We start from the raw sequence: 44781 nt of genomic DNA, 5'->3' as shown, positions 1-44781 counted from the left end.
CGCGGCGTCAACGTCCGCTTCGGCATCCACCCCGTCGCCGGTCGCCTGCCCGGCCACATGAACGTGTTGCTCGCCGAAGCCAAGGTGCCCTACGACATCGTGCTGGAAATGGACGAGATCAACGACGACTTCGACGCCACCTCCGTGGTCCTGGTCATCGGCGCCAACGACACCGTCAACCCGGCCGCAGCCGAGGACCCCGGCAGCCCGATCGCCGGTATGCCGGTGCTCACGGTGTGGAACGCCGACAACGTCATCGTGTTCAAACGATCCATGGCCTCGGGTTACGCCGGCGTGCAAAACCCACTGTTCTTCCGCGAGAACACCCAAATGCTGTTCGGCGACGCCCGCGACCGCGTCAACGACATCCTCGCGGCGCTGCCGGCCGTCGAACACGTGTAACCCGTCGAAACTAGGATGTGCAAGTATGCCAGTCGACCGCTTACTGCCATCCGATGAGGCGCGCGAGCTCATCGCCCTGACCTGCGATATCGCAGACAAAGTGCTCGATCCGATCGTCGACGAACACGAGCGGGACGAGAAGTATCCGGAAGGTGTCTTCGGTCAACTGGGGCAGGCAGGTCTGCTGAGCCTGCCCCAGCCCGAAGAATGGGGCGGCGGCGGTCAACCCTACGAGGTGTACCTGCAGGTACTCGAGGAGATCGCCGCCCGCTGGGCTGCCGTCGCCGTGGCCGTCAGCGTGCACAGCCTGTCGTCGCACCCGCTGCTGGCGTACGGCACCGACGAGCAGAAGCAGCGCTGGCTGCCCGGCATGCTCTCGGGCACCCAGATCGGCGCCTACAGCCTCTCGGAGCCCCAGGCGGGCTCGGACGCCGCGGCGCTGCGCTGCTCGGCCACGCCGTCCGGCGACGGCTATGTGCTCAACGGATCCAAGGCGTGGATCACCCACGGCGGCAAAGCGGACTTCTACACCTTGTTCGCGCGCACGGGCGAGGGTTCCCGCGGAGTGTCGTGCTTCTTGGTCCCCGGGGATCTCGACGGCCTGACCTTCGGCAAACCCGAGGAGAAGATGGGCCTGCACGCCGTGCCCACCACGTCGGCGTTCTACGACAACGCACTGCTCGACGCCGACCGGCTCATCGGCGCCGAGGGCCAGGGACTGTCGATCGCGTTCTCGGCCCTGGACTCGGGCCGGCTCGGTATCGCGGCAGTCGCGGTCGGCATCGCGCAGGCCGCACTGAACGAGGCCGTGCGCTACGCGAATGAGCGGACGACGTTCGGGCGCAAGATCATCGACCATCAGGGCCTCGGCTTCCTGCTGGCCGACATGGCCGCTGCGGTGGTCAGCGCCAGGGCCACGTACCTCGACGCCGCCCGCCGACGCGATGTCGGTCTGCCGTATTCGACGCAGGCCAGCGTGGCCAAGCTCATCGCCACCGACGCTGCGATGAAGGTCACCACCGATGCCGTGCAGGTGTTCGGCGGCGCCGGCTACACCCGCGACTACCGCGTGGAGCGGTTCATGCGGGAAGCGAAGATCACGCAGATCTTCGAAGGCACCAACCAGATCCAGCGAATGGTGATCGCGCGGGCTATGGGGTCCTGACGGGCCGCATAATGGCAGGTGACCCCATAATGACTGGCGACTATGACACAACCCGCACATGCGTACCCTCCGGCTCGGCACCGGATGGGCAGCCGAGCCCCGCGTCGCGGTCTTCGCGTTGCCCGCAGGCTCGCCGTCGGGCTGGCCGCGACGGCCGTGCTGGCGGGCACCGGCATGGGGTGGGTGGGCTATCACGGAGCGCTGGGCGGCATCACCACGTCCAACGCGCTGGCGGGCGGTCCCGCGTCGTCGGGTAACGCCCAGAACATCCTCATCATGGGGCTGGACAGCCGGCTCGACCAGCACGGCAACCCGCTGCCGCAGGACATCTACGACGCACTGCACGCCGGCGACGAGACGGTCGGCGGCTACAACTCCAACGTGTTGATCGTCGTGCATCTCCCGGGCGACGGCAGCCCGGCGACCGCGTTCTCCATCCCCCGCGACGACTACGTCCAGCTGGCCGGGTGCCCCAGCGGCACCTGCAAGGGCAAGGTCAAGCAGGCCTACGGGCTGGCCTACCAACACGCCATGGACAACATGGAGTCGAGCTCCGACAACGCGGCCATCCACGAGCAGCAGGCCCGCGAGGCCGGACGCAAGGCCGAGATCGCCACGGTGCGTAATCTGCTGGGCATCCCGATCGACCACTTCGTCGAGGTCACCCTCGGCGCGTTCTTCCAGATCGCCAAGGCCGTCGAACCGATCACCGTGTGTCTCAACGCCGACACCGAGGATCCCTATTCGGGGGCCAACTTCCACAAGGGTGTGCAGGAAATCGACGCCGCGCAGGCGATGGCGTTCGTCCGGCAGCGCCGCGACGTCAACGACGAGAACTTCACCGACCTGGACCGCACCCGCCGTCAGCAGGCCTTCATCGCCGCCCTGGTGTCCGCACTGAGCCACGGCGGCGGGCTCAACAATGCCAGCACGCTGCGCAACCTGCTCAACGTCGCGAAGCAGAACGTCGCACTGGACTCAGGTTTCGACCTCGCCGAATTCGCCAAGCGCGCATCGGCTCTCACCGATCATCCGCCGTCGCTGTACACCTTGCCGATCAAGGAGTTCGGTCAGGACTCCCTCGGCGAGGACGTCAACATCATCGACGTCCCCACCGTCCGCAAGATCGTGCACGACCTGGTCTCCGGCCCCGACTCGGCCTCGGCTCCCACGAGCGCACCGGCGAAGGAGTCGACGCTCAACGGCCACGGCGCAGTGCTCAACGTGATCAACGCGTCGACCTTCAACGGTCTGGCCACGCACCTCGAATCCACTTTCGCGGCAAAGGGATTCACCGAGGGCAAGGTCGGTGACGCATCGTCGTTGTCGGCCACCACCACGGTCGAATACGGGCAGGGCGCCGACACTGCGGGCCATGCCCTCGCCGAGGAACTCGGGCTGACGGCAGAGCCGTCAACGGCAGTGGCGCCCGGCGCCGTGCAACTGACCATCGGCACTGACTTTCCCGCCGACGAGTATCTCGATCGCAATACCGACGCGCTGTCGAGCAGCGACACGACATCGTCTGCAACGTCCGGGTCGACGACCACCTCGTCCACCACCGCCAGCGCACCCGTGACCACCGTGGCCGCCACCGCAACCGGCAGCTACTCACCGGCGCCCACCGACCTGACCCAGATGAAGGTGTCCGGCATCCCCTGCGTGAAATAGGTTGCTAGAGCGTCACCGTCACCCGCGTACCGCTGCCCGGCCAGGTGTCGATGTCCATCGTTCCGTCGTTGGCTTCGACACGAACCTGCAAGGACGCCAAGCCGATATGTCCACTCACCACGGATGTCGTGACCCTCGCCGGGTCGAATCCGGTGCCGTCATCGGCGACTACCAACACAATTCGGTCCCCCTTGCGATGCAGGCCGACGGTCACCTCGGTGGCGCGGGCGTGCTTGTTGACGTTCGCCAGCAGTTCCCGCGCGGCCCGGTAGAGCAAGGCCTGTGACTCTGGCTGCCCGACGTCCTCGATGTCGGCGTTCACCACCAGTTCGCGATTCTCATACTGCCGCAACAGTTCCCGCACGGCCGCTGCGAGGCCGAGCTGCGCAAGCACCTGCGGGTGCAGCTCGGTGACCGTCGAGCGCAACCCGGCGGCGGTCTCCTGCAGCGCCGCTCGCACCCGGTCGAGGGCGGGATCCGGTATTCGCTCGCGAATCTCGTCGAGATCCAGCCGGGCCGCGAGCAATGTCTGCAGCGGCCCGTCGTGCAGATGCTCGGCGAGTTCGGCATTGCGGATGTCGTCGGCGCGAGCAGATTCAGACACCAAGCGGCGGCGCACCTCCAACAGCCAGCGCACCCGCGCCGAGCGGCGCACCAGCACCAGCGACAACGCCGTCGTCGCCACCGCGAGCCAGACCAGGAAGCCGACGTGCATGTAGACGACATTGGGGAGTCCGACATTGTCGTCACGCTTGGAGTAGAAGATCCACACCACGAGATAGCCCAGTGCGGTCGCGGCGCCGAGCAGCGCGGTGAGCGCGGGGCGGTCCTGGAAAGCAATGGAGATCGGCAGCAGGAAGAACACCGGCAGCAGCGCGGCCGTCGCACCACCGGAGACCGCGCACAGCGCCACCAACACCAGTACATCGACTGCCGTCGAGGCCCATTCCACCCAGCGCGGCATCGGCCCGCGCAGCACCACCACCAGCCAGATCACCGCCGCGACGGCGTACACGCCGATGATCACCGCGTAGACCTCGGGCAGCCAGTGGTCGACCTCCCACACCGAGACCAGCACGAGGATCAGCACGATCAGCGGTACCCGCAGCACGGCTGACACCCGGACGGGTTGGGAGGCAAAGAATTCGACGATCCGCTGGAACGCCATGTCAATCCAGCAGCTTGCGCCGCATCGCCTCGGCGACCGCGGCGGCACGGTCTGACACCCCGAGCTTCTCGTAGAGCCGCTGCACGTGGGTCTTGACCGTCGAGGGCGCCAGGTAGAGCTCCTTGGCCATCGAGGGGATGCTCAGGCCCTTGGCGATGAGATCGAGCACCTCACGCTCGCGCGGGCTGAGCACCGGCGCGTCGGGTTCGTTGCGCCGCCGGATCTCACCGGCCAGCCCGGCGGCGAGGTTCGGGTCGATCACGTCGCGGCCCTTGGCGCAGGACAGCACCGCATTGACCAGCTCGCTGCGGGTGGACTCCTTGGACAGGAAACCCGCCGCGCCCTGTTGCAGGGCGGTGTACACGATGGCCGACTCGTCGTGCGCAGAGATCAACAACACCCGGGTGCCCAGTTCGTCGCGGCTGACGGCGGCCGCCACCTGCGCGCCGTCGAGCTGCGGCATGCGGTAGTCCAGCAGCGCCACCTGGGGCCGGTGAGTCTTGATGAGTTCCAGTGCGTCCGCACCGTTGTCGGCCTCGGCCACCACATCGATCTCGCCGCTGGCGGTCAGTGCCCGCACCACACCTTCGCGGAACATCGGGTGGTCGTCGCCCACCACCACCCGCACCTTCTCGGCCATGGCGCACAGCATCCCACAGGCAATAACGCCGGAACCCCGAAAAACACGCAAGAATCACCCCCATGCATCTGGACGAGCTGCACTGGTTCGTCGTCCTCGCCGAGACCGAGCACGTCACCGACGCCGCAGCCGAGCTGCACATCAGCCAACCCACCCTGTCGCGAGCCCTGGCCCGGCTGGAGGACGAGGTGGGCACCCCGTTGTTCGACCGGGTCGGCCGCCGGCTGCGCCTCAACGCCTACGGCGAGATCCTGCTCGAGCACGCGCGCCGCAGCTTGGCCGAGATGCGTTCTGCCACTGAGCGAATCGCCGCGTTGCGCGATCCCGACACCGGAACCGTGCGGCTGGCGTTCCTGCATTCGCAGGCCAGCTGGTTCGTCCCCGACCTGCTGCGGAGGTTTCGCACCGAGGCGCCCCGCGTGCAGTTCGCCTTGATCCAGGGCGCCGCACACGACATCGTCGACGCGCTGGCCGGTGGCCGGGTGGACCTGGCCATCACCTCACCGCGTCCGGACGGTTACCGGTGGCGCGGCCTGTACCTGGAGCGGTTGTGCCTCGCTGTGCCGCGCGGGCACCGGTTCGCCGACCGGGCCCGCATCCGGCTGGCCGAAGCCGGCGACGAGCCGTTCGTCGCGCTGGCACCCGAATTCGGGCTGCGGCAGCTCACCGACGAACTGTGCGCGGAGGCCGGAATCGAGCCCCAGGTGGTGTTCGAGGCCATGGAAATCCCGACGATGGAGGGGCTGGTCGCCGCCGGTTTCGGCGTCGCGGTGGTGCCCGTCCCCCGGTCCGAGCGCGCCGAGCCGGGCGCGGTCTATGTCCCGTTGTCCCAGACCTCGGCCAAGCGTCAGCTCGGGTTGGCCTGGCCCGCAGATCGGCCGCTATCCCCCGCTGCCGAACGCTTCGCCGACTTTGTCATACGTCAAGCGCATGAAGGTAACTAGTTCTATGCATTGGACACATCGAAAGTAGATACCTAACGTCGACCCGGTGACTACTGGTTCGACAATCTCGGCTGACTGGCAAGGACATACCCGCGGCTCCGCCGATTACCGTCGCCTGCTCGCCGCGTTGTTCTGCGCCGGAGTCGCCACGTTCGCGCAACTGTATTCACCACAAGCGGTCTTGCCCCTGATCGCGCGTGACCTCGGCACCGGCGCCGCGGGCACCGCGCTGGCCGTGTCGACCGCCACCATCGGCCTCGCAGTCGGCGTGATCCCGTGGGCCGCGGTGGCCGACCGCATCGGCCGGGTTCAGGTGATGACGATATCCGTCACGGCCGCAACAGTTCTCGGCCTGCTGGTGCCGCTGTCCCCGAGTTTCCAACTGCTGCTGGCCGGCCGGTTCCTGGAGGGTCTCGTGGTGGCCGGCGTACCGGCCGTCGCGGTCGCCTACCTCACCGAAGAGATCAACGCCGGACACGCCGCCCGGGCCGCGGGCACCTACGTCGCAGGCACAACCATCGGCGGACTGGCCGGCCGACTCGTCACCGGGCCGGTGGCCGAACACTTCGGCTGGCGCATCGGCGTGCTGACAGTGGCCGTGCTGTGCGGGCTGGCCGCGCTGGCGTTCGCCAAACTCGCGCCACCCGCGCAAGGATTCACGCCTACCCGCAGTCACCGCGAGCTGGGTCCACGGCTGTGGGCCAATCTGCGCTCGCCACGCCAGCTGGTGCTCTACGCGCAGGGCTTCCTGTTGATGGGTGGGTTCGTCGCGATCTACAACTTCCTGGGCTTCCGGCTGATGGCCGCGCCCTTCCACCTGCCGCAGACCGTCGTCAGCCTGGTGTTCGTGGCCTACCTGGCCGGCACCTGGGCCTCGGCGCGGGCCGGGGCCGAGGCCACCCGGTTCGGCCGGCGGACGGTGCTGCTCTCCTCGATCGCGACGATGATCGTCGGCGTCGCCATCACGACCAGCCACAATCTGGTGGCCGTGCTGGCGGGACTGGTGATCGCCACCGCAGGATTCTTCGGAGCGCACGCCATCGCATCGGGCTGGGTCGGCACCGCCGCATCCGCCGACGGCAAGGCCCAGGCCTCGTCGCTCTACAACCTCTTCTATTACGGCGGGTCAAGCGCCGTCGGCTGGTTCGGCGGGGTGGCCTTCGATGCGGCCGGGTGGAACGCCGTCGCGGCGGTGGTCATCGGCCTGGCAGTCGTGGCGGGGCTACTGGCCTGCACGATCACCACAACTCGATATCGCGACCGTACTCCGACTCCGGCCGCGGTCCGAAGTAGCGCCGCTGCGACTCCTCGATGAGGACGTCGTTGATGCTGGCCTCGCGGCGCGCCATCAGCCCGTCATCGGTGAACTGCCACAGCTCGTTGCCGTAGCTGCGGTACCACTGCCCGTCGGCGTCATGCCACTCGTACTGGAACCGTACCGCGATCCGGTTCTCGCGGAATCCCCACAGGCTCTTGCGCAGCACGTAGTCCAGCTCGCGCTGCCACTTCCGGGTCAGGAATTCCACGATCTGTTCGCGGCCGACGATGTGCTCGGCACGGTTACGCCAGTGGGAGTCCGGCGTGTAGGCCAGGCTGACCCGGTGCGGGTCACGGGTGTTCCAGGCGTCCTCGGCGGCCTGGACTTTCTGGATGGCTGTTTCCAGAGTGAACGGCGGAAAAGGCGGGCGGCTCTCGGGCGGGAGGGTTCCAGTCATGCCTATGTTCTACCTGTCTAACCATGTGTCATATCGTGGCTGGCATGGACTTCGCGATGTCGGCCAAAGCGGCTGATTACCACAAGCGGCTCACCGACTTCATGACCGAGCACGTGTTCCCTGCGGAGTCGTCCTACGAGGCCTATCGCGAGGAGCGGGGTCCAAAGGATCACACGGTCCCGCCGGTGATCGAGGAGCTCAAGGTCAAGGCGAAGGCCGCCGGGTTGTGGAATCTGTTCCTGCCCTCGGAGTCGGGCCTGACCAACCTGGAGTACGCACCCCTGGCCGAGATCTCGGGGTGGAGCCTGGAACTCGCCCCCGAGGCGATCAACTGCCAGGCGCCCGACACCGGCAACATGGAGACCCTGCACCTTTTCGCGACCGACGCGCAGCGCAAGCAGTGGCTCGAACCCCTGCTGGCCGGTGACATCCGCAGCGCCTTCGCGATGACCGAACCCGCCGTGGCCTCATCGGACGCCCGCAACATCGAGACGACCATGCTGCGCGACGGGGCCGACTACGTCATCAACGGCCGCAAGTGGTGGATCAGCGGGGCGGCAGATCCGCGCTGCAAGGTCCTCATCGTCATGGGCCGCACCAATCCCGACGCCGCCTCACACGCCCAGCAGTCGATGATCCTGGTGCCCGTTGACACCCCCGGCGTCGACATCCAGCGGTCCCTGCCGGTGTTCGGCTGGCAGGACCAGCACGGGCACTGCGAGATCGTCTTCGACAACGTGCGGGTGCCTGCCGAGAACCTGCTCCACGAGGAAGGCAGCGGGTTCGCCATCGCCCAGGCCCGGCTGGGCCCCGGCCGCATCCATCACTGCATGCGTGCACTCGGGGCGGCCGAGCGGGCCCTGGCGTTGATGGTCGACCGGGTGCAGAAACGTGTCGCGTTCGGCAAGCCGTTGGCCGAACAGGGCGTGGTGCGCGAGTCGATTGCCAAGTCGCGCAACGAGATCGACCAGGCCCGGCTGCTGTGCGAGAAGGCCGCCTGGACCATCGACCAGCAGGGCAACAAGGCTGCCCACGTGCTGGTGTCCCAGATCAAGTCGGTGGCACCGCAGGTGGCGTGCACCGTCATCGACCGGGCCATCCAGGTGCACGGTGCGGCCGGCATCAGCGACGACTTCCCGTTGGCGCGGCTCTACGGCTGGCACCGCGCGATGCGGCTGTTCGACGGACCCGACGAGGTACACATGCGCACCATTGCCCGCGCCGAACTCGGTCGCGAGAAGTCCCCACTCGCTTCGGCGGTGACGTCCGCATGACCGTCGAGCTGGGAGAACTGTCAGGAGCGTGGAACTTCCGAGATGTGGCGGAGTCCACCGGGATTCGACCCGGCCGGCTCTACCGGTCCAGTGAGCTGAGCGCGCTGTCCGACGCGGGACGCGACCGGTTCCGCGACCTGGCCATCACCGATGTCGCCGACCTGCGTTCATACCGCGAGGTGCAGCGCCGTGGCGCCGGCCTGGTGCCCGACGGCGTCGAGGTCCACATGTTGCCGTTCCACTTCCAGGACGATTCCGATCAGGAAGCGCCGCACGAGTCCACCTTCCAGCGGGTGATGGCCGAGTCTCCGAACGACGAGAACATCGTCGATGCCGCCAAGCGGTACATGGTCGAGGTCTATGAGGAATTCCCGACCCTGCCCGGCGCGCATACCGCTGTGCGCCAGGTGATCTCGCTGCTGGCCGCCGGTCGGCCCGTACTCGCGCACTGCTTCGCAGGCAAGGACCGCACCGGGTTCACCGTGGCGGCCGTGCTGAACGCCGTCGGCGTCCCGAGCGACACCGTGATGGCGGACTTCCTGCGCAGCAACGACGCCATCGTTGCGCTGCGCGAGCGGATCCTCGAATCGGTGCGGGCCCGGTCAGCCGATGCCGAGGTGATCTCTTTCGCCGAAGCACGCCTGACCGACGAGGTCCTCGGCGTGCGCGAGGAGTACCTGGACGCCGCGTGGCGCACGCTCGAGCAGAATTACGGCTCGCCGTCGGGATTCCTGCGGGCGGCCGGTGTGACAGACGAAGACCTCGCCGGCTTGCGGGCGACGCTGCTGGGTTAAGCCTTGCCGTTTTCCGCGGCGATCCGGCGTTGTTCGTTGCGCATCAGCACCTGGCCCGCACCGAGCAACAGGGCGACCGGCCAGTCGATGATCTCGACCGCCGCGAGTACGCCCAGCGCGCTGTAGAAGGCCAGTTGCTCAGGGGCAGGCACCGCGACGCGGCCAACCACCGGCAATGTCAGCGCAAAGCCGCGGGCATCCCTGACCCGTTGCACCGCTTCCCGGTGACTCTGCGCCTGTGAGTCTTCGGGCATTCGTCACCTCTCCGTCATGTCGGTTTCGACTTTTCGACGTCTCGATTAATCACCGTGACAGGCGTGACAACCTCCAGTGTGCCGGTCGATCCGATGGCCGACATCGTGGCGCGCGTCTTGACCGTTCCGTTGCGCGAGCTGTACGCGGTGCTGTGGCGCTGCGGCGTATTGCACATCGACGACTCCGCGGCCGCCTCGGTCGACGGCTGACGCGCCTGCGCTGATCACTGCGTGGCGCGCGGACCCGAACGGCGGGCCCCGGTTCGACGCGCGCTCGCCTTACGTGGACGACCCGACCCGGAGCGTGCGGCTGCGGGCCGCGACGGGCTCGGCGTTTCGTGCTCCTCGGTGCGGGTGCGCCGACTGATCTCGTGCACCGCGAGCACCGCGCCGCCGACGGTCAACAGCACCGGCCATTCGACCAAACCCGCAGCGCCGAGGCCGGCCATCGTGAGGGCGGCCGCGGCCGATGACTTGCTGCCCTGTCTGACTCCGGAGTTGATTCCGGAACCGACTCCTTTGATCCCGCCCACCACTCCGTTGACCGCGGCGCCGCCGAGAGCACCTGCGGTGGCTGTGGCGGCGTCTGCGGTGCGGCCGACGATTTGAACGGCGCCAGAAACGATGTTCACGTTCGGACTCCTCACGTTCACCGTCTTCAGCATTACCCGTTAACCCGGCTTTTCACACGCGGATCGGCGGTACTGGCAGCATGCTGTCAGCGGGGCCTGGCCGCGGCGAGGGTTATCTCCACTTCGTCGGCCACCTTCATCGCACCCATGAGCATCGAGTACTGCTTGATGCCGAAGGCGGAATGCCGCACCACCGCTTTGCCCGAGATGCGCCACTGCGCGTCTTCTGCCTCCACGTGGACGTCGATGGTCTGCTCACCGCTGCGCCCGGCAATCTGCAGGGTTCCGACGAGTCGTAGCGCGCCACCGTCGCGGTCGATCACCGACGACCGAAACGTCGCCTGGGGAAACCGCTTGGCCTGCAACGTCTTCAGAGCGTTGGTCCGCACCAGGGTCTTCTCCGCGCCCGACAGCGGCGTCATTCCTCCCTCGCCGTGGACCACGTCGAGCGAGTCGAGGTCGATGGTCATCTCGACGCCAGAGGGGTCGTCACCGTCCCAGTCCACCGTCGCGCGCCACGACCGCATCGCGATGGTCAACCGGTGCCCCATGCGCGCCGCGGTACCGGTGACGCCGGTGTGCAGCAGCAGCTCGCCGTCGGAAGCGCTCAATGTCCATTGCCCAGTCAATTGCTGAACACCAATCCCGTCGCCCAGGCCACCGTGGCCAGCAGCGCGCCGGTCAACTCCACCCCGACCGACAGCGCCACGCCCTTGAGTGCGTGCACCGTCGACGCCCAAGCACGGCGTCCGTCTCTCCGCACCGACAACTCCGCCAGGTACACCCCGACCACGAAGCCGAGCAGCAGACCCAGGACCGGGATCACGAAAAACCCGATGATCCCCAGCACGCCACCGGCCACCAGACTCCACGTCCGGACGTCGGCAGCGCGCATGCGGCGCACCGGCCACAGGTACTTGACCACCTCGGTGGTGATGAACAGCCCCGCAGCGACCCCGAGCACCACCCACGCCACCGCGGTGTGCTCGACGATCGCCCATACCGCGATAGCGGCGAACACCAGCAGCCCGCCCGGTAGGACCGGCACGACGATGCCGACCAGTCCGACGGCGATGGCGACCGCGACGAGTACGACGCCAAGAGTGCTCACGGCTTCTGGCCGCGCACCCACTGGATGGCGCCGACGCTCTTGGTTCGCACCCGAAGCAGGCCGAGTTCCTCGAAGATGTCGCCGATCTCGTCCTGACCGAAGAACCGCGCGCCGCCCTTCGACAGCAGACGCACAGGGCCGCGCCCGACTGTGGGCACCATGACGGCGATCCGCCGACCCGGACGCAGCACCCGCACCATCTCGGACAGTGCGGCGTCGGCGTCGGGGATCAGCTGCAGCACTGCGATCGAGTTCACCGCGTCGAAGGTTTCGTCCCGGAACGGGAGTCGCTGGGCGTCGGCGCGGATGAAGCCGACCTGCCTGCCGGCTTCGGCGGCCACCGCGCGGGCCAGCATGGGTTCGGAGATGTCGATGCCGAGAGCCAGCCCGTCGAGTCCGGCGGCCCGAGCCAGCGCCGCTGTCACGTTGCCGGGGCCACTGCCGACGTCGAGCACGACGCCACCGGACGGAATGTTCAGCCAGTCGACGGGCGGCCGCGTCACCGCCAGTAGCCGCCGGTTCAGCAACTGGGCGCGGTCATAGAGCATCGATCCGACCGGCGACGCCCACCACTTCTGGATCGTCCCCGCATTCTTGGGTGCGTCAGAGCCCTCGCCCAACAGGTCGAGGTAGCCCTTGCTGGTGTCGGGATCAGCCGGCGGATCGATCAACAGGTCCAGTGCCCGGCGCAGTGCTTGATTCGACGCAGTGTCCACAGCTCCACGCTACGCACCGAGCTGGGCGGCGAGGTCGAGAAAATCGGTCGCCACCACATCGAACTCGCCCGGTTCGACGACGTGCGGCTCTCGACCCGGGCCGTGCTCCATGGGCCGCGCGACGTAGGCCGTACCCAACCCGGCCGCCCGGGCCGCCCGCAGGTCCGACGGATGGGCGGCGACGAGCGTCAGCTCGGCGGGTGCCACGTCGAGTAGTTCGGCACAGCCAAGGTACGCCTCGGGATCGGGCTTGTAGTGCCGGAACAGCTCGGCCGATATCACGCAATCCCACGGCAGCCCAGCATGTTTGGCCATGTTGGTCAGCAGCGACACATTCCCGTTGGACAGCGTGGTGATGACGAAACGGTCCTTGAGCCGAGCCAACCCGGCGACCGAATCGGGCCATGGGTTCAGCCGGTGCCACGCCCGGTTTAGGTAATCGATCTCGTCATCCCCGGCCTCGATCCTGGCCTCGGCGAGCAGCGAGACCAGGATCTGGCGGTGTAGATCGTCGATCCGGGTCCACGGCAGCTCCCCGCGTCGCACCCGGTCCATCGCCGGCGCGTAGCCGGCCCGCCAGGCATCGGCAAAGGCCGGCCAGTCCCGCTGCAACCCACGACTGTTCCCGAACACCTCGAGTTCCGCGATGATCGACGACCGCCAGTCGACGACGGTCCCGAACACGTCGAACGCGAGGGCACGAGCGCTCATGACGGTTCCAGCACCAGCTTGCCCCGCACCCTGCCATTTGCGAGCGCGTCGAGTGCCGCCGCCCCGTCCGACAACGGGTACCGCACGGGCGGCGGCGGCCGCAGCCCGGCCGCAACCAACTTGGCCAGTTCGGCTCCCACCTGCCCTTGGGCCGCCGGGTGGCGACGCAGGAACTCGCCCCAGCCCACACCCACCACGCTGACGTTGCGCAACAGCAGGCGGTTCACCTTGACGGTCGGGATCCCGCCACCGGCGGCGAATCCGATCACCAACAGCCGCCCCTCGGGCGCCAGCACGCGGATGGCGTCGTCGAAGGCCTCCCCGCCGATCGGGTCCACGACCAGGTCGACGCCCTGGCCGTCCGTGGCGTCGAGCACGGCCTGACGCCAGCCGTCGGTCAGCGGCAACACCACGTCGGCGCCCACCGACGTGACGAACTCCTCGGCGCCGGACCTGTGCACCATCGCAATGACCTTGGCGCCCATGGCCTTTGCGACCTGAATCGACGCGACGCCGATACCGCCCGCCGAGCCGAGGACCAGAACTGTCTCGCCCGCCTGCAGCCCGCCGCGCCGGGCCAGCGCGAACTGCATCGTGTAGTAATTGCCCAACAACGACGCGGCCTGCCCGTCGTCGATGCCGTCGGGAGTCGGGATGACGCTGGACGGCGCGACAGCGACCTGCTCGGCGTACCCGCCCAGCATCGTCATCGCGGACACTCGCTGTCCGGGGGTGAATCCCGACCCCTCGGGCGCCGATCGCACGGTACCGGCGACCTCCATGCCCGGGGTGAAGGGCGGCTCCAGCCGCAGCTGGTATTCGCCGCGCAGCAACAGCAGATCCGGGAAGCACACGCCGGCGGCGCCGACGTCCACGATCACCGCATCGTCGGACACAGGATCGGGGACGTCGACGTACGCCAGCCCGGAGGTACCGGTAAGTTCCTGCGCTACAAGCGCTTTCACTTGTGCTAGCCCAGCTTGAAGCTGGCCTGCTGTGCTGCGGACAGGTCGGTGATCTCGCCCCACTTGGCGGCGATGTCGTCGACCGAGGGCACCTCGGTGAAGGTGATGCCGTCGTTCTGGAACAGCGCGGTGCGCTGCACCTTGCCACCGCCGACGATGAACACCGAGTCCGTGTCGGGCAGTTCCTCGGTCATCAGGTAAGCCACCACCGGGGCGACGTATTCGGGCGTCAGCTTCTCGAACACCTCGGGCGGCAGGATGTCCTGCGTCATGCGGGTGGCGGCGATGGGTGCGACCGCGTTGGTCTTGATGTTGTACTTGGCGCCTTCCTGGGCCAGCGTGTTGATCAGGCCGACCAGGCCGAGCTTGGCGGCACCGTAGTTGGCCTGGCCGAAGTTGCCGAACAGGCCGCTGGTGGAGGTGGCGACGACGACACGGCCGAAGCTCTGCTCACGGAAGTGCGGCCACGCGGCCCGGATGACGTTGTACCCGCCGTACAGGTGCACCTTGAGCACGGCGTCCCAATTCTCGAACGTCATCTTGTGGAAGGTGCCGTCGCGCAGGATGCCCGCGTTGCTCACCACGCCGTCAACCTTGCCGAACTCGTCGATGGCGGTCTTGATGATGTTCGCGGCGCCCTCGGGCTCGGCCACGCTGTCGTAATTGGCGACCGCGCGTCCGCCTGCGGCCTTGATCTCGTTGACGACCTCATCGGCCATGTTGTGACCGGCACCGGTGCCGTCGCGGGCACCGCCCAGGTCGTTGACGACGACACTGGCGCCCTCGCGGGCGAGCGTCAGGGCGTACTCACGCCCCAGACCACCACCGGCGCCGGTGACGACAACAACGCGATCCTGCACTCCTGGCATGACGGTTCCTCTCGGTAAGGGGGCTCAGCTCGGGCCCGTCAGCAATCACCACTGTCGGGCGTCCTTCTCTGTATACGGCTGCCAGATCGTCGGCCGTGCACCGGGTCAGCCGAAGACCAGCCCTGCGCCGACGCAGTGAGCACTGTCACGGCGGTCCCCGCGGTTTTACCGGAATGAACCCCACGGGCCGTTAGTTGAATCAGTCAGAAAAGCAACAGAACAAAGAAGAGGCAAGAGACATGAAGAAGTTCGGATTCACCGCCGTCGTCGCAAGCGGACTGGCTGCCGCCGTCTTGGGCCTGGCTGGACCGGCGTCGGCCGGGGTGGACCACCAGGACTGGCTCAACCAGATCGGCCAGCACGTGAACGTGCCGCAGGTCGACACCTCGGTTCACCAGAGCCGCTGACGACAACCAAAGCGGGGCACCGGAAACCATCCGGTGCCCCGCTTTTGTATTGCGCTGCTTCTAGATCCGTTCGGCGGTGACGAACGTCGCGAAGGCATCGTCGTCGTGTGGGTGCTGCAATTCGACCGAGCGGTTCAGCCGGCGCATCTCGGCCAGGGAGTGCACGCCGTGGGCTCGCCAGCCGTGTTCGTTGAGCCATTGCGTGACATCGGCGCGGTCCGGGTCCTCGTAGACCAGGTTCTGGATGTCGAGGGCCTGTTCCAGGTTGAACTGGGCCGCGAACCGCGCGAACCGCTCCCGCATCTCCTCGCGCCGCTCCGCGGCCGTGTGACCGGCAGTCTCGGCCGCGATGCGGCTGCCCGGCGCCGACAGTTCGGTGATCTGCTCGAAGAGTCGGTCCTGGGCATCGGCCGGCAGGTACATCAGCAGGCCCTCGGCCAGCCACGCCGTAGGCTGCCCCGCATCAAAACCGGCCTCCCGCAACGCCTTCGGCCAGTCGAAGCGCAGGTCCATCGGCACCTCGTGGCGCTCGGCGGTCGGCTGCACGCCATGCTCGGTCAGCGTGGCGGCCTTGTACTCCAGCACCTTGGGCTGATCGATTTCGTAGACCGTGGTGCCGGCCGGCCACTCCAGCCGGTAGGCCCGGGAATCCAACCCGGATGCCAGGATGACGACCTGGCGGACACCGGCCTGCACGGCGTCGGCGAAGTACGCGTCGAAGAAGTGCGTGCGCACCGCCTGGTAGTTGCCCATGTGTTCGAAGATGGCCGCCGCCTCAGCGTCGGCCGACTCGATCTTGGTGGCAAAGTCCTTGTCCAGCAAGGTTTCCCAGATGCCGGTGCCGGCACCGGTGACCAGCAGCCGGGCGTACGGGTCGGTGATCAGCGGGTCCTCGCGCTCGGTTTCCGCGGCGCGGGCGGCGGCCACCATGACGGCCGTGGTACCGACGCTGGTGGCGATGTCCCAGGTGTCGTCGTGACTGCGCAGTGAGCTCATCTGATCGATGCTACTCAGCAAGTTAGGCAGGCTATGGGCTGGTGTGCGCCGGCTCACGCCTCAGTCGCGCAGTTGCCAGAGTTTGTTGGCCATCAGCAGTTCGAACTTGTCCACGATGACCCCGAGTTCGTCGGCATTGCCGACGTATCCGGCGTAGAAGCCCATGCCCCACATCACGGCGATCAGCATCTCCACGATCGCCGGAATGTCGGTGTCGCCGCTCAACTCACCGCGCTCGACGGCGTCGTTGACCGCCCAGGACACGAAGGCCCGCGAGCTCTTGAGCGCGTCGTGTTCTTCCGACACCAGATCGGGGTGCCGCTGGGCCTCCAACACTGAGGTGACCAGGAACGCGGCCGTGGATCGATCGCTCGAGTCGGCGTCCATGGCCGCGGCGAAAAAGGCCGACAGGCGACCGAGCAACGTGGACGACTCATTGGCCTTGGCAATTCCCGCGGCAATCACCGACGCATTGGTCTGCTCGACCACCTCGCGGTACAGCACACTTTTGCTGCCGAAGTAATGATTGATCGCAGGCCGGGTCAGATCAGCCCGGATAGCTATTGCCTGAAAAGTGGCAGCGTCATACCCGAGTTCGCTGAACACCTCGCGCGCGGCATGCAAGATGCGCTCACGGGTCTCCGCAGCCTTAGCTGCGGGGGGACGGCCTGGTCCCCGGCTCGCGGTATGCGCCACATGACAAAGTGTGCCACAACACACCCGGCACTTGTCGCAACACCTGCCGTCCCGATGCCATTGGCGACATTCTCAGCAAAATATCAGGACCGACATAGGTTGACCGACGAACTATGGTGACCTGGATGGCTGGCGTCGTTTCCCGAGAGTCGTACTTCGATACGGGATTGGACGTGTTGTCCGATCAGGGTTACGGCGGCTTGAAACTCGCCGAGGTGTGCAACCGGCTCGGCGTCACCACCGGGTCCTTCTACCACTACTTTCCCAACTGGGCCGCCTACACCCGTGAGTTGATCGCCCACTGGCGCCAGGCCCGCACACTGCGGGTGGTGGAGGCCGTGCGCGCCGACCCGGACCCGCACCGGCGGATCGACACCCTCATCGCCGAGGCGCTGGCGTTGCCGCACGGCGCAGAGGCGGCCATCCGCGTGTGGAGCTCGCTGGACCCGGACGTCTACACCGTGCAGGCTGTGGTGGATCAGCTGCGCTTCGACGTCATCTACGAATCGGCCCGGGAGATCATCGGCGACGAGGCCAATGCCCGGCATTTCGCTGCGTGGGGCGTGTACCTCATCGTCGGCTACGAGCAGAGCACTCTGCCACGCAATACCGAAGCCCTGCAATGGATTACCGATCAGCTGCGTGATTCTCTGGAATCCGGCCGGTTCACTCCGGCACCTGAAATCGGTCAACCCGGCTAGCATCGGCAGTCATGCTGAACCCGGTTGAGCTCTGGCACCGGGCAGTAGATCGGATCCGTGACCGCGACCCCGAACGTGACGCGCTGCGCCGCGCGGCCCGCGCAGCCATCGTGCTCCCGATCGCGGCGGCCATCGGCTTCACCGTCGGCCCCGGCTCGCAGACCCCGTTGTTCAGCATCTTCGGTGCCGTCTCCCTGTTGATCACCGCCGACTTCCCGGGCAACCGGGCGGCCCGCGCCCTGGCCTACTGCGGCCTGGCATTCAACGGCGCGGTGCTGATCACCTTGGGCACGCTCATCGCGCCGCATCCCTGGTTGAGCGTCGCGGCGATGTTCGTCATCGGCGTGGTGGTGTCGTTCTCCGGGGTGCTCAGCGAGATCGTCGCGGCCGGTCAGCGCGCCACCCTGTTGATGTTCGTGCTGCCGGTGTGTACGCCCGTCGGCCCGATTCCCGACCGGCTGCTGGGCTGGCTGATCGCGCTGGTGGTCTGCGTCCCCGCAGCGCTGTTCCTGTTTCCACCGCGGCATCACGACGAGTTGCGCCGCAACGCCGCGCAGGTGTGCCGGCTACTCGCCGATCGGCTGGAAGGCACCGCGTCCGGCCGCGACGTCACCCGCGCGATGAACGCGCTGTACGCGAACTTTCTCGGTGCCGACTATCGGCCGGTCGCGCTGACCGCGGGCAGCCGGGCGCTGGTGCGGGTGGTCGACGATCTGGGCTGGCTGACCGACCAGGTGACCGGTGATACCGGCGACCTGCTCGGCCCGATGCGCGACACGGCGGTACGGGTGCTGCGCGACAGCGCCGCGGTGCTGCGTATCCGCGATGTGGGCAAGCGGGCAGCCCACGGCACAGACCTGCATGCGGCGTTGGCCGAACAGCGGACCGTGGCACAGGGCACCTACCGAGATGACATCGTCGCCGTGCTCGATGCACCCGATGACGAGACGGCCGTCGAAGTCGGCCGCACGCTGCTCGTCCGGCGCACCACATCGGCCACCATCGCGGTGACCGGTCGGATCATCGGCAACGCCGCGCTGGCCGACGCGCGACCGGTATGGGCCCGGGTGCTGGGCATGCGGCTGCCGAAGACCGGCGCCGCCGACTGGGTGATGCCGGAAACTGTCGCGGTCGCCGCCATCGCCAAGGGCTTTCTGGCCACCCGCGCGGTGGTGCTGCGCAACAGCCTGCGCACAGGCATCGGCCTGGCGATGGCCGTCACGGTCACGCACGTGTTTCCGGTACAGCACGGCTTCTGGGTGGTGCTCGGCGCCATGTCCGTGCTGCGCAGCAGCGCGCTGACCACCGGGACGCGCGTGTTGCGGGCGGTGGCAGGTACAGCGCTGGGTTTCGTGCTCGGCGCGATCCTGATCAAGCTGGTCGGAGTGGATCCGGTGGTGCTGTGGGCGCTGCTGCCGGTGGTGGCGTTCGGTTCGGCGTACGTGCCGGGCGTCATGTCGTTCACGGCCGGCCAGGCCGCGTTCACCATGATGGTGCTGATCAACTTCAACCTGATCGTGCCGACCGGCTGGCGAGTGGGCCTGGTCCGGGTCGAGGATGTCGTGGTCGGAGCGTCCGTCGGCATCGTGGTGTCGCTGCTGCTGTGGCCACGAGGCGCGTCGGCGTCGGTGTCCAAGGCGATCGACGACGCCCGGAGCGTCGGGGCGAAATTCCTGCGCGCTGCGGTGCTACGGGTGACGAGGGGCGCGTCCGAGGAGGCCGACGACCGGGTGAACGCGCTCAGTTACGACGGGCTGCGGGCGACGCGCGTCTTGGATGATGCTGTGCGCCATTATCTTTCGGAGAACGGCGGCCCGTCGGACCTGCGCGCTCCCGTGGTGAAGGCAGCCAACCGCGCGATTCGGGTACGAGCCGCCGCCGAGCTGATCGCCGATGTCGTGCCCCCGCCACTGGAGGCCTATCAGCGGACGCGGGAGGTGCTCGAGGTGCACGCCCAGGCGATCTGCGCGCGGCTGGTCGGCGGCGACACCCGGGCATTGGTCCCGATCAGCGACAGCTTGGTGCGGTGTCTGCGGGCCGAGTCCACCGGTGACGATCTCGCGGTCTCGGCCGCGCTGCCCCTGGTGACGGTGGCCGCCAACCTCGGCGAGCTGGAACTGCTGTATCCGCAGCCCGCCGAGACGATGCGTAGCCGGGTCAGTTGAACGGCCGGTGCGGCATCAACGCGTCCGCCGGGATCTGACCGAACTTGCCGGACTGGTAGTCCTCCAGGGCCTGGATCAACTCTGCCTTGGAGTTCATCACGAACGGGCCGTAGTGGAAGACGGGTTCCCGGATCGGCCGGCCGCCCAGCAGCAGGATCTCCAGCGCGGGCCGGTTCGAATCCTGGGTGCCCTCCGCGGTCACCGTGATGCGGTCACCGGGTCCGAACACCGCCAGTTGTCCCTGGTGGATCGGGTGTCCGACCGGGCCGACGCTGCCGCGCCCGCTGAGCACGTAGACCAGGGCGTTGAAGTCGCGGTTCCAGGGCAGGTTGAGCTGGGCACCCGGTTCGACCGTGGCGTGCGCCATGGTGATCGGGGTGTGCGTGGCACCAGGACCCTGAGCTCCATCGATCTCACCGGCGATGATGCGCACCAGCGAGCCACCGTCCTGCGACGACAGCAGCTTGGCCTCGTTGCCCTCGATGGCCTGGTACTTCGGCGTCGCGAACTTGTCCGTGCGGGGCAGGTTCACCCACAGCTGGATGCCGTGGAACGTGCCACCGCTCTCGACCAGTTCGGCCGGCGGGGTCTCGATGTGCAGGATGCCGGACCCTGCTGTCATCCACTGGGTGGCGCCGTCGGTGATCAGACCGCCGCCGCCGTGGGAGTCCTGGTGGGCGAACCGGCCGTCGATCATGTAGGTGACGGTTTCGAAGCCGCGGTGCGGGTGCCAGTCGGTGCCACGAGGCTCACCTGGCTGGTATTCCACCTCGCCCATCTGGTCCATGTGGACGAACGGGTCGAGGTCGGCGGCACTCACACCGGCGAACGCACGCACGACGGGGAAACCTTCGCCCTCGTAACCGCGCGGGCCGGTGGTGATGGACCGAACTGGGCGTTCGGTGTCCGACGCCTTGGGTGCCGCGATGCGCGGCAAGGTCAGGGTGTCGGCGGTGATGGCTGGCATCTGTACCTCCTGGGGTATCTGAACTGATACCCGTATAACCGGACCGCGGTCCGATTATTCCTCACTGCAGAAGGGTCAGCGCGGCAGCTCGAGCCTCGGTCGCAGTCGCGGTCGCCAACACCGCATCGGCGGCGTCCCGGCACTGCTGCAGGGTGACCTGCGAGAGCTTCGCCCCGACGGCCGGAATCGCTGCCGAAGCCGCCGAGAGCGACGTCACCCCGAGGCCCACCAGCACGCACGCCAGCAGCGGGTCGGCCGCCGCTTCGCCGCACACACCCACCGGCTTGCCGACCGCCGCGCCGGCCCGAACCGCCATGGCGACCAGGGCCAGCACCGCGGGCTGCCAGGGATCGGTCAAGGTCGCCAGGTCGGCCGACATCCGGTCGGCGGCCATCGTGTACTGCGCCAAGTCGTTCGTGCCGATCGACAGGAAGTCGACGTGCTCGAGGATCTTGTCGGCCAGCAGAGCGGCCGCGGGCACCTCGATCATCACGCCAGGGGTAAGGCCGTAGGTGCGGGCGGCGTCGGCGAAGCTCTTGGCTTCAGCCGCGGTGGCGATCATGGGCGCCATCACCCAGGGCTGATTGCCGGTCGCGGCGCCCGCGGCGGCGATGGCCTCCAACTGCCGGTGCAGCAGCCCGGGATTGCCCTCTGCGATCCGGATGCCGCGCACGCCGAGCGCAGGGTTGGCCTCGTCGGGGTGGCCCGCGAATTTGAGCGGCTTGTCCGAGCCGGCGTCGAGCGTGCGGATCACCACCTTGCGCCCGTCAAATGCGTCGAGCACCTCCCCGTAGATCTTGGCCTGCTCGGCGACAGAGGGCTCGGTGTCCCGGTTGAGGAAGCACAACTCGGTGCGGAACAGTCCGACACCCTCGGCTGGGGTCTGGCGCGCGGCCCGCGCCGCGGCGCCGTCCTGCACATTGGCCAGGACCGCAACGGTATGGCCGTCGGCGGTGGCCCCCGGACCGGTCCATTGCCGGGCTTGTTCGGCCGCGTGTTGCGCGGCGGTGACGGCGGTTGCCGCCTCGAGCGGATCGGGGTCGACGGTGAGCGTGCCGGTAGTTCCGTCGAGCAGGACCGTGGCGCCTGCGGCGACGTCATCGAGCCCGTCGACCGCGACGACACACGGAATGCCCAGCTGACGGGCGATGATCGCGGTGTGGCTGGTGGGGCCGCCCAATGTGGTGGCCAGGCCGATCACCAACGACGGGTCGAGGCCCGCGGTATCGGCGGGGGCGAGGTCCTCGGCGCACAGGATCGACGGCACGTCTGGCAACGGAACCCCAGGCTCGGGCAGGCCGGACAGTTCGGCGATGACACGGTCGCGGATATCACGCAGATCGGTCACCCGCTCGGCCATCAACCCGCCCAGTTGGGTGAACAGTGCGACGAACTGGTCGACAGCCTCGGCGACCGCACGTACCGCAGGTGCACCGCCCGCGATGCGCTTCTCGGCAGCTCCCAGCCAAGCGCGGTCCTGGGCCAGCGTGGCGGTGGCCGCCAACACCTCGGAGGCCGCGCCGGTGGCGCGGCCCGCCCGGTCACGCAGGCGGTTGGCGACGGCCGCGGCCGCGGTGCTGAAGCGCGCGGCTTCGGCGGCCCGCGCCGACTCCTCGACATCACCCGCGGGAGCGTCGACGACGGGCAGCCGGCCCGGGCGGATCACGGGCCCACACTGCACGCCTCCCACCACGGGGACCCCGCGAAGGACGACCTGTGAAGTAACCGGAGATGAAGTGCTCATGTGAGACAGATTACTAGAAACCGTTGACAAGTCAACACGATCAAGCGTAAAACAACACATATCAACATTTAGTTGGTGCCGGAACCCACACAAACGGAGGGTCATGTACGCCGAAGAACGCCAGCAGGCCATCGCTGCGCTGGTGATGACCAGGGGACGCGCCTCTGTCGCAGAACTGGCACAGACCTATGACGTCACTACTGAAACCGTCCGCCGGGACCTGGCCGTCCTCGACAAGGCCGGCCTGCTGCACCGCGTGCACGGCGGCGCCGTCCCGGCCCGCACCCTGCACCTCGTCGAATCGGGCGTCGGTGAACGGGACACCACCCGGGCCGAACAAAAGGATGCGATCGCCACCACGGCTCTCGACTTCCTGCCGCTGAGCGGCGCCACCATACTGCTGGACGCCGGAACCACCACGGCACGCATCGCCGCGCAGTTGCCCACCGACCGGGAATTCACGGTGGTGACCAACTCGGTGCCGATCGCGGCCCGGCTGGCCGGCAGCCCGACCATCACACTGCAACTCCTCGGCGGGCGCGTCCGCGGCCTCACCCAGGCCGCCGTCGGCGAACACGCCCTGGCCGTGTTGAGCACGCTGAGGGTCGACGTCGCATTCATGGGCACCAACGGCATCACCGTGCGGCACGGCCTGTCCACTCCCGACTCCGACGAGGCGGCCGTCAAACGCGCAATGGTCGCTGCCGCCAATTACGTTGTGGTGACCGCGGACTCGTCGAAGGTGGGCCGGGAAGACTTCATCAGCTTCGCACCCATCGACAGCGTCGACACCCTGATCACCGACAGTGATGTCCCGGCGGCCGACCGCGGCGAGCTCACTTCGCACGGCGTCGAGGTGGTGGTCGCATGATCGTCACCGTCACACCGAACCCCAGCCTCGATCGCACCGTCACCCTGCCCGGCGCGCTCATCCGCGGCGCCGTGCAACGCATCGACACCGTCACGGTCGAACCCGGCGGCAAGGGCATCAACGTCGCCCGTGCCCTCACCCTCGCCAATGTCGACGCGCTGGCAGTGCTACCCGCCGCCGATACCGATCCCCTGCTGGGCGCGCTGCGCTCGCGCGGCGTCCCGTTCACCGCGGTACCCATCGCCGAGCCGGTCCGCACCAACCTCGCCATCACCGAGACCGATGGCACCACAACCAAAGTCAATGAGCGCGGGGCGCTGCTCGACCAAGCCTCGCTCGCCGCTCTCACCGACTGCGTGGTGCAACGAGCCCGGTCCGCATCGTGGGTCGTGCTGTCGGGATCCCTACCTCCCGGAGCCCCGGTCGACTGGTACGCCCGCATCGTCGCGCAGCTGGCGCCGCTGGACTGCCAGGTGGCCGTGGACACCTCCGAAGCCCCGTTGGCGGCGCTCGCCGCGGCCTTCGACGTCGCCGCTCCCCACCTGATCAAGCCGAATGCCGAGGAACTGGCCGACCTGGTTGGCGCATCGGCTGCAGAGCTCGAAGAAGCTGCCGCCCAAGGTGATCCGACACCGGTCGTGGCAGCCGCCACCCAGTTGATCGACCGCGGAGTCGGCGCCGTGCTCGCCACCTTGGGCGCAGCGGGTGCCGTGCTCGTCGACCGGGTCGGAGCCTGGCACGCCACGCCCCCGCCCATCACGCCGCGCAGCACCGTCGGGGCCGGCGACGCCTCCCTGGCCGGCTACCTGCGCGCCGCGGCCGGCGGCGCCGAACCGCCACAACGGCTGCGCATGGCCGTCGGTTACGGCAGCGCCGCTGCCGCCCTGCCCGGATCTGCCCTGCCCGCCCCCGCCCAACTCGACCTCGATGCCGTCCGAATCCACGCCATGAAGGTGCCGCTATGACTCAACCGATCATCACCCCAGAACTCGTCCTGCTCGACGTCGCCGTCGACGGTGACAAGGAAGCCGTCATCGGGCGGCTCGCCGGGGCACTCGCCACCGCGGGACGCAGCTCCGATGCCGACGGCCTCATCGGCGCGGCGCTGGCCCGCGAGGCTCAGTCCGCCACCGGACTACCCGGCGGCATCGCTATCCCCCACTGCCGATCGCCCTACGTCGACGCCCCCACCATCGGCTTCGCACGGCTGTCCCCCGGTGTCGACTTCGGCGCTCCCGACGGCCCGGCCGATCTCGCCTTCCTCATCGCCGCCCCGGAATCCGGTGGGGCCGAACACATGAAACTGCTGTCCAGTCTCGCCCGCGCGCTCGTCCGCAAGGACTTCGTGGCGTCGCTGCGCAGCGCCGCCAGCGCCGACGAGGTGGTGGGACTGGTTGAGGGTGTGGTCAACCCGGCGCCTGCTACCCCGGCTCCCGTTGCTACCCCGGCTCCGGCTGCTGCTCCGGCGGCTTCTCCGGCGGCGGCCCTGGCCGCCACGCCCAAGGCCGTCTCGGTCGTGGCCATCACCGCCTGCCCCACGGGCATCGCCCACACCTACATGGCGGCCGACGCCTTGAAGCTCGCCGCCCAGGAGGCCGGTGTGAACTTCACCGTCGAGACCCAGGGCTCATCAGGCAGCACTCCGCTGTCGGCGTCAACCATCGCTGAAGCCGACGCCGTCATCTTCGCCACCGATGTCGGAGTCAAGGACAAGCAGCGCTTCGCCGGTAAACCCGTCATCGCCTCCGGCGTGAAACGCGCCATCAACGAGCCCGCCAAGATGATCGCCGAAGCGGTCAGTGCGGCAAGCGATCCCAGCGCCGCACGGGTAGCCGGTGACGCCGCCGCGTCGGCAACACCGTCCACCGCCGGCGGCATCGGATGGGGCACCCGGCTGCGGCAAATCCTGCTCACCGGCGTGAGCTACATGATCCCGTTCGTCGCCGCAGGCGGCCTGCTGATCGCACTCGGCTTCCTGTTCGGCGGCTACGAGATCGCCAACAAGCCTGCCGGTCAGACGGATTCGCTGGCGCACATCATCGCCACCACCAACTCGCTGACCAACCTGCCCAGCGGCGGCTTCGCCCAGTACCTCGGCGCGGTGCTGTTCAGCCTCGGCGGGCTGGCATTCGGTTTCCTCGTTCCCGCGCTGGCCGGTTACATATCGTTCGCCATCGCCGACCGGCCCGGTATCGCACCAGGCTTCACCGCGGGGGCCGTGGCGGTCTTCGTCGGTGGAGGGTTCATCGGCGGCATCGTGGGCGGTTTGATCGCCGGTTTCGCCGCACTGTGGATCAGTTCCTTCAAGGTGCCCAAGTGGTTCCGCGGGTTGATGCCGGTCGTGGTGATTCCGCTCGGGGCCTCGCTCATTGTCGGCCTGCTGATGTTCATGCTGCTCGGCCGGCCGCTGGCCGCCATCACCTCGGGCCTCACCCACTGGCTCGGTGGCCTGTCCGGCAGCTCCGTGATCCTGCTTGGTGTCATCCTTGGTCTGATGATGTGCTTCGACCTCGGCGGACCGGTCAACAAGGCCGCGTACGCCTTCGCCACCGCCGGGCTCAACGTCGCCGACCCCGCCTCGCTGCGGATCATGGCCGCCGTGATGGCGGCAGGCATGGTGCCCCCGCTGGCCATGGCGCTGGCAACCACGGTCCGGCCGGGGCTGTTCAGTGAGCCCGAGCGTGAAAATGGCCGCGCCGCATGGCTCTTGGGACTCTCCTTCATCTCCGAGGGCGCCATCCCGTTCGCCGCGGCCGACCCGTTCCGCGTCATCCCGTCAATGATGTTCGGCGGAGCAGTCACAGGCGGGCTCATCATGGCCTTCGACGTCAGCTCCAAGGCTCCACACGGCGGCATCTTCGTGTTCTTCGCGATCGGCAACCTGGTGTGGTTCCTGGTCGCACTCGCTGCCGGCACCGTCGTCAGCGCCCTGGCCGTCGTCACGGCCAAGCAGTTCGCCAAACCCACCGTCACCACGTCGGACGCCCCGGCGCTGGCCACCACCTAAGGAGAAGAATCAATGCCCAGCAAGACCGTCATCGTCGGCTCCGCCATCGGCCTCCACGCCCGCCCCGCCGCCATCATCGCCGAGGCCGTCGTCAACGCCGGCGTGCCCGTGACCCTTTCAGTCGACGGCGGTGAGCCGGTAGACGCCGGATCCGCCCTGATGATCATGACCCTCGGCGCCGGCAACGGAGCATCGGTCACCGTCGAATCCGACGACGCCGACGCACTCGCCACCGTCGCTGGCCTCGTGGAGCAAGACCTCGACGCGTAAGTAGTTGCCACACAATCATCCCCGCACCGATTAGGTGCGGGGATGATTGTGTTCTGCGGACTACTAGCTGGCTACGTTGATCGAGCAATTCTCACTGCATTGACCTACGCGCAAGTCTCACTTAGGCCTTGGCAACCACGCTGGCTTTCAGCCCACGTGCTGCGGCCAACCCGGCGTCGCGTCGCCCCGGAAAGGCGGCTGGTTCTTATACCCTGTCATCATCTCGATCCGCTGACTTTCGTTATGTGGCATTGCATCAGCGCATTGCTGCCTTTGGCTCGGCGATGGAAAATTATTCAGTTCTGGCCGTGTAATCGGGCCCCATCCAGAACTGCTCGATGCAGTCACAAACCAGTTGCCAAATACGTCTTGCTGGGGCGCGGGAAGAGGGCCCTCTTGCGGCGTGGTCATGGGCCGCGGAGCATCTTTGGGAATCCGCGGGTCATTCTGTGTAAATTCAATCTGGCGGACCGATATGCCTGCGTCTGGGCCCTTGCCATACGGCACGACTCCGCGGTCTGTTTCCAATGACGAGACAGACACATAGGAATCTGCACGGGCCGTAGCCTTGATAAAGTTGGAGTACGATCCGGTACAAATCACTGCACGAAAGCCGGAGACAGTCGAAGTGAGTTCTAGTATGTAATCCGTGTTGAACCCAAAGTGCTCCAAAGCTATCGGATGCTGGCCTCGGTCCAACCACCGCGGTCTTATGCCCACCAATTCGTTCGAATAAATTCGATCTGTGGGTTCGTTCTCGGGGGTTGCACGCAGGAAACCTGGATAAACATTATCTTCATCGAATGTTAGGTTTGCGATTTCATATGACTCCATATAGGCGCGGACTAACACAGCGGGTCCAGTCGTCAAATCAATGCCGGGAGCAGCGGCCCAATGGAACCGAAAACCGTCAAGTGAGTTCGGCCAGTTTTCATACTGCCCAGCCCGCAGTGTGTCGGAGTCCGGCGGTTCGACGTCTGGCTTTACCTGGCATGCAGCGATCAAGCCACAAAGTACGAGTAGCGCCCATCGTAGCATCATTTCTGCTCGCCAAGGTGTCGAAGCCGTTGCGCTAGACACCGTGCATAACCCAAATCAATCATCTCCGCCTACGACGGCTTGCCCTGGATTGGTAGGCCGCGCGTTCACTCATCCACGCAGAAATATTATAACTTCGGTCAAGCATTCCGGGCCTTTCGATACCAGTCTGACAATTCCAAAACAGCGAAACCTCTGTTAGCCAAGTAGTCGAACTGCGACTGGTAATAGTCTTCGAGGCCCGCCTCTGGGTCCTGAAGTATCTGCTCTCGCGTCAACAGATGGCCATTCTTCACGTAATTAACGATGTATCCATCTAAGTTAATTTTGTCGAGAGGCACGCACGCCAACGCCATCGCATTGACAATGTCGTCATGAACTTGAGGCAATGTCTTCGCCGGGAGACCGACCGAATCTGCTGTCGCCGACGCCAAACCAGACAGAATGCCCGCCACCCGAATCGCTGTTCTACCACTGCGATCACCGCTGGAAGTTGAACAGATGACCCTGGCCCCTTCGGCGGCGATACTTTTGGCCGTTTCATAGGCAGATTCGGTGAAGTGTTGGGCACTTTCTTTTCCGGTGGCAATCACCGCGAAAACAGCGCGGGGAGGGTTGAGATCACCGAGTGCCTTGAATCCCAGAATCTCGCCGTTGCCGGTTGTGGATCCTTGGAAGGGTGTCAGCGCCGCCGCGTATGCCTTGACCAACTCGGGATTGCGGTTCGCCAACGGATGTGCTTCGGAATCCGCCAGCGATCGACGTCAACTTGTCGCGTTTGGCGGCAAGGAACGACGCGAGCCTGAACGCCGTTACTCGTGCCCGGGAGGCGGCGTCAACGTCCGTGGACGTTGCGGCCGCGTCGATCCAGTTGAAGAGAGAGCCAGCTATTTCGCCGCCATCAGACCATTCGTAAGTGCTGATTCGGAGCAAGAACTCATCTGCGTCCGGCTGGCTCAGGCGCTCAGATATAACGGCGGGGCTGCTGCCTGACGGCAACGTGGGAAGTTCGCCTGAACAGGCCGCCACTACCGTGGCGATGACGAATGAGAGCGCCAGAGCGAGATTGCGGGATGACGAGCTGTAGGTAGTCAACGTCTAGCTCCAACTCCAACGTGCGATCGGCGAACCGGCGGGGCGGGGGGTGTTGTGGTCACCGAGATTTGGCCGGCCAGCCGGGAATTGGTTGCCCGTGAGGCGGTGGTTGATCGTGGAAGCCTGTGGCTATCGCCTGGCGGGCAGTTGCGTCGTCGGGCATGTGGTCTAAGCACTGCTGTTGCAGCTCGGGAGTGGCTACCCGCACACCGTGACCACTCGGTCCCCACAACGACCCGCTGGCGGCGCTGATGAACCATCGGCCAAATACGTTGCTCTGTGGCGCTGGCACCGGCCCTTGCTGTGATACCAAAACATCTGTGTCGTGAGGCGGGCGTTCGGTCAGTTCGATCCGTCTGACACTCACACTTTGCCAGTCACCAAACTGTAGGGCGCCCGTCTCTGGCGAAGCGATAAGAGACCGGTACTTTCCAGGACGCGTTTCATCTCGTTTGTATGTGGCATAGTCTCCCTCACACACAATCGCATGGTAGGTATCGTCCGCCTTTTCGAGACTCAGCAAATACGACGGCTGGTATCCGAAGTACTCTTGCTTGCTGCCCTCTTTGGCGTTGTCCGCAGAAGCAGGAAGAGGATGCGGATCGGGTCGAACAGACGTCAACTCAATCGGGGTACCTGCCTTCTGAGGAAGATTGACCGGCGTTGCTTCCAGAAAGCCTGGATACAGGGTCGTCTCGCTGTCCCCCGAAATAATCGCGAGGTTATACGATTCCACATATGCCCTGATAGCAACCGCGGGGCCGGCAGTTAAGTCCACTCCCGCTGCGGCATACCAGTGGAAACGAAAATTATCGAACTGGTTCGGCCAGTTCACGAATTGATCTACATTCGTTCGTGTCGTATGCGGAGAACCGCACGATGACACCACTAGTATTAGCAGAGCCGGCAGCCATCGGGCGATGCGCATTGCCTCGATCCTTTCTATGCTATTCCGCCGGAGTCAAGGATTATCGACATCATTATTCAGTGCAGAAACGTGTCTTCCATGCGCGGCCGCGCTACTACCCCTCGTCTGGCCAGCCGGGAATCGCCGGCTGCACGGTCGGCAAACCGTCAAGCACCGTCGTAGCCCGCTTAGTACGTTCAGCAGCATTCAGCGGGTAATGAATGAGACACTCTTCTCGCATCCCGTCTTCCCGCGTTTGCGCGTCGTGAAAGTACTGTTCCGCTTCCGGGCTTCCCGGTTTGACGTCCGGATGGTCATGATCCGACCACAGGCTCACTCGCTCCGAGCCGGTGACGTACCACGGTCCAAAAACATCCGCTTGTGGCGCCGGTAGCGGACCGCGCTGCGGCACAGTCGGAGCATCCGCCCCGCCAGCCAGAAAGCCTTGGTTGCTGAATTCGGTGCGCCATACTCGCATGTTGTGAAAGTCGGCGTTGGTCGCCGCCGATGAGGCGAGGTACAACGGCAAAACCTGTTTCGAATCACCTGCTTGCTTGTAGACGTTGAACGTCGCATCGCAAACAAATGCGCGAAATCCATGCGCGAGTGGTTCTACGCGCAATACGTGTAGATCCTCGTTACCTATGACACGCAGATGTTCATCACCGAACTCTACCGAACCGCGGAGACGTTTTACTGAATTCGGTAGCTCAGACCATTCGTGAGATCCGCGTTCGACTGCCTCGGGTGCCGCTCTTTGAAAACCGGGGTATCCCCCGTCAAGATTGTTCATGTAGCCATTTATCAGGAATGATTCAAGATACGCACGCAACGGGACCGCCCAACCTGTCGCCAGATCAAAGTCGTCTCCCACGCTCCAACGGAACCGAAAGTCATTGAGTGCGTCGGGCCAATTATCCGCCCGCTGGCCTGCAGACGGTGGCACCTGCTGTGACGGGGCAAGGCTTTGGCTGCGGCAGCTCGCAATGCACAGCACCGTAAGGCCTGCGCAGAGCAACGCACTACACCGTTGCATCGCCTTGTCACGCAATCCAAAAGCAATTCTCACTTCTTTGGCTCCGGCGGCTTGATCTTATCGAATTCTCCGTCTGATACATAAATAGCCTGCTCGTATGCATGAGTCCAATTGATCCAAGGCAGATCATTGTAGTTGGCAGCCTTGGACACGTATGCGGCTAGCAAGCCATTAGGCGCATTCGGCAATAGGTTACCGTCTGGCCCTACATATTGAGCAAGGATACCGAGATCTCCCGCTTTCTGCGCCACCAGATACTCGGCTACTGCGCGGACAGGCTCGTCTACGTTATGCAATACCATGGGCGTTAATGTCCCAGGAGACGGTTCTTCTCCCATAAATAGCTTGCGCAGTGGATCGCCAGGAATCTTGTCGTAAGCCGCGACAGCATCGTCAACCTTAGGGATCAAGCTGGCATACTTATGAGCTGCGTCGTACCATTCGCCGCGCTTCTCCCAAGTCGCGTGTTTCGCGGCATAATCATCCTTTCCGGAATCAAGTTGATGAATATACTCGCCCATGTCCATGGCGCCCTGCAGTTTCCCAGCCGCCTGAAGCAAATCACCATCCGGGTAGTCGCCGTTCTTTATTCCGAGCGAATAATCTGCGTAATATTCCTTCCAGGTGTTCGCAGCCGCACCATTGAAAGCTGCTCCAGCTTGGTCGTCGGAGTCTATAACTGCAAATAGGCCACGGAGATTGTTCGCGTTCGCCCCCGGGTCAAGCTTCGAATATCCCGATGTGTCGTCAACCGTTTTCCCTGTCATATCATCGATGTACGGCGCACTGGCGGCGCCCAGAGCACGCACTAATTCTGGATTTATCTGCCCTAGGGAGTCTTTACCACCGTTCATATTGAGCAGGTCCTGGTAGTGTTCGCCCGCATAGGCGTCAAAAGCGTGCATCGTCTCGCCGGCACGAGTGGAATGCTCGGCCGCATTCGGGAATAATGACCCTGCCGCTTTACCGTTATCGGCCCAGTCATGGCTGTAGAGGTCTTTTATGAAGGCGTTATTCGGCGACTTCCCGTCAGCCCCTACAATTGCGTCGTGGACAGCGGTGGGATCGTTGGAGGAAGCTGCTAACAGCTGCTGGAGGGTTGGATCGAGGTTCTCATGCCCCCACCGGTCATCATAATTTGGCCAGCGATCACTTTGAAAGTCTTCGAGTAGCTCCCGCGATTCCGCCAGCATCCCGTCGTTTAGAGCACTGCCCCGCTGCACGCTGGGATCAGCGTAGTTAGAGATCGCAGCTATGTCTCGATACTCGTCGAGGAACTTGTATGGCTTGTTATGATCGGGTGGCAATTGGATCTTCGATCCGTCGGGCATCGTGACCGTTTCACCGAATGGATTGTTACGAAGCGGTGCGTCGAAGATGTCTTGGATGCTTTTGGGCAGATTTTCCTTACCACCCACGGTGGGAACAAAACCGGGATCGCCGGGTTTTAGCGAAGGGCTAATCGGGTCTGTATGCACTTTGTCACTACCGACGAGGTGCAGCGCGTTCGACACCGCCGCCGCCTCACTCGGCGGGAGTTTGCCCAGAATCGATTTGATCTCCGCCGGGGATTTTCCGTCCAACGAATGAGACAGACCGTTAAGGTAAGCCATCCGCTCGGGTGATATCTGAAGATTTCCATTATTTAGGTCGACCCGCTCCTGGCCGCTCAGATTCGTGGCGTCCTGTAGCCGCTTTGATTCCTCTGGGCTCAGCTTCCCGTCTGCCAGGGATTCTCCATCGCGGCGTCCAGCATCGGCCGCGTTCTGCACGCCCGCCTTACGCTTATCTACTTCTGACTTTTTCTTGTCCTCCTCCTCTTTTTCTTTTTCTTTGTCAGTCAGTGTCAGGACGTCGCCTTTCTTGTTGCCCTTCTCGTCCTTCTTCTCCCCCGGTCCCTTCTCCCCCGGCGCGAACTTCTGATTCGTGAGAGCGTCGTATTCGCCTTTGATGCCCTGCACCCGCCCGCGGATGTCGGTCATGTCGTTGGTGGACTTCTGGATGATGTCGCTGAGCTGGCTGACACCCTTGTTGACGATCGGCAGCAGCTTGCGGTCGCGCTCGTCGGCGTCGGTATCGGGGATCGACGCCGCCATGCGGGTGACCCAACTCTTGACGTTGTCGAGGTTCTGCCGGCCAGTGGTCACCACGGTGGCGGCATTGGTGACTTCAGCGGCCATCCGCTTGTCGAGATCGGCGAGCTTGCCGTAGACCTGCGCGTGTTCCTTGTTCGCCGCTGCGTAGGCATCCGAAGCCGTGCCCTGCCAACGGGAATCAGGAGCGGCGGCCTCGACACTGGATTTCATCTGCAGCAGACGCGAACTGCCGTCGAACTTGGAGCCGTCCTCAGGAGTGCCCTGCCCGAACGTTTCCCGCGCTTGCGACCACGTCTGGTTGAACGCATCGAGCAGCCCCACCACGACCTCCCGGAATCCCTACAGCTAACTCCCAGTATCGCAGGCTGGGCGCGGGGCCACGTGCACGAATTCCCGTCCAGCGCTACGACTTGTCGGGCAGGAACGGCGGCGACTCCCAGGTGCGCGTATCGGGCATGTCGTCGTTGGGCCAGTTCCGGGAGACCGGTGGTGACTGTGATGGCCCAGGTTCCATACCTTGTCCCAACGCAAGTACGTGTCCTGCACTCTCCTCCGGCAGGAAAGCCGTACGACTACTCAGGCCACCCAGGTTCAGCGGGCGATGACGCGAAATCGGCAGCGGTGAAGGGACCAGAGGCCAGATCCTTGCGCCGTTCGAGTGAGTCTGGCGCACTGCTGACGCATGCAGAAACCACTTGACCTTTTGTCGGCCAATCAGTGGACCCAGCACTGGAGGTCGTGAGGTAGCCAACTATCTGCCACCCACCAAATACGTTGGTATTCGGGCTCAGTGCGGGACCGCGCTGTGGCACGAGGCCGGCTTCAGACTTCTCCTGCGCATCAGTCAGGTCCAAACGGACGCCGAAAATACCTCTGTCTGAGGACCAACCGTTGGAAATGTAAGGAACATAGGTCCCATCCGTCTTTCGCTGCCCAAGTCCATATCGATACTCGCATAGCGTCACGGTTGCACCACGGCTAGTGCTCTCGACAGACCGGATATGGAATCGAAGATTCCCGACGAGATTCCAACCCGTGGGATATCGATCGGTTGGTCGCCGATCCCATGCCGAGGTTTTATCCGAAGCACTCGTCGGTTCATTTGGCGGCACTGCGTCGAGGAAGCCTGGGTATGCATTGCCAAAATTGCCAGTGAACTCCACGAGGTCATACGACTCCAGGTACGCCCTCACAGGAACGGCAACTCCCTCAGTTAGTCCTATGCCCGGATCGGCAGTCCATTGCACCCGGACGTCACTGGCGACTCCTGGCCAGCCGCGCTTTCCTGCGTTGCTGGGAGCTTGACAACCATTGACCAGTTGTGCCACGACAGCGCACAGGAGCAATACCGTCTTAGTACGCATTACCGTCATTTCAGCGGCTCCATTATCTTCACATCGCAGTATTTTCTATCTGATCGCATTTGCATACATCGGTTGACGAAGCGGACGTACTCCACGCTGCTCTCGGAGAGCCCGAGTTGGATGCGTATTTGTTTGGCGCGCGCGTTAACCTGCGTGCCGCGGGCTGACGACGCAGCAGACTATCGAGTTGGCCTACTGAGCTTTGCCAGGCCAGCCTGGAATCGGGTCCCCGTGTGGCGGAGGGCTGTCGTGGAGACCGGTCGACATCGCAATGCGAGCGCCAACATCGTCCGGCATGGCCTCCCCGCACTGCTGACGGACTTCCGCGGGATCGACATCCTCAGCCTCGCCTACCAGGCCCCACAAGCCCGAGCTGGAACCGGTGATGAACCACCGTCCGAAGACGTCGTCTGTTGGACCGGGCAGTGGGCCGCGTTGGGCTACCGCTGGCGACCCCGGCGCGTCGCCCACCCGTGGGTCGTGGTCGGTCAGTTCGACCCGCCAGATTTCGACGCCGTCTGCGTAGCGCAGCGGCCCGCTTGCCGATTCAGTGTTTGTCGACAAGTACTTGTTGGGATCGTCTGTGCTGGTGAACACGGAGTAGAGGCCAAGACAGACGGTCGCGCGGTAGCCGTCTCCCTGCGGAACTAGGCTTAATAAGTGCGTTGGCTGATATCCGTAGATCTGCCGCGCGACATAAGTCCATCCGTTCTTTTCCGCCTCGGCTCGTGTTTTCGGCCGCACGTACTGCAGCTGGAAAAGTTGACCGTGCTTGGTGGCCTCTCCAGCGTTGTCTGGGGTGGCCCGCCCGAAGCCTGGATAGACGACTGACGTATCACCTCCGGTTAGGCCGACGAGGCGATAAGACTCAACGTAGGCGCGCAGGGCAACAGCCGGACCGTTATCGAGGTCTATTCCAGGTGCAGCGGACCAGTGGAAGCGGAATTCATTCGCTTCGGGTGGCCAATTGGGAAAAAGCGATGGCGAAGTGGAAGATGAAGCCACGGTCGGGGGACCGTCGTTTGTGCGCCTATCACACGCCGAAACCGCAAGGAGCACTATAACGAACGCTGCGGTAATGCTGACCTTAATGGAGAACATCGCGGTAAGCCTTGTCGTAGTCTGCGAACGGGTCGCTAATCGCGCGGTCCACATGGCTGAAATAATTGTTCAGAGCGTTAACGTAGTCTACGCGATTTCTGTCCGTCAGCGACTCCGGTGGAATATCGATTTGGCCGTCGTGGTTGATGTCAAACCCAGTCAAGCGCTCTATGTCTAGCTGATTACCAATGTTATTCGCTATAAACGCTGAGGCGAGAGCAGATCGCATTCCAAGCGAACTTTCGATAGGTGTATGCCCGGGTACCGCAGAATCCGGTCTCGGTCCTAGAATCGCGTCTTTCATCAGCGTAGCCTCAACCGATAGGGCGGTGTTCACATACGGAACAGCACCTACTAGGTCTTTTGCCGCATCGTAGTTGCGCGCCATCCTGTCCCAGGCTGCTTGCCTCGCCTTGGTCGCGTCGGATTCCGTGTCCGATACCGCCATGAACGCACCTTCGTCAGAGATTCCCTTTAGCCGTCCGGCAGCCTCCATCGCATGCGAATCGGCAAACTGGCCGCCGCTGTTGATTACAGAGTTCGCGTATTCGTTGATGTACGCCGACTGCACGGAGGCCGACTGGGCGTCCAGAATCTTGGCCGCAGTGTCGTCTGTTCCAAGCACTCCCATCACCTGGACAGCGTGTGGATACGACAGATCTGCCGAGCTATCCTTCGGGGTCCAACCCAGCGTGCCGTCGAGATTCCTGCCAGCCATATCGTCTACGTACGGGCTGATAGCTTGGGCGAGACTCTGGGTAAGTTCCGGATTCAGCTTGCCGAGTGACACGTTCTGCTGCGTACCGGTATTGATATCCAGCAGCGTCCCCTTGTTTGCGGGATCACCGAGGTAGTCTGCCAAAGCACTCGCCGTTTCGCCTGCGCGTGCATTTACCGCGGGATCATCCGAATGTGCTGCCCCGCCGATCCAGTCAGTAAGAGTCCTCGCCGATTTGCCATCGTCTTTCCACTCATGGGTCAAAACGTCGTGAACAAAGTCCTTGTCTGTAGTCAACAGATCATGGTCAACAATGGTGTCACGGCCGGCCGTCTCAAACACCCGCTGCACAACATCGTCACCCCAGTGCCCTTGGGCGCCACGTGGGCCCTCTTGTGCATTCAGCCATTCTTTTGCATTTGACATCATCTCGCGGTCGAGCTGGGACCCTTGCTGGAATTTTGGATCACCGTCCCCGACAATGTCTGCCAAACTCTTCAGATTCTGCGCCGCATTTGCACGTTCACCGGCTTCAAGGTCGACCTGGCTGCCCGGATAGCCAACACTCGGGGCCGTCGGACCCAGGAAGTCGCCGCGCTGGTTCAGCGTGGCCTGGACTCCGTCAGGAAGTGCGCCGGTATCTCCCGGCAGCACTCCATCATTCGGTATCTGTCCAGGCGTAACGACCTGGGGCCCGTCGCCATCATGCCGTGGATAGGTCACGTCGGGATCACTCATAATCTGCATGGCGTTGGCCAGGATGCCCTTGTGCGGACCGAGTTTCTCGCGCGCGGCCTTAAGATCGTCCATCGACATCGGCTTCATTTGGGCCTGCATTTGGCCGACGAGTTCAGCTTCAACCGGGCTGAGTGGGTGAGCCTTGCTGTTGGGACCTAGCTTCTGCGCGTCGATGCCGTTGAGAATTCCGTCAACTTTCGACGCCGCCTCTTGATTGCCGTTAAGCGCGTCGCGAACCAAGCCTTCCATATCCTCGGGCTTGAGTTCGCCATTCCCCCGGTCCTGCCAAGCTCCCAAGCGTTCCGGCTTGTCGTCCTTCTTGTTGCCCTTCTCCTCCTTCTTCTCCCCCGGTCCCTTCTCCCCCGGCGCGAACTTCTGATTCGTAAGAGCGTCGTATTCGCCTTTGATGCCCTGCACCCGCCCGCGGATGTCGGTCATGTCGTTGGTGGACTTCTGGATGATGTCGCTGAGCTGGCTGACACCCTTGTTGACGATCGGCAGCAGCTTGCGGTCGCGCTCGTCGGCGTCGGTATCGGGAATCGTCGCCGCCATGCGGGTGACCCAACTCTTGACGGTGTCGAGGTTCTGCCGGCCCGTGGTCACCACATTGGCGGCATTGGTGACTTCAGCGGCCATCCGCTTGTCGAGATCCGCGAGCTTGCCGTAGACCTGCGCGTGTTCCTTGTTCGCCGCGGCATAGGCGTCCGAAGCCGTGCCCTGCCAACGGGAATCAGGTGCGGCGGCCTCCACGCTCGACTTCATCTGCAGCAGACGCGAACTGCCGTCGAACTTGGAGCCGTCCTCAGGAGTGCCCTGCCCGAACGTTTCCCGCGCTTGCGACCACGTCTCATTGAACGCATCGAGCAGCCCCACCAAGACCTCCCGGAATCCCCTACAGCTAACTCTCAGTATCGCAGGCTGGGCACTGGGCCACGTGCACGAATTCCCGTCCAGCGCTACGACTTGTCGGGCAGGAACGGCGGCGATTCCCAGGTGCGCGTATCGGGCATGTCGTCGTTGGGCCAGTTCCGAGAGACCGGTGGTGACTGTGATGGTCCAGGTTCCAACGTCTCACCGTTGTCGGGCCAGTCCCCGTAGATCGGTGGAAGCCGCGGGTGAGATTCCCCGTGGACGATGACGTCGCCACCCGCGTGCCCCATGACATCGCCACCCGCGTGACCCATGACGTCACCGCCGAACGGTGGGAGCCCCTGAAGTTCGCGCATCCGCTCTTCGCTCATGATCCCGCTCTGAACGGGTGGCCTCTGGCCGGCCGGGGCTCCCGCACCCGGCCCGGCTCCGGCCGCGCTGGCCTTCGCTGCTGCATCGGCCGCCGCCGCGCCTCCGCCGCCGGCACCCTGCATTGCGGTCTGCACGATGCCCTGTGCACCCTGCATGGCCTGCTGCGGGATCTGCGAGAGCCCCTGCACAGCGCCCTGAACAGGTTGCGCCATGCCCTGCATCATCTGGCCGGCCACCTGACCGAACTGGCTCATCACCTGGCCCGCCGGCTGCGGGCCGCCCTGGGCGCCCTTGGTCATCACCGTCCCAATGCCTTGGCCGTTCTCCGTCTGAGCAGACTCCATGCGATCGGCCTGCGCCTTGAGCCGTGCAGCGGCCTCCGAGTCCCCGCGCTCATAAGCCTGGGCGGCCTGTTTCAGCAGGTCACCGATCTTGGCCGAGGCTGACTGAGTCGCTCCCAAGGCGTTGCCGCGCGCCGATTGCGCAGCGTCGAGCACATCCTGCATCGGAAAGCCGATGGTGCCGTGGCTGTTCTGCACACCCGAGGTCGCCGGAGCGCCACTGACAAAGCTGGCAACCTCATCACTGAGGCTGCTGACCTGTTGCCCCCACCCGGTCACGGCACTCGTGTCAGCCCTGAACTGCGTCATCGGCCCCTCCGATTCTGACGGACTTGCTGACCGACAAGTCTATTGCCGCTGCCGCCACCCCTCGAACGGAAAGTCTGGGACAACAATCGGCCTTGCTGTCATTGGCCAAGTACCCCAGGAAGAAAGCGTAATTCCCACGTCTGGTACACCCTTATGATTGCCTGCGTGCAAATGGCCAGTCGGCTTGTCGTAGGTAGACGCGGTTCGGGGCAGGCGCAGATTTGTTTGCTGCATGTGCATCAGCACACGGCAGGCGGATCTACCGTCGAGGGGGGTGCGTAGGGCGTGCAGCGCTTAGCCGTCATGATGTTTGCGGTGTTGCTGGCGATGTTCAGTGCACCGCCGGCATGGGCCATCGATCCGCCGGTGATCGACGCCGCAGCAGTTCCGCCGGATCAATTGGGTCCCGACGAGCCGACCGAGCAGCGCTACGAGTGCAAGGGCCCGACGGTCATGCCCAACTCGAACTTCGCCGACAAGCCGTGGGCCAACAACTACCTCCGGATCGCCGAGGCGCAGAAGTTCGCAACCGGCGCCGGCGTAACTGTGGCGGTCATCGACACCGGCGTCAACGGGTCGCCGCGCGTCCCTGCCGAACCCGGCGGTGATTTCGTCGATGCAGGCGGCAATGGCATGTCCGACTGCGACGCCCATGGGACGCTGACCGCGTCGATCATCGCGGGGCGGCCGTCCCCGACCGACGGGTTCGTCGGCGTCGCTCCCGACGCCCGAATCCTGTCGCTCCGCCAGACCTCGGGGATGTTCCAACCCAAGGGCGCCCAACGGGATCCGAACAACCCGAACGACACCCCCACTGCCGGCTCCATCCGCAGCCTCGCCCGCTCCATCGTGCACGCCGCCAACATCGGCGCGCAGGTGATCAACATCAGCGAGGCGGCCTGCTACAAGGTGACCCGCCGCATCGACGAGTCCACCCTGGGCGCCGCGATCAACTACGCCGTCAACGTCAAGAACGTGGTCATCTTGGTGGCCGCGGGCAACACCGGCGGCGACTGCACGCAGAACCTGCCGCCGGACCCGTCGATCCCCTCCGATCCCCGGGGATGGCGGGGCGTCCAAACGATCGTCAGCCCTGCCTGGTACGACCCGATCGTGCTGACCGTCGGCAGCATCGCCGAGAACGGTCAGCCGAGCGGTTTCTCGATGTCCGGACCGTGGGTGGGTGCCGCGGCACCTGGTGAGAACCTCACCGCGCTCGGGTACGACGGTCAACCGGTCAACGCCGTCGCCGACCAGGACGGCCCCAAACCCCTGTTCGGCACGTCGTTCTCGGTTGCCTACGTGTCCGGCCTGGCCGCCCTGCTCAAGCAGCGCTTCCCGGATCTCACTGCCGCGCAGATCATCAACCGAATCACCGCCACCGCACGCCATCCCGGCGGCGGCGTGGACAACTACGTCGGAGCCGGCGTGATCGATCCGGTCGCCGCGCTCACCTGGGAGGTCCCGAGCGGTCCGGCCAAGGCCCCGATGCGGGTCAAGGAAGTACCGCCGCCGGTGTACATCCCGCCGCCAGACCGTGGCCCGATCACCATCGTCGTCGCCATCGGTCTGGGGTTGGCCTTCGTCCTCGGTGTGGCCGCCATGGCCCGCCGCGCGTTGAGGCGACGGCGATGAACCTCCTGCGCCAGTTCGGCTTTCGGTTCAGCACCGGCCACGCCATCTGGGCCGCCGCGCTGATTCCGGCATGCGTGGCAATCTGCATGCACTTCCACCTGCTGTGGTTGGGCATCACGCTGGGCGTGCTCGTCGCATTGTTCTCAGTGCTCACGATCCGCGGCCGCCGGCTGACAGGCTGGGTCGCCGCAGTGTTCTCGTGGCGGCGCCGGCATCGCACCACGCCTGATCCGGCTTCCGACCCGGCCGTCGGATCAACCGTGATGCCCGGCGACCACGTTGCGGTGCGCTGGCAGGGCGATTACCTGATCTCCGTAATCGAGCTGGTACCAAGGCCTTTCACGCCGACGGTGATCGTCAACTCCAAGGCCGTGACCGACGACATCATCAGCAGCAAGCTCGTCGAGGACCTGCTGCTCGCGCACTGCCCCGACCTCGAGGCCGATATCGTCTCGTCCGGGCATCGGGTGGGCCGCACCGCACCGGCCAGCCTGGTGGCGCTTTACGAGCAGGTGGTGGGCCCCTATCCCGCGCCAGCGAACCGGCGCACCTGGGTGGTGCTGCGTGCGAATCCCGATACGACGCAACGCTCTGCACAACGCCGCGACTCCGGCGTCTCCGGCCTGGCCCGGTACCTGGTGGCGTCGACGACGCGGATCGGCGATCAGCTGGCCAGCCACGGGATCGACGCCCAATGCTGCCGTAGCTTCGACGACTACGACAAGGCCACGGAGATCAGCTTCGAGAAGGAATCGTGGTCGGTCATCAAGGGCCGCAGCACTTTTACCGCCGCCTACAGTGCACCGGGCGGCCCCGATGTGTGGTGGTCAGCGCGCGCCGATCACACCACGACGCGGGTTCGGGTCATCCCCGGCGTGGCGCCGATCAGCACAGTGCTGCTGACCACGTTGGCCAATCCCACAACACCACGCGGCTTTTCGTGTCTCTTCGGCGGCCAGCGGGCCGCTCTGCAGGGCATCAGCCCGGTGACCGACAAGCACTACGAGCTCCCGATCGGGTCGGCCGGTGTGCTGATCGGCGAGACCGCCGACCGCTACCCGGTATACATGCCGTTCGACGACGTCGACGTCAGCATCAACCTCGGCGACGCCCGGCTGTTCACCCAGTTCCTGATCCGCTCGGCCGCAGCCGGCGCGGTGATCACGCTCAGTCCACAGTTCCGCGAGTTCGCCTCGCTGATCAACGGTCGTGTCGGACGCGTACCCCGAGTGGCGTGGCCCCATGCCACGACGTACCTGGGCCCACATCAAGGTGTGGGACGAGTCATCCTGCGGCCCAACTTCATTGACACACCGAGGCACCGGCAGCTGCCCATCCAGCTGATCAATCCGCGTGAAGAGAGCCGTTATCAGATGGCGTTGGAACAGTGACAACAGTGTTCGGAGGCGAGCCTCCAGTTGGTTCGGGGGGACCATGGGTGAGCAAGTAAATGCGATGACCGATCAGATTCGGGCGCGAGCGACGAGTCTCGAAGGCCTGAGAGTTCCGACGAGTATGGGGCAGTCATCGGTACAGCGGCCCTGCGGGTTGGATTTTGCCAACACCGTGGCTCAGAACTTTGGCCGGGGCGCGGACGGCATCATGGGTTACCAGGTCGTCGGTAAGAACCAAAAGACGCGTCTTACGCAAGCCCTGACATCTGCAGCCAACGCCTACGAAAGGGTCGACAGCGAAGTCGCAGACGCGATCAAGGCAGGCACAGGCGGTCAGCTACCGGCGGTGACCGTCGAACAACCGAGTACGGACCCCTTGCCCGCGCCGCGCGCTATTGATGCTCCAACAGCTCTAGAGGCTGCGGGCTACGCTCAGATCAAAGACACCGAGGCGCGTCTGCAGGACGGCGACAACGGATCTTCGCTCCGCACGGCCGCCAGCGACTGGCGTATAGCCAGTGCGCAGCTGACGACCATGAGCTCGCAGTTCAACACCTACGGTGTGCCATGGGAGGGAAGCGCAGCCGAGGCCGCATCCCAAAAGTTCGACGCCATGTCGGTGTGGTTCACCAAGCTCGCGGGCGCCTGGCTGGAACTTGCAGACGAGGCTGAACGCATCGCTGACGCGCAGGAAGCTGCGAGGGCGGCACACACGCCTGTCTATCAGTGGTACATGATCGGCGACGCGGTGCTCAAGTGGATGATCACCAACGGCGTCGATCAAGTCGACGGGTTGACAGCACAATTCATCGCCGACGAGATGGCCAAGCTACAAGCCGAGTCCGACGAGATCCGCAACACCTACAAGAACGCCGCGATGATGAAGGCCATCACGCTCGATCCGCCCCCCGACGGGGCGATCAACGTCGGTGGCCCTAGCACTCGCAGCATGGGACCAGAAGACGGCCAATCTCGGGACGCGGCTGGGCCCACGCCGGGTGAATCAGGGCCGCAGTCCGAGAATTCGGCGACTCCAACCCTGTCACCCGCGAGTGCTGAACAGAAAATTGCCTCCAAGCCGCAGTCCGGTTCGCCTTCCGGCGGCTCACCGTCGGGCGGCTCCTCGTCCGGTGCAAGCGGTTCCCCATCAGGCGCGGGCGGTTCCCCGTCGGCAGCGGGCGCGCCTTCTGGGGGTCTGCCGGCCGGCCTCGGCGGCAAGCCAGATTTGTCGAAGCTCAGCGAACCAACACTGAAGCCGGCCAGCCTCGGCGGAGGCGGTGCAGGCGCAGGAGGTGGAGGCGGAGGGGGTATGCCCAAAGCTCCGCTCGGACCGTCCATGGGAGCGGATTCGTTCGGGCAAACTCCAACTGGCGCACGGGGTGCGAACGCCGCTGCTGTACCTGTCGGCGCCGCAGGAGGCGGCATGGGCGGCGGTGCAATGGGCGGTGGTGGCATGGGCGGCGGCATGGGTCACGGCGCCGGTCAACAAGGCAAGGAGAAGCGTCGCGACCCGAGATTGTCCCCAGATGAAGACCTGTACAAGGAAGACCGCGCGTGGACGGAGCCGGTAATCGGCCGTCAGATTCCACAACGACGCCGCAAGGAAAACGTTAAGGAGCCGTCATGACCGATGGAATGCACCCCGAGGTCGCCGCAGTACTGCAGAAGGCGCAACAGCTGCAGGCTCTGATGGACGATCAACTGCACAAGATGAATACCGAAACCTTCACGGCAGCAGACGAAACCAACACGGTCGAGGTGACCTTGAACGGTCACCATCACCTGAAGTCGGTGTTCATCGAGGACGGCTTGCTTCGCCTGGGCGCCCAAACAGTCGAGCAGAGACTCAATGAGGCGCTGCAGAAGGCGACCGCCAAAGCCTCAGCGTCGATCACAGCTGACCGGGAGCGACTCGATGAGATGGTGGCGGACCTGACCGGAGAAGGAACGTCCCAGCAGTAACACTCCGCGTGACCGCTCACCCGATAAACGCTGGGCAGCAATCGGATTGCACTGATGGTGACTGAAGGGTATGCATGACTCTCGGCGGCGGTCCCACGCCGAATCCGTTCGACGCACAACCGTTCGGCGGCGTCCCAACATCGCCGCCTGCTGCACCGCCCGCTCCTCGGGAACAGCGAGGCAACACTCTCGCCACTCTGTCGGTCGTCTTCGCATTCGTCTTCGCCCCGGTGGGAGTTGTGCTGGGCCACCTGGCGCTGTCAGAGATCAGGCGCCAACCGCAGCAGGGCCGTGACCGGGCGCTTGTCGGCGTGACGTTGTCGTACTGCACTATTGCGATCGTGGTTGTCACCGTCGTCGTATGGTCACTATTCCTTCCCGGCGACACAGGTACATCGCGGCAGGCGTCGCCAAACAGCTCGCCGAACGGAGCGTCGACGACGGTGTCGACCCAAATCGCGACGTCGTCGAGCAGTACGCCGACAGCACAGCCAACACACTTACCACCAGACTGGCTACTCGACGGCCCCGAACTCACTGCGGTACTACACGTTCCGTTCTTCCCCAACATCGAATCTCAAGCGCAAGGTCCCCTGTCCAAGATGTTCGACCGCACATCGATTGTGGATGCGCCGGAGTGCCTCGGCGCCAACACCGTCGCAGCGGGGAACATCTACGCACCCAGCGGAGGAACGGAATTCGCCCAACAGGCATTGGCTCCTCCTGTCAGCGCTACCGGGTGGCTGGTCGAAGAGGCCGTGATCGTCTACCCCTCCGAATCCATGGCTAAGGCCCAATTAGCGGCGATGACACAGCCGTGGAAAGACTGCGTAGGACGCACAATGACCTTTACTTCAAACGGAGAGAACTACACTCTCAAGGACATGCAGGCAACCGACTCGACACTTGAAGGACTTGTCGGCGGCCCCTCTCCGTCCAAACCCAATCGA

The 44781-nt window shown here is 65.0% G+C and carries 42 protein-coding genes (1 of these 42 only partly in view); 20 read left to right on the top strand and 22 right to left on the bottom strand.

The window, feature by feature from the left end:
* From BST13_RS12540 to BST13_RS12530, 3 genes are all read left to right on the top strand, one after another.
* Positions 1-402, top strand: a 402-nt coding sequence (locus tag BST13_RS12540) for an NAD(P)(+) transhydrogenase (Re/Si-specific) subunit beta (RefSeq protein WP_211296072.1), incomplete at its 5' end; no start/stop codon positions are given.
* Positions 403-427: 25 nt separating this feature from the next.
* On the top strand, positions 428-1567 hold the full coding sequence (locus tag BST13_RS12535; protein WP_083164218.1) for an acyl-CoA dehydrogenase family protein: 1140 nt from the start codon (positions 428-430) through the stop codon (positions 1565-1567).
* Positions 1568-1651: 84 nt separating this feature from the next.
* Positions 1652-3238 carry an LCP family protein gene (locus BST13_RS12530; protein ID WP_245839541.1) on the top strand — a complete coding sequence of 529 codons (1587 nt, stop codon included), beginning with the start codon at positions 1652-1654 and terminating at the stop codon, positions 3236-3238.
* Between the two features lie 4 nt (positions 3239-3242).
* On the opposite strand, the gene BST13_RS12525 is transcribed toward BST13_RS12530, so the two are convergent.
* The gene (locus BST13_RS12525) at positions 3243-4406 is read right to left on the bottom strand and encodes a sensor histidine kinase (RefSeq protein WP_083164214.1); all 1164 of its coding nucleotides are present in this window, start codon (positions 4404-4406) and stop codon (positions 3243-3245) included.
* Between the two features lies 1 nt (position 4407).
* Positions 4408-5058 carry a response regulator gene (locus tag BST13_RS12520; RefSeq protein WP_083164212.1) on the bottom strand — a complete coding sequence of 217 codons (651 nt, stop codon included), beginning with the start codon at positions 5056-5058 and terminating at the stop codon, positions 4408-4410.
* 50 nt (positions 5059-5108) lie between these two features.
* Here BST13_RS12520 and BST13_RS12515 point away from each other — a divergent pair, with 50 nt between their 5' ends.
* Both BST13_RS12515 and BST13_RS12510 read left to right on the top strand, forming a co-directional pair.
* On the top strand, positions 5109-5990 hold the full coding sequence (locus BST13_RS12515) for a LysR family transcriptional regulator (protein WP_083164210.1): 882 nt from the start codon (positions 5109-5111) through the stop codon (positions 5988-5990).
* A gap of 46 nt (positions 5991-6036) precedes the next feature.
* The gene (locus tag BST13_RS12510; protein ID WP_142282778.1) at positions 6037-7305 is read left to right on the top strand and encodes an MFS transporter; all 1269 of its coding nucleotides are present in this window, start codon (positions 6037-6039) and stop codon (positions 7303-7305) included.
* On the opposite strand, the gene BST13_RS12505 is transcribed toward BST13_RS12510, so the two are convergent.
* Positions 7229-7705 (bottom strand): nuclear transport factor 2 family protein, encoded by a 477-nt coding sequence (locus BST13_RS12505; RefSeq protein WP_083164208.1) that lies wholly within the window; start codon positions 7703-7705, stop codon positions 7229-7231. The two genes, BST13_RS12510 and BST13_RS12505, sit on opposite strands and share 77 nt — an antisense overlap.
* Before the next feature lie 56 nt (positions 7706-7761).
* On the opposite strand from BST13_RS12505, the gene BST13_RS12500 reads away from it, so the two are divergent.
* Together BST13_RS12500 and BST13_RS12495 are read left to right on the top strand one after the other, a co-directional pair.
* The gene (locus BST13_RS12500) at positions 7762-8979 is read left to right on the top strand and encodes an acyl-CoA dehydrogenase family protein (RefSeq protein ID WP_170064280.1); all 1218 of its coding nucleotides are present in this window, start codon (positions 7762-7764) and stop codon (positions 8977-8979) included.
* Positions 8976-9773 carry a tyrosine-protein phosphatase gene (locus tag BST13_RS12495; RefSeq protein ID WP_083164204.1) on the top strand — a complete coding sequence of 266 codons (798 nt, stop codon included), beginning with the start codon at positions 8976-8978 and terminating at the stop codon, positions 9771-9773. Before BST13_RS12500 ends, BST13_RS12495 begins: the two co-directional genes overlap by 4 nt.
* Here the strand turns inward: BST13_RS12495 and BST13_RS12490 are convergent.
* Positions 9770-10027, bottom strand: a complete 258-nt coding sequence (locus BST13_RS12490) for a hypothetical protein (protein WP_083164202.1) — start codon at positions 10025-10027, stop codon at positions 9770-9772. The genes BST13_RS12495 and BST13_RS12490 overlap by 4 nt on opposite strands.
* Before the next feature lie 63 nt (positions 10028-10090).
* Here BST13_RS12490 and BST13_RS39040 point away from each other — a divergent pair, with 63 nt between their 5' ends.
* Entirely contained in the window at positions 10091-10237 is a 147-nt protein-coding gene (locus tag BST13_RS39040; protein ID WP_158087145.1) for an Rv1535 domain-containing protein, read from the top strand.
* A 14-nt stretch (positions 10238-10251) separates the two neighbouring features.
* Here the strand turns inward: BST13_RS39040 and BST13_RS12485 are convergent, their stop codons facing one another.
* From BST13_RS12485 to BST13_RS12455, 7 genes are all read right to left on the bottom strand, one after another.
* Positions 10252-10659: a hypothetical protein gene (locus BST13_RS12485; RefSeq protein ID WP_083164250.1), complete on the bottom strand. Its 408-nt coding sequence runs from the start codon at positions 10657-10659 to the stop codon at positions 10252-10254.
* An 86-nt stretch (positions 10660-10745) separates the two neighbouring features.
* A complete protein-coding gene (locus tag BST13_RS12480) occupies positions 10746-11315 on the bottom strand; it encodes a YceI family protein (RefSeq protein WP_083164248.1) in 570 nt (189 codons plus the stop codon).
* Positions 11285-11770, bottom strand: coding sequence for a DUF456 domain-containing protein (locus tag BST13_RS12475; protein WP_083164200.1), 486 nt, complete (start codon positions 11768-11770; stop codon positions 11285-11287). Before BST13_RS12475 ends, BST13_RS12480 begins: the two co-directional genes overlap by 31 nt.
* Positions 11767-12486 carry a methyltransferase domain-containing protein gene (locus BST13_RS12470; RefSeq protein WP_083164198.1) on the bottom strand — a complete coding sequence of 240 codons (720 nt, stop codon included), beginning with the start codon at positions 12484-12486 and terminating at the stop codon, positions 11767-11769. Before BST13_RS12470 ends, BST13_RS12475 begins: the two co-directional genes overlap by 4 nt.
* Before the next feature lie 9 nt (positions 12487-12495).
* Entirely contained in the window at positions 12496-13197 is a 702-nt protein-coding gene (locus BST13_RS12465) for a haloacid dehalogenase type II (protein ID WP_083164196.1), read from the bottom strand.
* Complete coding sequence (locus BST13_RS12460) at positions 13194-14162, bottom strand: NADPH:quinone oxidoreductase family protein (RefSeq protein ID WP_083164194.1); 969 nt, start codon at positions 14160-14162, stop codon at positions 13194-13196. The genes BST13_RS12465 and BST13_RS12460 overlap by 4 nt, the downstream gene beginning before the upstream one ends.
* 5 nt (positions 14163-14167) lie before the next feature.
* On the bottom strand, positions 14168-15031 hold the full coding sequence (locus BST13_RS12455; RefSeq protein WP_083164192.1) for an SDR family oxidoreductase: 864 nt from the start codon (positions 15029-15031) through the stop codon (positions 14168-14170).
* 239 nt (positions 15032-15270) lie between these two features.
* On the opposite strand from BST13_RS12455, the gene BST13_RS38260 reads away from it, so the two are divergent.
* Positions 15271-15438, top strand: a complete 168-nt coding sequence (locus BST13_RS38260; protein ID WP_095533513.1) for a hypothetical protein — start codon at positions 15271-15273, stop codon at positions 15436-15438.
* Positions 15439-15498: 60 nt separating this feature from the next.
* Here BST13_RS38260 and BST13_RS12450 read toward each other — a convergent pair whose 3' ends face one another.
* Together BST13_RS12450 and BST13_RS12445 are read right to left on the bottom strand one after the other, a co-directional pair.
* A complete protein-coding gene (locus BST13_RS12450; RefSeq protein WP_083164190.1) occupies positions 15499-16434 on the bottom strand; it encodes an SAM-dependent methyltransferase in 936 nt (311 codons plus the stop codon).
* Positions 16435-16494: 60 nt separating this feature from the next.
* A complete protein-coding gene (locus tag BST13_RS12445) occupies positions 16495-17130 on the bottom strand; it encodes a TetR/AcrR family transcriptional regulator (protein ID WP_083164188.1) in 636 nt (211 codons plus the stop codon).
* Between the two features lie 125 nt (positions 17131-17255).
* Here BST13_RS12445 and BST13_RS12440 point away from each other — a divergent pair, with 125 nt between their 5' ends.
* Together BST13_RS12440 and BST13_RS12435 are read left to right on the top strand one after the other, a co-directional pair.
* A complete protein-coding gene (locus BST13_RS12440; protein ID WP_083164246.1) occupies positions 17256-17831 on the top strand; it encodes a TetR/AcrR family transcriptional regulator in 576 nt (191 codons plus the stop codon).
* 11 nt (positions 17832-17842) lie between these two features.
* A complete protein-coding gene (locus BST13_RS12435; RefSeq protein WP_083164186.1) occupies positions 17843-19996 on the top strand; it encodes an FUSC family protein in 2154 nt (717 codons plus the stop codon).
* Here the strand turns inward: BST13_RS12435 and BST13_RS12430 are convergent.
* Entirely contained in the window at positions 19989-20963 is a 975-nt protein-coding gene (locus tag BST13_RS12430) for a pirin family protein (RefSeq protein ID WP_083164184.1), read from the bottom strand. The genes BST13_RS12435 and BST13_RS12430 overlap by 8 nt on opposite strands.
* A gap of 61 nt (positions 20964-21024) precedes the next feature.
* A complete protein-coding gene (ptsP, locus tag BST13_RS12425; RefSeq protein ID WP_245839534.1) occupies positions 21025-22707 on the bottom strand; it encodes a phosphoenolpyruvate--protein phosphotransferase in 1683 nt (560 codons plus the stop codon).
* A gap of 103 nt (positions 22708-22810) precedes the next feature.
* On the opposite strand from ptsP, the gene BST13_RS12420 reads away from it, so the two are divergent.
* Genes BST13_RS12420 through BST13_RS12405 form a run of 4 tightly spaced genes read left to right on the top strand, consistent with a single transcriptional unit; the run spans position 22811 to position 26855 of the window.
* Positions 22811-23578, top strand: a complete 768-nt coding sequence (locus BST13_RS12420) for a DeoR/GlpR family DNA-binding transcription regulator (RefSeq protein WP_083164180.1) — start codon at positions 22811-22813, stop codon at positions 23576-23578.
* Positions 23575-24543, top strand: a complete 969-nt coding sequence (locus BST13_RS12415; protein WP_083164178.1) for a 1-phosphofructokinase family hexose kinase — start codon at positions 23575-23577, stop codon at positions 24541-24543. Before BST13_RS12420 ends, BST13_RS12415 begins: the two co-directional genes overlap by 4 nt.
* Positions 24540-26585, top strand: coding sequence for a PTS fructose transporter subunit IIABC (locus BST13_RS12410; protein WP_083164176.1), 2046 nt, complete (start codon positions 24540-24542; stop codon positions 26583-26585). The genes BST13_RS12415 and BST13_RS12410 overlap by 4 nt, the downstream gene beginning before the upstream one ends.
* Positions 26586-26597: 12 nt before the next feature.
* Positions 26598-26855 (top strand): HPr family phosphocarrier protein, encoded by a 258-nt coding sequence (locus BST13_RS12405; RefSeq protein WP_029368877.1) that lies wholly within the window; start codon positions 26598-26600, stop codon positions 26853-26855.
* Between the two features lie 1178 nt (positions 26856-28033).
* Here the strand turns inward: BST13_RS12405 and BST13_RS38690 are convergent.
* The 7 genes from BST13_RS38690 to BST13_RS12380 all read right to left on the bottom strand — a co-directional run bounded on the left by BST13_RS38690 (position 28034) and on the right by BST13_RS12380 (position 38840).
* Positions 28034-28624: a hypothetical protein gene (locus tag BST13_RS38690; protein ID WP_142282777.1), complete on the bottom strand. Its 591-nt coding sequence runs from the start codon at positions 28622-28624 to the stop codon at positions 28034-28036.
* 422 nt (positions 28625-29046) lie between these two features.
* Complete coding sequence (locus BST13_RS38685; RefSeq protein ID WP_142282776.1) at positions 29047-29916, bottom strand: hypothetical protein; 870 nt, start codon at positions 29914-29916, stop codon at positions 29047-29049.
* Between the two features lie 94 nt (positions 29917-30010).
* The gene (locus BST13_RS38680) at positions 30011-30769 is read right to left on the bottom strand and encodes a hypothetical protein (RefSeq protein WP_142282775.1); all 759 of its coding nucleotides are present in this window, start codon (positions 30767-30769) and stop codon (positions 30011-30013) included.
* 191 nt (positions 30770-30960) lie between these two features.
* Complete coding sequence (locus BST13_RS39460) at positions 30961-33348, bottom strand: TPR repeat domain-containing protein (RefSeq protein WP_211296071.1); 2388 nt, start codon at positions 33346-33348, stop codon at positions 30961-30963.
* Between the two features lie 1235 nt (positions 33349-34583).
* Complete coding sequence (locus BST13_RS38675; protein ID WP_142282774.1) at positions 34584-35396, bottom strand: hypothetical protein; 813 nt, start codon at positions 35394-35396, stop codon at positions 34584-34586.
* Between the two features lie 82 nt (positions 35397-35478).
* Entirely contained in the window at positions 35479-37821 is a 2343-nt protein-coding gene (locus BST13_RS39455) for a TPR repeat domain-containing protein (protein WP_211296070.1), read from the bottom strand.
* Between the two features lie 83 nt (positions 37822-37904).
* Positions 37905-38840, bottom strand: a complete 936-nt coding sequence (locus BST13_RS12380; RefSeq protein ID WP_083164171.1) for an ESX-1 secretion-associated protein — start codon at positions 38838-38840, stop codon at positions 37905-37907.
* 303 nt (positions 38841-39143) lie between these two features.
* Between BST13_RS12380 and mycP the strand changes: the two genes are divergently transcribed.
* The 5 genes from mycP to BST13_RS12355 form a co-directional block, all read left to right on the top strand.
* Complete coding sequence (gene mycP / locus BST13_RS12375) at positions 39144-40475, top strand: type VII secretion-associated serine protease mycosin (RefSeq protein WP_425437013.1); 1332 nt, start codon at positions 39144-39146, stop codon at positions 40473-40475.
* Positions 40472-41866, top strand: a complete 1395-nt coding sequence (gene eccE, locus BST13_RS12370; protein WP_083164169.1) for a type VII secretion protein EccE — start codon at positions 40472-40474, stop codon at positions 41864-41866. Before mycP ends, eccE begins: the two co-directional genes overlap by 4 nt.
* A 64-nt stretch (positions 41867-41930) precedes the next feature.
* Positions 41931-43496 (top strand): PPE domain-containing protein, encoded by a 1566-nt coding sequence (locus tag BST13_RS40190; RefSeq protein WP_142282773.1) that lies wholly within the window; start codon positions 41931-41933, stop codon positions 43494-43496.
* Positions 43493-43831: a YbaB/EbfC family nucleoid-associated protein gene (locus BST13_RS12360; RefSeq protein ID WP_083164167.1), complete on the top strand. Its 339-nt coding sequence runs from the start codon at positions 43493-43495 to the stop codon at positions 43829-43831. Before BST13_RS40190 ends, BST13_RS12360 begins: the two co-directional genes overlap by 4 nt.
* A 74-nt stretch (positions 43832-43905) precedes the next feature.
* Positions 43906-44781, top strand: the 5' portion of a protein-coding gene (locus BST13_RS12355) for a sensor domain-containing protein (protein ID WP_083164166.1). It continues 129 nt past the right edge of the window; the window shows 876 of its 1005 coding nt (coding positions 1-876); the start codon lies at positions 43906-43908; the stop codon falls past the right edge of the window.

Source organism: Mycobacterium aquaticum, from assembly GCF_002086485.1.
GTDB lineage: Bacteria > Actinomycetota > Actinomycetes > Mycobacteriales > Mycobacteriaceae > Mycobacterium > Mycobacterium aquaticum.
The sequence above is the reverse complement of the archived record's forward strand: the minus strand, read 5'-3'. Positions and strand labels throughout refer to the sequence as shown.

Bases quoted from the DNA above. Each gene is read 5' to 3' on its own strand.
- BST13_RS12420 (WP_083164180.1), top strand. From the start codon at position 22,811: ATGTACGCCGAAGAACGCCAGCAGGCCATCGCTGCGCTGGTGATGACC.
- BST13_RS38685 (WP_142282776.1), bottom strand. From the start codon at position 29,916: ATGCGCATCGCCCGATGGCTGCCGGCTCTGCTAATACTAGTGGTGTCA.
- BST13_RS12435 (WP_083164186.1), top strand. From the start codon at position 17,843: ATGCTGAACCCGGTTGAGCTCTGGCACCGGGCAGTAGATCGGATCCGT.
- ptsP (WP_245839534.1), bottom strand. From the start codon at position 22,707: ATGAGCACTTCATCTCCGGTTACTTCACAGGTCGTCCTTCGCGGGGTC.
- BST13_RS12405 (WP_029368877.1), top strand. From the start codon at position 26,598: ATGCCCAGCAAGACCGTCATCGTCGGCTCCGCCATCGGCCTCCACGCC.
- BST13_RS12410 (WP_083164176.1), top strand. From the start codon at position 24,540: ATGACTCAACCGATCATCACCCCAGAACTCGTCCTGCTCGACGTCGCC.
- BST13_RS12520 (WP_083164212.1), bottom strand. From the start codon at position 5,058: ATGCTGTGCGCCATGGCCGAGAAGGTGCGGGTGGTGGTGGGCGACGAC.
- BST13_RS12455 (WP_083164192.1), bottom strand. From the start codon at position 15,031: ATGCCAGGAGTGCAGGATCGCGTTGTTGTCGTCACCGGCGCCGGTGGT.
- BST13_RS40190 (WP_142282773.1), top strand. From the start codon at position 41,931: ATGACCGATCAGATTCGGGCGCGAGCGACGAGTCTCGAAGGCCTGAGA.
- BST13_RS12515 (WP_083164210.1), top strand. From the start codon at position 5,109: ATGCATCTGGACGAGCTGCACTGGTTCGTCGTCCTCGCCGAGACCGAG.
- BST13_RS12380 (WP_083164171.1), bottom strand. From the start codon at position 38,840: ATGACGCAGTTCAGGGCTGACACGAGTGCCGTGACCGGGTGGGGGCAA.
- BST13_RS12440 (WP_083164246.1), top strand. From the start codon at position 17,256: ATGGCTGGCGTCGTTTCCCGAGAGTCGTACTTCGATACGGGATTGGAC.
- BST13_RS12505 (WP_083164208.1), bottom strand. From the start codon at position 7,705: ATGACTGGAACCCTCCCGCCCGAGAGCCGCCCGCCTTTTCCGCCGTTC.
- BST13_RS12535 (WP_083164218.1), top strand. From the start codon at position 428: ATGCCAGTCGACCGCTTACTGCCATCCGATGAGGCGCGCGAGCTCATC.
- BST13_RS12530 (WP_245839541.1), top strand. From the start codon at position 1,652: ATGGGCAGCCGAGCCCCGCGTCGCGGTCTTCGCGTTGCCCGCAGGCTC.
- eccE (WP_083164169.1), top strand. From the start codon at position 40,472: ATGAACCTCCTGCGCCAGTTCGGCTTTCGGTTCAGCACCGGCCACGCC.
- BST13_RS12465 (WP_083164196.1), bottom strand. From the start codon at position 13,197: ATGAGCGCTCGTGCCCTCGCGTTCGACGTGTTCGGGACCGTCGTCGAC.
- mycP (WP_425437013.1), top strand. From the start codon at position 39,144: ATGATGTTTGCGGTGTTGCTGGCGATGTTCAGTGCACCGCCGGCATGG.
- BST13_RS38260 (WP_095533513.1), top strand. From the start codon at position 15,271: ATGAAGAAGTTCGGATTCACCGCCGTCGTCGCAAGCGGACTGGCTGCC.
- BST13_RS12525 (WP_083164214.1), bottom strand. From the start codon at position 4,406: ATGGCGTTCCAGCGGATCGTCGAATTCTTTGCCTCCCAACCCGTCCGG.
- BST13_RS12500 (WP_170064280.1), top strand. From the start codon at position 7,762: ATGTCGGCCAAAGCGGCTGATTACCACAAGCGGCTCACCGACTTCATG.
- BST13_RS12360 (WP_083164167.1), top strand. From the start codon at position 43,493: ATGACCGATGGAATGCACCCCGAGGTCGCCGCAGTACTGCAGAAGGCG.
- BST13_RS12430 (WP_083164184.1), bottom strand. From the start codon at position 20,963: ATGCCAGCCATCACCGCCGACACCCTGACCTTGCCGCGCATCGCGGCA.
- BST13_RS12490 (WP_083164202.1), bottom strand. From the start codon at position 10,027: ATGCCCGAAGACTCACAGGCGCAGAGTCACCGGGAAGCGGTGCAACGG.
- BST13_RS12415 (WP_083164178.1), top strand. From the start codon at position 23,575: ATGATCGTCACCGTCACACCGAACCCCAGCCTCGATCGCACCGTCACC.
- BST13_RS12450 (WP_083164190.1), bottom strand. From the start codon at position 16,434: ATGAGCTCACTGCGCAGTCACGACGACACCTGGGACATCGCCACCAGC.
- BST13_RS12495 (WP_083164204.1), top strand. From the start codon at position 8,976: ATGACCGTCGAGCTGGGAGAACTGTCAGGAGCGTGGAACTTCCGAGAT.